This window comes from Vibrio eleionomae, from assembly GCF_009874545.1.
GTDB classification, from domain to species: Bacteria; Pseudomonadota; Gammaproteobacteria; order Enterobacterales; family Vibrionaceae; genus Vibrio; species Vibrio nitrifigilis.
Map to the genome: position 1 here is coordinate 1 of NZ_WEKT01000019.1, position 57,671 is coordinate 57,671.

48 protein-coding genes (1 of these 48 running past the window's edge) are annotated in these 57,671 nt (G+C 43.8%); 27 read left to right on the plus strand and 21 right to left on the minus strand.

Annotated elements, in window-relative coordinates:
* Positions 1–122: 122 nt before the first annotated feature.
* Complete coding sequence (locus tag F9817_RS11720; RefSeq protein ID WP_161155726.1) at positions 123–2,087, minus strand: TonB-dependent receptor domain-containing protein; 1,965 nt, start codon at positions 2,085–2,087, stop codon at positions 123–125.
* Positions 2,088–2,683: 596 nt separating this feature from the next.
* Here F9817_RS11720 and F9817_RS11725 point away from each other — a divergent pair.
* Together F9817_RS11725 and F9817_RS11730 are read left to right on the plus strand one after the other, a co-directional pair.
* On the plus strand, positions 2,684–3,373 hold the full coding sequence (locus tag F9817_RS11725; RefSeq protein WP_161155728.1) for an oligogalacturonate-specific porin KdgM family protein: 690 nt from the start codon (positions 2,684–2,686) through the stop codon (positions 3,371–3,373).
* A gap of 20 nt (positions 3,374–3,393) precedes the next feature.
* A complete protein-coding gene (locus F9817_RS11730) occupies positions 3,394–4,680 on the plus strand; it encodes a histidine-type phosphatase (RefSeq protein WP_161155730.1) in 1,287 nt (428 codons plus the stop codon).
* Positions 4,681–5,056: 376 nt separating this feature from the next.
* On the opposite strand, the gene F9817_RS11735 is transcribed toward F9817_RS11730, so the two are convergent.
* The gene (locus F9817_RS11735; protein WP_161155732.1) at positions 5,057–6,013 is read right to left on the minus strand and encodes a transposase; all 957 of its coding nucleotides are present in this window, start codon (positions 6,011–6,013) and stop codon (positions 5,057–5,059) included.
* A 232-nt stretch (positions 6,014–6,245) separates the two neighbouring features.
* A complete protein-coding gene (locus tag F9817_RS11740) occupies positions 6,246–7,424 on the minus strand; it encodes a pyridoxal phosphate-dependent aminotransferase (RefSeq protein WP_161155734.1) in 1,179 nt (392 codons plus the stop codon).
* Positions 7,425–7,700: 276 nt separating this feature from the next.
* Here F9817_RS11740 and F9817_RS11745 point away from each other — a divergent pair, with 276 nt between their 5' ends.
* The 6 genes from F9817_RS11745 to F9817_RS11770 all read left to right on the plus strand — a co-directional run bounded on the left by F9817_RS11745 (position 7,701) and on the right by F9817_RS11770 (position 15,655).
* On the plus strand, positions 7,701–8,726 hold the full coding sequence (locus F9817_RS11745) for an ABC transporter permease (protein WP_161155736.1): 1,026 nt from the start codon (positions 7,701–7,703) through the stop codon (positions 8,724–8,726).
* Entirely contained in the window at positions 8,723–9,637 is a 915-nt protein-coding gene (locus F9817_RS11750) for an ABC transporter permease (protein ID WP_161155738.1), read from the plus strand. Before F9817_RS11745 ends, F9817_RS11750 begins: the two co-directional genes overlap by 4 nt.
* A gap of 2 nt (positions 9,638–9,639) precedes the next feature.
* Positions 9,640–11,322, plus strand: a complete 1,683-nt coding sequence (nikE, locus tag F9817_RS11755) for a nickel ABC transporter ATP-binding protein NikE (protein WP_161155740.1) — start codon at positions 9,640–9,642, stop codon at positions 11,320–11,322.
* Between the two features lie 17 nt (positions 11,323–11,339).
* Entirely contained in the window at positions 11,340–12,905 is a 1,566-nt protein-coding gene (locus F9817_RS11760) for a hydantoinase/oxoprolinase N-terminal domain-containing protein (RefSeq protein ID WP_161155743.1), read from the plus strand.
* A 1-nt stretch (position 12,906) separates the two neighbouring features.
* The gene (locus F9817_RS11765) at positions 12,907–13,986 is read left to right on the plus strand and encodes an S-methyl thiohydantoin desulfurase family protein (protein WP_161155745.1); all 1,080 of its coding nucleotides are present in this window, start codon (positions 12,907–12,909) and stop codon (positions 13,984–13,986) included.
* 85 nt (positions 13,987–14,071) lie between these two features.
* Positions 14,072–15,655 carry an ABC transporter substrate-binding protein gene (locus F9817_RS11770; RefSeq protein ID WP_161155747.1) on the plus strand — a complete coding sequence of 528 codons (1,584 nt, stop codon included), beginning with the start codon at positions 14,072–14,074 and terminating at the stop codon, positions 15,653–15,655.
* A gap of 72 nt (positions 15,656–15,727) precedes the next feature.
* Here F9817_RS11770 and F9817_RS11775 read toward each other — a convergent pair whose 3' ends face one another.
* From F9817_RS11775 to pabB, 8 genes are all read right to left on the minus strand, one after another.
* Positions 15,728–18,073 carry a LuxR C-terminal-related transcriptional regulator gene (locus F9817_RS11775; protein WP_161155749.1) on the minus strand — a complete coding sequence of 782 codons (2,346 nt, stop codon included), beginning with the start codon at positions 18,071–18,073 and terminating at the stop codon, positions 15,728–15,730.
* 187 nt (positions 18,074–18,260) lie between these two features.
* A complete protein-coding gene (locus tag F9817_RS11780; RefSeq protein WP_161155815.1) occupies positions 18,261–19,682 on the minus strand; it encodes an efflux transporter outer membrane subunit in 1,422 nt (473 codons plus the stop codon).
* Positions 19,683–19,692: 10 nt separating this feature from the next.
* Complete coding sequence (locus F9817_RS11785; protein ID WP_161155751.1) at positions 19,693–21,651, minus strand: MacB family efflux pump subunit; 1,959 nt, start codon at positions 21,649–21,651, stop codon at positions 19,693–19,695.
* Entirely contained in the window at positions 21,651–22,835 is a 1,185-nt protein-coding gene (gene macA, locus F9817_RS11790) for a macrolide transporter subunit MacA (RefSeq protein ID WP_161155753.1), read from the minus strand. Before macA ends, F9817_RS11785 begins: the two co-directional genes overlap by 1 nt.
* A 193-nt stretch (positions 22,836–23,028) precedes the next feature.
* The gene (locus F9817_RS11795; protein WP_161155755.1) at positions 23,029–24,390 is read right to left on the minus strand and encodes an L-serine ammonia-lyase; all 1,362 of its coding nucleotides are present in this window, start codon (positions 24,388–24,390) and stop codon (positions 23,029–23,031) included.
* 163 nt (positions 24,391–24,553) lie between these two features.
* Positions 24,554–25,807 (minus strand): aromatic amino acid transport family protein, encoded by a 1,254-nt coding sequence (locus F9817_RS11800; protein ID WP_161155757.1) that lies wholly within the window; start codon positions 25,805–25,807, stop codon positions 24,554–24,556.
* A gap of 215 nt (positions 25,808–26,022) precedes the next feature.
* Positions 26,023–26,622 (minus strand): CoA pyrophosphatase, encoded by a 600-nt coding sequence (locus F9817_RS11805; protein ID WP_196123804.1) that lies wholly within the window; start codon positions 26,620–26,622, stop codon positions 26,023–26,025.
* A gap of 33 nt (positions 26,623–26,655) precedes the next feature.
* A complete protein-coding gene (gene pabB, locus F9817_RS11810) occupies positions 26,656–28,041 on the minus strand; it encodes an aminodeoxychorismate synthase component I (RefSeq protein ID WP_161155759.1) in 1,386 nt (461 codons plus the stop codon).
* A gap of 447 nt (positions 28,042–28,488) precedes the next feature.
* Here pabB and F9817_RS11815 point away from each other — a divergent pair, with 447 nt between their 5' ends.
* The 7 genes from F9817_RS11815 (at position 28,489) to F9817_RS11845 (ending at position 35,657) form a co-directional block, all read left to right on the plus strand.
* Positions 28,489–30,015 (plus strand): fumarate hydratase, encoded by a 1,527-nt coding sequence (locus F9817_RS11815; RefSeq protein ID WP_161155761.1) that lies wholly within the window; start codon positions 28,489–28,491, stop codon positions 30,013–30,015.
* Positions 30,016–30,172: 157 nt separating this feature from the next.
* Positions 30,173–30,358, plus strand: a complete 186-nt coding sequence (locus F9817_RS11820) for a hypothetical protein (protein WP_161155763.1) — start codon at positions 30,173–30,175, stop codon at positions 30,356–30,358.
* A 120-nt stretch (positions 30,359–30,478) separates the two neighbouring features.
* On the plus strand, positions 30,479–31,855 hold the full coding sequence (locus F9817_RS11825; protein ID WP_161155765.1) for a YcjX family GTP-binding protein: 1,377 nt from the start codon (positions 30,479–30,481) through the stop codon (positions 31,853–31,855).
* Entirely contained in the window at positions 31,852–32,874 is a 1,023-nt protein-coding gene (locus F9817_RS11830) for a YcjF family protein (protein ID WP_161155767.1), read from the plus strand. The genes F9817_RS11825 and F9817_RS11830 overlap by 4 nt, the downstream gene beginning before the upstream one ends.
* A gap of 105 nt (positions 32,875–32,979) precedes the next feature.
* Positions 32,980–34,524, plus strand: a complete 1,545-nt coding sequence (tyrR, locus tag F9817_RS11835) for a transcriptional regulator TyrR (protein ID WP_161155770.1) — start codon at positions 32,980–32,982, stop codon at positions 34,522–34,524.
* Positions 34,524–35,099 (plus strand): ribosomal protein S5-alanine N-acetyltransferase, encoded by a 576-nt coding sequence (gene rimJ / locus F9817_RS11840; RefSeq protein ID WP_161155772.1) that lies wholly within the window; start codon positions 34,524–34,526, stop codon positions 35,097–35,099. Before tyrR ends, rimJ begins: the two co-directional genes overlap by 1 nt.
* Before the next feature lie 84 nt (positions 35,100–35,183).
* A complete protein-coding gene (locus F9817_RS11845) occupies positions 35,184–35,657 on the plus strand; it encodes a DUF2947 domain-containing protein (RefSeq protein ID WP_161155774.1) in 474 nt (157 codons plus the stop codon).
* A gap of 116 nt (positions 35,658–35,773) precedes the next feature.
* On the opposite strand, the gene F9817_RS11850 is transcribed toward F9817_RS11845, so the two are convergent.
* The 6 genes from F9817_RS11850 to F9817_RS11875 all read right to left on the minus strand — a co-directional run bounded on the left by F9817_RS11850 (position 35,774) and on the right by F9817_RS11875 (position 41,105).
* On the minus strand, positions 35,774–37,024 hold the full coding sequence (locus F9817_RS11850) for a dicarboxylate/amino acid:cation symporter (RefSeq protein ID WP_161155776.1): 1,251 nt from the start codon (positions 37,022–37,024) through the stop codon (positions 35,774–35,776).
* A gap of 439 nt (positions 37,025–37,463) precedes the next feature.
* Complete coding sequence (locus tag F9817_RS11855; protein WP_161155778.1) at positions 37,464–38,405, minus strand: LysR family transcriptional regulator; 942 nt, start codon at positions 38,403–38,405, stop codon at positions 37,464–37,466.
* A gap of 181 nt (positions 38,406–38,586) precedes the next feature.
* Positions 38,587–38,883 carry a putative quinol monooxygenase gene (locus F9817_RS11860; RefSeq protein ID WP_161155780.1) on the minus strand — a complete coding sequence of 99 codons (297 nt, stop codon included), beginning with the start codon at positions 38,881–38,883 and terminating at the stop codon, positions 38,587–38,589.
* Between the two features lie 8 nt (positions 38,884–38,891).
* Positions 38,892–39,545, minus strand: coding sequence for an oxygen-insensitive NAD(P)H nitroreductase (gene nfsB, locus F9817_RS11865; RefSeq protein WP_161155782.1), 654 nt, complete (start codon positions 39,543–39,545; stop codon positions 38,892–38,894).
* Positions 39,546–39,813: 268 nt separating this feature from the next.
* Positions 39,814–40,011, minus strand: coding sequence for a (Na+)-NQR maturation NqrM (nqrM, locus tag F9817_RS11870; RefSeq protein WP_161155784.1), 198 nt, complete (start codon positions 40,009–40,011; stop codon positions 39,814–39,816).
* A 116-nt stretch (positions 40,012–40,127) separates the two neighbouring features.
* Positions 40,128–41,105: a tripartite tricarboxylate transporter substrate binding protein gene (locus tag F9817_RS11875; protein WP_161155785.1), complete on the minus strand. Its 978-nt coding sequence runs from the start codon at positions 41,103–41,105 to the stop codon at positions 40,128–40,130.
* A gap of 377 nt (positions 41,106–41,482) precedes the next feature.
* Between F9817_RS11875 and F9817_RS11880 the strand changes: the two genes are divergently transcribed.
* Both F9817_RS11880 and F9817_RS11885 read left to right on the plus strand, forming a co-directional pair.
* Entirely contained in the window at positions 41,483–41,959 is a 477-nt protein-coding gene (locus F9817_RS11880) for a GNAT family N-acetyltransferase (protein ID WP_161155786.1), read from the plus strand.
* 61 nt (positions 41,960–42,020) lie between these two features.
* Positions 42,021–43,457, plus strand: coding sequence for a bifunctional NUDIX hydrolase/phosphatase PAP2 family protein (locus F9817_RS11885; RefSeq protein ID WP_161155787.1), 1,437 nt, complete (start codon positions 42,021–42,023; stop codon positions 43,455–43,457).
* 35 nt (positions 43,458–43,492) lie between these two features.
* Here F9817_RS11885 and F9817_RS11890 read toward each other — a convergent pair whose 3' ends face one another.
* Complete coding sequence (locus tag F9817_RS11890; RefSeq protein WP_161155788.1) at positions 43,493–44,875, minus strand: EAL domain-containing protein; 1,383 nt, start codon at positions 44,873–44,875, stop codon at positions 43,493–43,495.
* Positions 44,876–45,351: 476 nt separating this feature from the next.
* On the opposite strand from F9817_RS11890, the gene hppD reads away from it, so the two are divergent.
* The 6 genes from hppD to F9817_RS11920 all read left to right on the plus strand — a co-directional run bounded on the left by hppD (position 45,352) and on the right by F9817_RS11920 (position 51,820).
* A complete protein-coding gene (gene hppD / locus F9817_RS11895; RefSeq protein WP_161155789.1) occupies positions 45,352–46,425 on the plus strand; it encodes a 4-hydroxyphenylpyruvate dioxygenase in 1,074 nt (357 codons plus the stop codon).
* Positions 46,418–47,548, plus strand: coding sequence for a homogentisate 1,2-dioxygenase (locus F9817_RS11900; RefSeq protein WP_161155790.1), 1,131 nt, complete (start codon positions 46,418–46,420; stop codon positions 47,546–47,548). Before hppD ends, F9817_RS11900 begins: the two co-directional genes overlap by 8 nt.
* Before the next feature lie 31 nt (positions 47,549–47,579).
* Positions 47,580–48,602 (plus strand): fumarylacetoacetate hydrolase family protein, encoded by a 1,023-nt coding sequence (locus F9817_RS11905; protein ID WP_161155791.1) that lies wholly within the window; start codon positions 47,580–47,582, stop codon positions 48,600–48,602.
* Entirely contained in the window at positions 48,599–49,252 is a 654-nt protein-coding gene (gene maiA / locus F9817_RS11910; protein ID WP_161155792.1) for a maleylacetoacetate isomerase, read from the plus strand. The genes F9817_RS11905 and maiA overlap by 4 nt, the downstream gene beginning before the upstream one ends.
* A gap of 130 nt (positions 49,253–49,382) precedes the next feature.
* Positions 49,383–49,937, plus strand: a complete 555-nt coding sequence (locus tag F9817_RS11915; RefSeq protein ID WP_161155793.1) for a DedA family protein — start codon at positions 49,383–49,385, stop codon at positions 49,935–49,937.
* Between the two features lie 344 nt (positions 49,938–50,281).
* On the plus strand, positions 50,282–51,820 hold the full coding sequence (locus F9817_RS11920; RefSeq protein ID WP_161155794.1) for a methyl-accepting chemotaxis protein: 1,539 nt from the start codon (positions 50,282–50,284) through the stop codon (positions 51,818–51,820).
* Here F9817_RS11920 and F9817_RS11925 read toward each other — a convergent pair.
* Positions 51,817–52,725 (minus strand): LysR family transcriptional regulator, encoded by a 909-nt coding sequence (locus F9817_RS11925; RefSeq protein WP_161155795.1) that lies wholly within the window; start codon positions 52,723–52,725, stop codon positions 51,817–51,819. The genes F9817_RS11920 and F9817_RS11925 overlap by 4 nt on opposite strands.
* Before the next feature lie 108 nt (positions 52,726–52,833).
* Here F9817_RS11925 and F9817_RS11930 point away from each other — a divergent pair, with 108 nt between their 5' ends.
* Positions 52,834–53,334: a phenolic acid decarboxylase gene (locus tag F9817_RS11930; RefSeq protein WP_161155796.1), complete on the plus strand. Its 501-nt coding sequence runs from the start codon at positions 52,834–52,836 to the stop codon at positions 53,332–53,334.
* A 131-nt stretch (positions 53,335–53,465) separates the two neighbouring features.
* Here the strand turns inward: F9817_RS11930 and F9817_RS11935 are convergent, their stop codons facing one another.
* Positions 53,466–54,176: a glycerophosphodiester phosphodiesterase family protein gene (locus F9817_RS11935; RefSeq protein ID WP_161155797.1), complete on the minus strand. Its 711-nt coding sequence runs from the start codon at positions 54,174–54,176 to the stop codon at positions 53,466–53,468.
* A 284-nt stretch (positions 54,177–54,460) separates the two neighbouring features.
* On the opposite strand from F9817_RS11935, the gene F9817_RS11940 reads away from it, so the two are divergent.
* Positions 54,461–55,414, plus strand: a complete 954-nt coding sequence (locus F9817_RS11940) for a lactate/malate family dehydrogenase (protein ID WP_161155798.1) — start codon at positions 54,461–54,463, stop codon at positions 55,412–55,414.
* A gap of 100 nt (positions 55,415–55,514) precedes the next feature.
* Here F9817_RS11940 and F9817_RS11945 read toward each other — a convergent pair whose 3' ends face one another.
* Positions 55,515–56,054, minus strand: coding sequence for a lipocalin family protein (locus F9817_RS11945; RefSeq protein ID WP_161155799.1), 540 nt, complete (start codon positions 56,052–56,054; stop codon positions 55,515–55,517).
* A 183-nt stretch (positions 56,055–56,237) separates the two neighbouring features.
* Here F9817_RS11945 and F9817_RS11950 point away from each other — a divergent pair, with 183 nt between their 5' ends.
* Positions 56,238–57,005 (plus strand): DUF3450 domain-containing protein, encoded by a 768-nt coding sequence (locus tag F9817_RS11950; protein WP_427916708.1) that lies wholly within the window; start codon positions 56,238–56,240, stop codon positions 57,003–57,005.
* Positions 57,006–57,009: 4 nt separating this feature from the next.
* Positions 57,010–57,671: the 5' end (the start) of a MotA/TolQ/ExbB proton channel family protein gene (locus tag F9817_RS11955; RefSeq protein ID WP_408063527.1), read on the plus strand. Its footprint extends 700 nt past the window's final position; 662 of the gene's 1,362 nt are visible here — the first part of the coding sequence; the start codon lies at positions 57,010–57,012; the stop codon falls past the right edge of the window.

Genomic DNA, 57,671 nt, shown 5'->3' on the forward strand with positions numbered 1-57,671 from the left:
ATTATGCTGTAAAGCATAATGTATATAATAACCATTATCATTTGTAATAAAGTGCTACAAAATAAAAAAGTCAGGCTCACTTTCAGTAAGTTAGCCTGACTTTTATATTAGAAAACGGTGGTTTAGAACGTGTATGCCACAGATACTTTTACATTTCGGCCTGGTTCGTAATCTTTAATTGAACCAGAAGTGTATGAAGCTTGTGAGTAGTACAGTTCGTTGAAGATGTTTTCAACACCTGCAGTGACCGATAGGCGATCATATTGTTCTGGCATCCAAGTAACCGAGATGTCATGAACATCGTAACCTTCTTTGAATGTGTCGTCGTCAGTATCAGGTTTCAGATCAAGAGACATCATTGTCGTCCAGTTAACCGTTAGATCGTACTCTGGAATCAGGTAGTTCAAACCGAATGAAATGCTGTCGCCCACCTCGTAAAGCAGTGACTCGCCAGTCTCATCATTACGAGAGTTTGAGTGTGAATAGGTTAGACGTGCTGACAGGTTGCCTTTACGTGCTGATAGCTCTGATTCGAAGCCGTGAATGGTGTAGTCGCCATCATTGGTGTATTCACCTTTACCGCTCGCCCAATCTTGAATGTAGTTCTTGATGTGAGTGCGGAACAGGTTAGTCGAGAAGCCGACACGGTCCATCCAGAATAGGTCGTTGTCTTGGAACGCAACGCCGACTTCATTGTTAAGACCTGTTTCAGCTTTAACATCTTGGTCAATCGAGGTATTACCTTTCACAAAGCTTTCGCGTAACTCTGGGCCTTTAAATAACTGAGTAGAACTTGCTTTCACTGTCCATTGGTCGTTCAGTAAGTAACGGCTGGCTAAACCGAACGTGAAGTGCTGATAAGTTTTATCTAGGCCTTCTACTGAATCGGTTGAATACATATCAACGTTGTAATAGTTAAAACGCACACCTGGTTTTAGATAAAAGCCCTCTGCCAGTTGAATATCATCTTCAGCATACATAGCAAATGAGTTTGCGCGGTCTTTCTGACCAGTCGATGTCGAACTGTCTTTGTAAGAGGTTTGGTGGTTGCCATCTAACCCATAACGTAAATCGTGGTTCATCTCTGCCAGGGTGAGATTTGATTCCGCCAAAACTTTAAAACCAGTATGTTCAGAAATACCAGATGAGGTAGAAGATGGCGCGTATTCTATTTTGTTGTTGTAGAAAGTTGAACGTAAGTTCAGTGCGTCGCCATGATCAATTTCATACGCTAAAGACATGGTTTCACGAGTGTACTCAATCTCTTGTGTTGCCGTACCACGAGCAACGTTAAAGGAACTGCCGAAGTTTGAGCGTAGGTAATAATCACCTTTATCTTTATATTTGTCGTAGCTGAGTTCTACTCGGTTAGTGTCGTTAATATCCCAACCCAGCTTGATCACACCATCTTTGATCTTACCTTCGTTACCTTCAATGGTATCGCCGTCACCATTATCCGGATTGTTTTTGTCTGTTAGTGTGTAGTACGCCATTGCATCAAACTGATCATTCAGCTGTGAATACAAGGTCACAGAAGATGCAAAGTAGTCGTTACTTCCGTAGTTACCGTGCAGACGAGCGCCAAATTTCTCGCCGGGGCGAAGGAGATCTTTCGCGTCTTTAGTTTCAAAGGCAACGCCACCTGAAAGACCATTAGTCAGAACAGAGTTTGTACCGAGTTGAATATCAACTGCTTTTAAAATATCTGCGTTGATTAAAAGGTTACCCGTGTGGTGGAACATGTTGTTCGCTTGAGTCACACCATCAATCGTAATATCAAGGTCTGATTCATCCACGCCACGTACGTTCAATGACTGCACTGTTGAGTGCGAGCCACCGACATCGATACCGGGTTGATCACGTAATAAATCACTTAAGTGGTCGGCTTGTTTTGCTTCAATATCATCGGTTAGCAGTGATGAATCATTACTGATTTTTGTTGCCCAGACTTTAACGACTTCTTGAGTGTTGTCGTTGTCAGACGTTTTTGCATCATCAGCCGCTAGAGCGTTGAAAGAGACAGAGGCAATCAGCGAACCGATCGCTAATGCTAAAGGGGTACGAATAAAAGGGGAATTAAGGTGCATTTATGAATCCATTAAGTAAGAATCGTTCTCAATTTCATTTTCATTAGAAAGAATGACGATTAGAAACTCAATCAAAAGTTCATTCGATTTATGAATACTCCATATTCACGAATCGAATTGAAAAATGCATCTATTCTTAGAGTGGGAATTTAAGTTATAAATCTCAATTAGTTAAGTGTTATTTGTTATTCCTGTATTTCATTTTTAGATTGATAGGCACTGTTCATTGAAGAAAAGGGAGTTGGCAAAAACGTGGACGGTTAGCGCTAAAGAGTGAGAAAATTACGGCATTTTATATACTTGTTTCATCGATACAGAGACGGTATCTGTCACGGTTCTGTCATAAAAAGTTCTGCACATATGTGCAAATTTGTCACTGCTTTGTCATATCGCCAACCTAGAATAGCGCCATAAATCAGAGGTTATCTAATTAACTATATGATTTTTAATAATTAAAATTCATGTAATTTGGTGATTTTTATAAGCACCTGATTGCAATTTAAATGTAGGCGTTGGGCGTATGCCCGTTTAACTCTCTTTTTCATCAACTTTGCAATGAAAAGGGTGTGTATTCAAAAAGGAAAAAGAGAAAAAGAATGAAACCATATAACGTGTTAGCAATTGCGCTATTGGGAATGGCAGCGGCTTCATCAGTACAAGCAGCAAGCTTCTCTTATGGTCATAAATACGAAGATGTATCGAAAGGTCATACCGATGAAGTGAAATTGAGCCAAGATTTTGATTCCGGTATTGGTGCTTCTTTAAAATTGAAGTTTCAACCTACAGAAGAAGAAAGTGGTGATGCAGGGATTGCATTCCATGATTTACGTTGGGATGAAACGGCAATTGGGTTGAATTATTCTTACGATGTTTCTGATACAGTTTCTATTGAACCAGGTTTTTCTTGGGCACGAAAACAAGACAAATACAAATACAAACCGTATTTGAAACTGAAATACGGATTTGCGCCTAATTGGGAGTTATCATCTCGCTATCGCTATGAAATCACAGACTATGCCTATAAAGAAACGCGCCATAAGAATCGTTTTGATGCGGGCCTTAGTCGTAAGTTCGATGATTTGAAAGTCAGTTACACCTACACCTATTACCGTGGTGATTCTGAGTTGTTTGATAATAAGAAAAATGATTATCAACAAGAAGTCGAATTTCAATATAAAGTGACGAAACGTTTCTCACCATTTGTTTCTTTTACCAATAAATCAGTAAGTGATGACAGCGATCAACGTCAAACTGAATTTGAAGTTGGTATGAAATATAAGATTTAGGCTAGAACAGGACTGAATTGATGAGTATAAAGCAAGCAATGCCTATCGCAGCTGCGCTACTGGTGGGCCTAATGGGCAGTATTTCTTCGGCATCCGCAAGTGAATGGACACTGGATAAAGTTGTTTCTTTATCTCGCCATGGCGTGCGGCCACAAACTAACACTGAAAAGCTTGATAAAGCCACTGGTAAATCATGGCCTAAGTTTGAAGTGGCCGATGGCACTCTTACTGGCCATGGATATACAGGTATTTGGCAGCAGGCAAAATATCAGCTTAAGCAGTGGAATGATGAAGGGTTAAATATTACTCATCACTGTTCGTCACAGGAGCAAGTTTTCCTTTGGACCAGCCCATCGCAACGTATTATTGCAACGGGTAAAGCGATGGCGGATGGAATGTTCCCAGGCTGTGGTATCGCGCCGCTTCATGTTAATGCTGAATATGGACCACTGTTTGAACTGTATCATTTGCATGCGATGCATGCCGATCCTGCGGTCATGAAAAAACAGATCATGGCGCGCATTGGTGACCCTAAGCAAGCAGCTGAAAAATATCAAAAAGATGTGGAAGCTCTACGACACACTGTCTGCGCTCAAGATAGCTGCGAGTTTTTAGATAAAAAATGGGGCATAAAATTCAAAGATACAGGTAAGCCGTCATTAAAAGGTCCTGGTAAAGTTGGGGCGACAATTGGTGAAACTATTCGTCTGCAATACAGCGACAACTTACCAATTAAAGGTGTGGCATTTGGTCATGGAAAAGATGCAGCGTCAGTCAAAGCGTTAATGGGTATTCATGCCGCTCAATACGATTTAGCCCTGACTACGCCTGAATTTGCTGCTCATAGTGGTTCTTTGCTAATGAAGCAAATGGTGTCTGCTATTGCTGCTGGTACACCATTGGCAAAACAGTGGCACGGTGATAAACGCTTGGAGCGTCCACTTGTCATGTTAGTAGGACATGACAGTAATATTGCTGAAATCCAAACCATGCTTGGTTTTAGCTGGTCGTTACCGCAATACCCAAGTAATGATATTCCTCCTGGTGGTACATTGAGCATGGCCCGTTTCCACAAGTCTGCCAGTGATAAAGAGTTTGTACGAGTGCGCTTCACCGCTAGAACGTTGGACCAATGGCGCTCATTAGCTCCATTAAATGCCAGTAATCCGCTACCGTACGCTGATTTAAATTTCAAAGGCTGTGAAAGTACCGATGTTGGTGTACTTTGCCCAATCGATGCGGTTGTAAAACGTGCAACGAATTTATTAGTCAAAGATGGCTCAGAGCTACCGGTATTTAAATCTTAGCTCCCAAGATTGAAAAAACATTAAAAAAACCTTTATAAGGACAGGCACTCTTAGCAGTGCCTGTTTTTGTTTGTTTAGCGCGTAATAGTAAGGGGGCTTGTTAAATGGACAGACACTTTAATCGGCTAATTTATAAGGACAGGCATAATAAGCGAAATGACGATATCCATTGGGAGTGAGCTAACTGACAAGAGCTGCAGTTATTTATTTTTTAGTGCAAACCACGATGAATATCGACGTTACCAATGTAAAAAGATTTTAATCAATGGGCATTTCTAAACGATTTTCTGCCCAGAGAGTAAAAATGATTGATCTAATCTGTATAACTGATTACGAAAAGAGAGGGGCTGGTATTGTTTATAAATGAGATAGTGGGTCAAATAACTAGACCGCATATTCTCGATTTACCGAGTTTCGATTTCGCTGCAGTTAGCTGAACTTTTTGACCTATCCATAGCCTTCCACGTTGTTCTATGGCTAGACACTGACTCATAAAAGCGTGTGGTTCTAAACCTAATCTTTGTAAAATACCTAGCTCATATGATGGAATCGAAGCGGAGTTAGGTTTGCATATGTTTTTGCCAACCCAATCGACCCACTGAAGATAATCGTGCAGATAAAAGGGAAGTCCTTGATGTGAATTGGCGGCTTGATTACCAGTAAATTCAAACAAGCACCGCTCAGGTACTTGCGTCTTTACCGCCAAAGTCCGTAATTTAATGGAGGTGTGGTTGGAATGTTCGGGGGTAGTAGCAATTCCTGCCCGCACAGGATTGAGATCAACATAGGTCATTGCAGCAAGCAGTGCCTTTTCATCTAACAAAGCTTGGGATTTGTATCGACCCTCCCAAAAATGTCCGGTGCAATCGTCTTCTTTATTCGCTTTGACTGCAATCGACATGTTGAGTTCTTTCATCATCCAACTAAGAGAAAATAAGCGTTCTCGCCAACAAGCAATAATTTCATGGCATTTATCTAAACTGGATTTATTTAACTTGTCGTTGCTTAAGTATCTAACAATCAAAGGGTGAAGTTGATGTTCACGACTCCAGCGCATAATGACTTCTCTATTCGATAATGAGAGCGCTTTTTCTCGATTGATATGGACGACGAGATGGTAGTGATTAGACATCACTGCGTAGGAGCAGACATCGATACAGTAAATGACTGCAAGCTGTTGAATTCTTTGCTCTACCCAACGTTGGCGATGTTCATAACTTTTCCCAGTAATTGAGTCTACCCCACAAAGAAACGAGCGACGAACACAGCGTGACACACAGTGATAGTAGGGTGTAATCGATACGTCGACTTGTTGGCTTCTGGCTATTGTCATTACGAACTCTGTGTCGTTGAGGGAGAGATTCATACTGTCTTGCAATAACGACAAAAGGTAGAAATGAGGTAGCTAAATGCGAGCCATTTCAATAATTACAGTGACTGTCCTTATAAAGGAGGAGTGGCGAGCTCAACTTGGCTATTGCGGTGCCTGCCCTTATAAGAGGGAGGGGGCTTAAAGTGCCTGTCCCCGTTAGGGGGTAAAATCCCGCGGGGCGGGATTTTGGGGGTTATTTGGTGAAGTTGATGAGATAGTCTCGGATGCCGGCTAGGCCTTGTTCGAGTTTGTCTGGATGACTGCCATAACAAATACGCAAGTGGCCGGCGCCAGCTGCGCCGAAGGCTTCACCTGGGGCGACGCCGACACGGTGTTTTTCGATCATCTCTAAAATAGCGGGCTGACTGTTGTCTGTTAACCCTTTGACTTTGATAAAGGCGTAAAAGGTTGCTGGCATGTCATACAAAGTCACGCCGTCGATATCACCAAGGTATTGTTGTACAAGGTCGCGACCTTGACGAAAGCGCTCAAGAGTTTGATGAACAAATGCTTCACCTTGAGTGATTGCAGCAAGACCACCGTGTTGCACAAAAGCAGGGGCACATGACACGTTAAATTCAATTAATTTCGTGATGGTGGGTGTGAGTTGCTGTGGCAAGGTTAGCCAGCCTAAACGCCAACCAGTCATGCACCACGCTTTAGAAAAACTGTTGCAAATAAGCAACTTGTCATCTTCTTGCATTTCATTTGCAAACGAAGGTGCACAGTCCTGCTCGTAACTATGACGGTTATACACTTCGTCGGAAATGATCCAAATACCATTGGCACGAGAAAATTCCATGATGGCTTTGATTTCATCTTGCGATGCCGCCCAGCCCGTTGGGTTATTAGGGCTATTAATTACAATCGCACGGGCGTCTTTAGCTTCTGCGAATAGAGCATTCAAATTTAATACAAAGCGATTTTCGGACTGTTCTAGAGCAAAAGGAACCACGTTAGCGCCCAAAAGCTCTGGTGTCGCAAATAACGTAGGAAACACGGGGGTGATAACCACGACTTTGTCACCAGCAGATAAGCAGGTTTGGCACGCGAGCATTACGGCGTCTGTCCCCGATACGGTGACGACAATATTATCGGGGGTAAATGTTTGGTCGTATAAGCGGTTGGAGTAATCACTCAACGCTTGGCGAAGTGGAGGTAAACCATTATTGGGAGTGTAGCGAGTTTCATCGCGTTGCAGGCTCGCGATCGCTGCTTCAGAAATGAATTTCGGCGTTGGAATATCAGATTCGCCAAACCAAAGCGGTACTACGTCAGGCAGTGTCATACCGTAGTTTGCGACGGTACGGATAGATGATTCAGATAGCCCCTGGGCAATTGGACTAATGTCGAGATCAGCAGATGAACTCATGTGAAGAATACCTCCCTTTCTTCTGTATTTTATGCAGTGAGTCTACTATCTCACGGGATATGAGAAAAGTATTTAACTTATAGGGATGGTTTTACCCTATTTACGGGTAGTCAAAGCAAATTAGTTACAAAAGCAAACACTAAAATACTTAAATAATACGCAATTCTGATTAATAAACTATCTCATAAAATCGAAAAACTACCCTTTTATGGGGTTGTGAGTCGAGCGTGGCTATGATGATTTAATAGGCAAGGAATGATTATCAAGGATAGATACATGGACCAAGCCTATTACCTATGGCTGCGCTTTATGCGTTTGTTGCTGGTACTGGTCGGATTATCGATCATTATTTTTGTCGTCGCTCGTCTCGTACCCGGCGATCCAGCGCGTATTGCCCTCGGACCGTTAGCCACACCGCAGCAGGTGCAGGCTCTGCATATCAAAATGGGTCTCGATCAGTCGATAGTTGTACAGTATTTCGATTATGTGACTAACCTATTTCACGGTGATATGGGCCAATCAACGGTAACCGATCGCCCTGTCTTGACTGATATTATTCAAGCGCTTCCAGCAACATTAGAGCTTGTTATCATTTCAGTATTCTTTACTGCTTTTATCGGAATGCCTCTGGGGATTCTAGCGGCTTATAAACCCAATGGTGTATTTGATCAATTCTCACGAATATTCTCACTCGTTGGTGTAGTGACGCCGTCATTTTTAATTGCCTTAGTGCTACAACTGATTGCAAGCTTAGGTTGGATCGATCTTCCGGTCACCGAACGTGTCTCTGCTTCACTTAATTATCACCCAGGTAGTACTGGCCTGATTTTCATTGATAGTGCACTACAAGGTCGTTGGGATGTCTGGCTTAACGCGCTGCAACATATCTTACTGCCTGCCATCGCGCTTTCTGCCGCAGGTATCAGTCAGGTGATGCGGATCACTCGCTCTTCAATGATTGAATTTAGTCATCGTGAGCACGTTGAAACATTGCGGGCTTGCGGTGTTTCAAAACGAAAAGTGAATTTTAAATATCTACTGCGCCTTTCGGCGTCCGCGCCACTTACCATTCTGGGGTTGGAGTTTGCTTCGTTAATCGGTAACGCTTTTGTGGTGGAGATGGTGTTCTCTTGGCCGGGTGTTGCCAGCTATGGCGTGCGTTCTATTTTGCACAAAGATTTTAATGCGGTCATCGGTGTGGTGCTGGTTTCCGGTGTGTTCTTTATCGTGATTAACCTGTTGATCGACTTTGTCATCGGTCTTGTTGACCCGCGTGTGAAATTAAAAGGACTGTCATCATGAGCCAAGTATTACCAACCCAACTACCCAATGGTGAGCAGGAATTTTCACCGGCAAAAGCAGATAAACAGTATTCCAACTTGCAAAAGGCATGGTATCGCTTTTCACGCAATCCAACCGCAGTGATCGGTTTGCTCATCGTGTTAAGTGTTGTGATTCTCGCGGTATTTGCTCCTTGGATAGCGCCTTATCCAGAACATGTAGGTACCTTTGTTAACTTTCGCGCCCGTCATCACGCGCCGAGCCTTGAATATTTAATGGGGACAGACAACGTAGGGCGCGACATTTTATCGCGAGTTATCTTCGGCTATCGAATTTCATTGTCATTGGTTGTGGGGGTGCTAGCACTGTCTGTCCCTATCGGCGTTATTTTAGGGATTGTGGCAGCTTACGCGGGTGGTTGGATTGAACAGGTGATCATGCGTTTTAACGACATGTTACTTGCTGTGCCACCTTTGGCGTTGGCACTCGCCATCACCTCCATTCTTGAGCCGAACTTAGTGAATGCGATGATAGCGATCGCCTTTTTATGGTGGAACTGGCACTGCCGCTTAGTGTATCGCTTAGCGAAAAGTATCGTGACCGAAGATTTTGTCGAAGCAGCACGCCTCTCTGGTGCGAGTCATTGGCATATTGTGGTGAAAGAAATACTGCCTAACTGTATTGCGGCCATCAGTGTGAAAACGACGTTGGATGCCGGTTTCGTCATCCTGTTTGGTGCGACGTTAAGCTTTTTAGGCTTGGGCGTTCAGCCGCCAACCCCAGATTTAGGCACGATGGTCTCGACCGGGGCGTCTTACATGCCGGAATCTTGGTGGGAAGCCTTAATGCCAGGTCTTGCCATTTTATACGCCATTTTAGGATTTAACCTGCTTGGTGATGGTTTACGCGACTTTTTCGATGTGGAGGTCTAAGCATGACAGCATTAGTTGAGATTAAAGATTTTAGCCTCGCATTTAAGATGTATGGTGGTCAACGTCAGGTGCTGCACCATATCAATCTGCACATTCAACCGGGTGAGCGGGTTGCACTGATTGGTGAATCGGGGTCTGGCAAAAGTGTCACCAGTAAAATGCTGATTGGCACCTTGAATATGGATCAGGTGGAAATCTTAAGCGGGGATATCTTCATTGAAGGTAAGCCGATTTCCCAAATGAGTACTCCAGAGCGAGAAGGGTTGAAAGGGCATGTGATGTCTATGATTCAGCAAGACCCGCAAACATCGTTCAACCCTGTGTTTCGTATTCGTGATCATCTCATAGATATCATGAAGTTTGTTGAGCAGACCTCAGGTCAAAAACGCACGAAAGCTGCGCGTAAACATCATATTCTTGAAGTACTTAGTAAAGTTAAATTGCCAGATCCTGAGCGGGTTTATAACGCGTATCCTTGGCAACTCTCTGGTGGAATGCGCCAACGCGTATTGATTGCGATGGCGCTTTTACAACCCACTAAGTTGCTGATCGCTGATGAGCCCGGCACCGCGTTAGACGTCACCACGCAAGATGAAATCATTCAACTGATTAACCAATTGGTGAAAGATGAGCAGTTAGCGCTGTTAATGATTACGCATAACTTAGGCGTTGTGCGGCAAACGGCAGATCGTGTGTATGTGATGCAACACGGACGCATGGTAGAAACTGGCTCATTAGCGGCAATTTTTGATAACGCGCAGCATTCATACACTCAGCGTTTATTCGATTCTGTTCCCAAGCTTTATGACGACACTTCAGAGCAAAAACCGGCTCAGGGCAGCGATAAAGTCATGGTCAAGGCGGTGTCGGTAAGCAAAACATTTGTCACCAAGCGTGATTGGCGTAAACGACCCGTGCAAAGTGTTGAAGCGGTGAAACCGTTATCGTTGAGTATCTATCAAGGCGATACCTACGGCTTAGCCGGTGAATCTGGTTCAGGTAAAACAACGTTAGCTCGAATGATTATGGGCCTTATCGACACTACGTCAGGCAATATTTTACTTGAAAGTACACCACTTAAGACCTGGCGCAGTAAAGTGGCAAACCGCCATTCGATTCAAATGGTACACCAGAATCCGTCCAGCTCTTTAAACCCGAGACGTACCGTGGCGCAAACCTTGACGGTGCCGCTGAAGTTTATCGGCCACACGGGAGATGTAGAGGCTGAAGTAAAACGGTTATTGGCGCTGGTGGAACTACCCGAAGAGTACGCGCAGATGTATCCGTCCAGTTTGTCGGGCGGTCAGCAACAACGTGTCGCGATTGCGCGTGCATTAGCGGCAAATCCAAAAATTTTAGTGCTCGATGAACCGACGTCCGCTCTGGATGTGTCGGTGCAGAAAAGTGTTATTGAGTTGCTGGAAAAACTGCAGCGAGAATTGAGCCTAACGTATCTGTTTATTTCTCATGATTTGAGCTTAATGCGTCATTTTTGTAATCGCGTTGCCGTAATGTATCGCGGTGAGCTACTAGAAGAGGGCACGACAGAGCAAGTCTTTCGTCACCCTAAAACTGATTATACCCGCACATTGATTCGCGCTATTCCGGTGATCAGTGATGAGGAAGAACAACATAAACCCCATTTAAGTGACGGTGAGGCAGCGGTATTGCTGCAATCAGCGTAATGGACAAGGAGTAGAATATGAGTGCCAATTATCGAATCGGTATCGATGTCGGTGGGACGAACACTGACGCGGTCATTATGCTCGATGATACCGTGCTAGCTGCCACCAAACAGCCAACATCAGAAGATGTGACCACTGGCGTGCAACAGGCTCTGCAAGAGGTATTAAATGAGTCTGGGATCTCGCATAGCGATGTTCGAGCAGTAATGATCGGTACGACCCACTTTACCAATGCGGTCGTCGAGCGTAAGCATTTAACGAAAACGGCAGTGATTCGCGTCTGTCTCCCAGCAACATTGAGTGTGCCTCCTTTTATTGATTGGCCTTCTGACATTCTTGAGCTAGTCGATGGCGGTCGCTATTTGGTCAAAGGCGGTTATGAATTTGATGGTCGATTAATTAATCCATTAGACGAACCTGAAATTATTCGTATCGCCCAAGAGCTAAAGCACAAGCAAATCACTTCTGTGGCTGTGAACTGTGTGTTCAGTCCGGTCAATGATGATACGGAAAAACGCGTACGCGAATTGCTTGCCGCAGAGCATCCTGAATGTGACGTTGTGTTATCCAGTGAAGTCGGGCGTGTTGGCCTGCTTGAACGTGAAAGTGCAGCAGTCTTGAACGCCAGCTTACGCACGTTAAGTCGTAAAACGGTGCAGGCATTTGGTAACGCGTTAGAAACGCGTGGCCTCACTTGCCCATTTTTCATTACGCAAAACGATGGCACCTTGATGAGTGCAGAGTTCGTCGAACGTTTCCCGGTCTTAACCTTTGCCAGCGGCCCAACCAACTCAATGCGTGGCGCAGTGTTCTTGTCAGGTGAGCAGGATGCGATTGTGGTCGATATCGGTGGCACGACGACTGATGTTGGTTTAGTCCAGCAAGGATTCCCTCGTCAGGCAGCAATGTCAGTTGATGTGGGCGGAATTCGTACGAATTTTCGCATGCCTGATATGGTCAGTGTTGGTCTTGGGGGCGGTACGATAATCGCCAGCAATGACGAAGGCATTGAACCGAGCATCAAAATTGGTCCAGAAAGCGTAGGGTATCGCATTACTGAAAAAGCCTTGGTATTTGGTGGTGATACCTTAACAGCGACGGATATCGCTGTGGCAAGTGGCCGTGCGCAAGTCGGAGAGGTAAGCCATGTTCAAGATCTTGATAAAGCGCTCCTTAATAAAGCGTTAAGCGGCATCGATCAATTGATCACGGATACTGTTGAGAAAAACCGCCTGTCTGCCGCACAAATTCCAGTCATTGTGGTGGGTGGTGGCTCGATCCTCGCGCCTGAGAAGATTGGCGACCTTACGACGATTCGCCCTAATCATTTTTCTGTGGCGAACGCAGTCGGTGCCGCGATTGCTCAAGTGAGTGGTGAAGTTGATCGAATCTTTAGTCTGGCTGAAATGACGCGCGAAGATGCACTCGCACAAGCTCGTGCAGCAGCAACAGAAAAAGCAGTAGCAGCAGGCGCAAAACCAGAAACAATTAGCCTTGTTGATCAAGAAGATATCCCTCTAGCGTACTTGCCAGGGAATGCGACGCGTATTCGTGTCAAAGTCGTCGGTGATTTGGAGTTTTAAGATGCGAGAATTAACAGTAAAAGACATTGAAGCGATGGAAATCGGTGCGGGTATCTTGGGTACTGGCGGCGGCGGTAATCCTTATTACGGCAAACTTCACGCTTTAAACGAAATGCGCCAAGGTGCAAAAGTGCGCTTGATCAGCTTAGATGAACTCGATGATGACGCAGTTGTTATTTCCGTGGGTAATATTGGTGCGCCGGCTGTATCGATGGAAAAAATCTGTGAAGGTAACGAGATTGTTCGTGCGATTCGAGCCATTGAAGAGAATACCGGCAAAAAAGTCGATGCGATTATTCCAGTGGAAATTGGCGGAGCAAATGGTTTAAGACCGGCTGCCATTGCCGCGATTACAGGTTTACCTATGGTCGATGGTGATGGGATGGGCCGCGCTTTCCCAGAAATGCAGATGACCACGTTCAGTATCTACGGGCATTGCAGTATGCCAGCGGCGATGTCTGACTCGCATGGCAATACAGTTATTTTCAAAGATCTAATCGATGAAGTGTGGCTTGAACGCTTAGCTCGTGCTTGTGTTGTTCAGATGGGAGGCGGCGCAGGTATGGTGGAAGCGCCGATGAGTGGCGCTTATGTAAAACGCTACGCGGTTCCGGGGACAGTCACCCAAGCGACCAACTTAGGTCTGGCTGTGATGGATGCGAACAAACAGAAGTTAGATCCTATTGAGCAGATTTGTCGTCAAGAAAATGGTCAGGTGCTCTTTACCGGCAAGATCACCGATCTTGAGCGCAAGATGGCCGCTGGTTTCACCCGCGGTATCGCTTCATTAGAGGGTTTTGGTGATTTTGCTGAGCAACAGGGTTCTGTTGATATTCAGAATGAAAACCTGGTGTTTCGTATTGGCGAAGAGGTGAAATGTTCGGTGCCTGATCTCATCATTATTTTGGATGTGGAAACGGGTCACGCGATCACGACCGAAGTACTGCGTTATGGACAGAAAGTGGCGGTGTTGGGCATTCCTTGTCACCCATTACTGCGTTCTACCCGAGCGTTGGAAGTGGTAGGTCCGAAAGCCTTTGGTTATCCAGATATAGAATACAAGCCATTTGAAATTTATTAATTGATGTCGTTATACGGCATGACAATTTATCTGGTCACAGCTCATTAAGAGGTGCTGTGGCCAATGTTAACAAAGGGAGTTTGTTATGAAAAAAGCGTTAATGGTAACGGCATTAGCTGCCATTGTTGCTCAGAGTGCGTACGCGGGCACAACGAAAGCAAAGTATGATGATCTGACGGCGACAATGAACGTCATTCAAGTAATCGGTACGATCGATCCGGCTAAAATCACGGATTACACCGAATACATGATGGCGGTGAACCTCTATGATGGCCTCACTACCGCCGATAAAACCGGCAAAATTACTCCATTACTGGCTAAAAGTTGGGATATCAGCAAAGACGGTAAAACCTTTACTTTCCATCTCGTTCCGGATGCTAAGTTCCAAAATGGTGACGCTGTCACGGCTGATGACGTGGTTTACTCCGTGAAACGTATGCTGACACTGAATCAAGGCCCTTCGGGCTTCTTTTCTGGTTTCCTAGAACCGAAAGGGGTGAGTGCGGTAGACAAGCACACGGTGCAATTCAAACTTAAAGAAGCGTCTTCGGCATTTTTGGGGATGACGCCATTATTGTTTGTTGTTGATAAGAGTGTGGCGGATCAACATAAAGGTAAAAATGGTTGGGCAGAAAAATACCTCGCGGCTCACGCAGAAGGCACCGGTCCATATAGTTTAGATGAGTGGCAACGCGGCAGCCGTATTGTCTTTAAACGTAACCACAATTATTTCTATGGCTTCCCTGAGCACCCACTGGAAAAAGTGCGTGTATTGGTGACGTCGGACGAATCCACCATTAAAGCGCTGGCTAACAAAGGTGAGCTTGATTTAAGTAGCGATTACCAAGCGGAAGAAACGCTCAAAGCGATTGGTAAACTACCTAACTACCATATCCAAGATTTGGGTAGTGCGACGGGCTATTACATTAAGTTTAATAACCAACGTGCGCCAACCGATGATGTACACATTCGTAAAGCAATAGCGCTAGCGATTGATTATGATCTAGTCAATAAAGAGCTTTACCCAGGCAACCCAATGAGTGGCCCATTAGCGTCACTTTTCAAAGGTGCTTATTTAGATTCATTGCAAACCCCTACCTATGATCTGAAAAAAGCAGCCGCGGAAGTGAAACTCTCTAAATATGCGGGGCAAAAAATTCCGATTACGTTAGGTTACGTGGCGGGCTCTGCATACGAAGAAGAAATTTCGTTGATGATGCAAGCGAATTTGGAATCCATTGGCTTTAAAGTGAAGCTTGAAGGCGACCCGTGGAGCCGCATCACTCAGATTGCCTCGAAACCAGAAACGACACCAAATGTGAACCAAATTTTCTTTGGTCCCACTTATGCGTCGCCGCAGTCGGTATTCTATAACCAATATTCATCTAAATCTGCGGGCTCTTGGGCATCCATGTCATGGCTCAACGACAAAAAGGTCGATCAATGGATTGATGATGCGGGTCGTGAGCTGAACACTGAAAAACGTAACGCGATTTATCACAAACTGCAAAAGTACATTGTGGATAATCAAGTTGATGCGTTTTTACAAACGACTCGTTATCGCATGGCGGTAAATAACTGTTTAAGTGATATGCAGTTTGTTCCAATTCAGAGTTTCTATTACGACTTTTCTAAATACAACTGGAAGTGCGTACCAACCCGTAAATAGTGCCGGTGTCCCACCCCCTTATCTCTTTATGGCGTGAGGTAAGGGGTTGAAGTCGTTACGCCATTATTCCTGTTATTTGATCCACTTTTTGATCCTCGCCAGCCCGAGTAGGGCTTGGCGATTTTTTACTTCATACGTTTTGAATAAATTTTTCAGATGGAATTTCACCGTACTTTCACTGATCCCACAATATTGGGCAATCTGTTTATTCGATAACCCTTCTGCTAAGCGTTGTACAATCTGTAATTGCTTGTTGGTTAACTCGTCGCTTTGCTGGTGTTGGGTGATTTGTTGTTCGAGTTGTTGCCAATGTTTTACGGCATGTTCAAATGGCGTGTTGGTATAACGATACTTTTCTTTTTTCCATACCCACTGAATGGCGCTATTTAACCAATGTTGTTCAAGCATCATTGGGCTCCAAAGTTGCAACTGATGGCAACGCTGCATTAAGTGAATGAGTGACCGTGTCATCTGAGCATATTCACGTTTGTGCCATTGCAGTTTCAACTGTTGCACTTGGTGCTGTATTTCGTGATAAGGGTAGGAGTGAGAGTGTTTAATTCGAATCTCTTGACCGCTTTTATGCTGGTGGATGCACACTAATCCCACGTTATTGCGAACCGTTAACCACTGAAACATGGCTTGATAATTACCGGGAACGGTATCGTTGGTGTTGATAATATCTTGCAGATGTTCTTGGGCATCAATCCAGCGTTCTTGTTGTTGTAAAATCAAAACGGTAAGCAGGTTATAAAATACGGCTGCTTGTTCATCGGCAAAACTTGTGAAGTATTCATAACGCAACTCATCGAGCAGCGTATAGGCTCGATCAATATCGTCACGCAATAAGAAGGTCATAATTCCATAGGTATGAATTTGCGATAAAAATTCCGGCCAAATCTCTGAATTAGCACGTAGAACCTCTACGCGATTCCAATACGTTTGTGCCGTGACGACATCGCCTTGGTACATCGCAATCATACCTTGAGCTAGGGTGACAAAGTTTAATTCGTAGGTAAGGTGTGAGCGAAAACTGGTCCGTTTTAGTGCAATATCGGCTTGTTGAATATGATGTAGAGATTTGACTGGATAACCCATCCGCAAATTAAGACGAGTCAGGTTAAAATGGCAATAAAAAATGAGATAAGGCACTTCATAGCGCGTTGCTAGTGTCAGTTCTTTATCTTGCAATATTGCCGCTTGGAACCATTCACCTAAGTTATTGTGATAGATAGATAAGGTGCCGTAATAATTCATTAATGCCCCGGGGTTATCACTTAACAGGCTCTCTAATCGGCTAAATTGTTTAAGCTGGCTGTCTTCAGTTTGGGAGCGAAAATAGGCGAAATATTTACTTTTGATCAGAGTGAAAATGCCACGCTCTTCTGCGGATTCAAAACTGTTTTTATGTTGCTGGGGCAGATTTTCAATGAAACTTCGAGCGGCCAAAAAGCGCTGGCGCTTAAACAGCAAAATCACATTTGCCCATGCTAAGTGGAGATCTTGACTCAGCATGATGGTGGGAAAGTGGCTAAGAATGTTTTCTAGTTCATCAAAGCCATGATGGTATCCATAAACACCGCCGCCGTTTTGTTTAAACCAGCGCAACGCTAAATCTACATTACTGGACTCAAGAGCGATATTGATAGCACGCATACGTTGGCCCATCTTATGATGGTGGCGAGAAACAATGCGCATCGAGTCTTGATATAGACGCGGCTCTTGCTGCGCAATACTCTGTAATATTGGTCGTAAAAACGGCACACCTAGACGATACTCACCGTGTGCATTGAGTTCGATTAGTGGCTCTATCGCGCTGATGAGCTCGAGTTCATTGGTAATGGCTTCTTGTGTTATGACGTTTTCATACGCGAGCGCGACTAATAAACGTTGGGTATGAAAAGGCAATAACGGTAACACACGGTTATGCAAATAATCGGTCCAAGACAGTGTGAAGCGTTCATCTTGAATGCGATCCCAGTTAGCAACTAATACAGGCCAACCTGCTGTTTGACGCCAGATCGTTTCTGCATCGGATTGTGGGTAAAACGTTGCGATTTCATGTTCACTCATCATCAGTTCTGATTGTTCTATCAGAGTCAGCTTTTGATAGAGTAATCCGTCTGATATCCACGCATTATTGCCGATCCAAGCACCACTCATAAATAGGGTTTGCTGGCGCTGTTCTAATTGCGGGGCTATCGCCATGACCTGCTGTAAATGTTGGGATAAACCAGAACCTGCTGGGTCCCAAAACAGTACTTCTCCAATCGGATGGTCAACGGGATCGGGCAAGTGATGGGAAACCGTACAACTACGCTGCTCGGCTAGCTGTTTTAACAGCGTGGATTTGCCACAACCGGGCAGGGCATTGAGTAAAACCACAGGTGTAGTAAAGGTGCTGAGCTTATGCAGCAAAGGGATTCTTAAAAACATGGTGTAATAAACTAACTTTCATCCGTGAAGGCGTTAATTTAGCATGAATGTTGAGTGAGGAGCGATCGAAAAAGGCCACCTCAGTGACCTTATATACCCAAGTAACCTCAAGATACTGTTTCAAAACTTCATCTTGAGGTCATTGGGGTATAAGACAATGGGTGATTATTTATTCATCAGTCTTGGGTTTGAGCGTTGCGGTGTTTTTAAGTAACGTTTTATCACTTTTCACTACATCTGGGCCGCCTAAGCTTTGATAAATAGTGGTTAAGTTAACCAATTGGTTGTAGCGGTTTTCCAGTAGAGACGCTTTGGCACTACGTGTGTTTTCTTGTGCGTCGAGCAAATCGGTAATGCCGATAGCCCCATGTTGGTATTGGCTACGATAAATACGTTCGGCTTCGGCTGATGCGTTGTACTGCTCTTGCAGTTTGCCTTGTTGGACTTGATAGTTGATACGCGCCGACAGAGCGTTATCGACATCTTCAAATGCTTCATAAAGCGTTTTTCGATACGTGACAATTGCAGACTGGTATTTCACTTTGGCAATGTCTTTATTAATTTGCATTTCATTCCAGTTAAGGAAGGGCAAGGTTAAATCTGCACCTAGGCTACCAATTGGGTCGCTTAATAAATGACGCAATTGTGTTGATGAACCCCCTAAAGCGCCAGTCAGTGTGAGATCGGGAAAGTAGGAAGCGTTAGCCGAATCTTGTGTTGCTAACGCTGATTTTAAGCTATACAAAGCCGATTTTACATCTGGACGACGAGTCAGTAACTCCGCGGGAATTCCCGGCTCAATATCTGGTAAGCTGCCATCAGGTAAGGCTTGAATATCTAACCCCATTTTTTGTGGAGGCTGATTAAACAAAATGGCCAAGGCGTTATGTGCTTCGGTTAATTGCTGCACATAATCACTGTGGGTGGCTTCTAACGCTGACAACGCACGTTGAGCTTCGAGAATATTTAACCGCGATACCGAGCCGTTTTTATATTGGCTTTTTGTTAAAGCCAATGTCTCTTTAGCATCTTTGATATCGCTCGCGCTCAGTTGCAAGCGCTCGGTGAGATAACCCACCTGCCAATAGAGCTGAGCGGTGGTGGCAACCAGACTTTGTGCGGTTGATTCTAAATCCTCACGACTTGCCATCGCCGACCATTCACTGGCATCAGCAGCTCGTGAAAGCTTACCCCATAAATCGAGTTCATAACTGACACTGAGATCGGTCGAATAGCTTTTGGACGATTGACCGCTATCAAGATATTTATCTTTTCCTACCGACGTGGTCGATGATAAATCAGGGTAAAGATCGCTTTCGTCTAACCGAGCTTCTAAGCGAGCTTGACGCAGCGTTAAAGCGGCAATCGCAAGATCATTATTGGTATTCAACACTTGTTCAATCAACTGGTTAAGTTGAGGATCATTGAACTGTTTCCACCATTGATCGGTAATGGCTTTTTGTGAAGATTCTTTGGTGTGTTGCCATTGATTCGGAACCTGACTGTCTGGAACCGAAAATTGGGTGTGGTTGGCACACCCAGAGACCAACGCGATGGTTAAGGCGAGGGTCGTGATTTTCATTGTATTCATTGTCATCATTTTACTCCCGAGCCAATGCATCGATAGGGTTAAGTTGCGCTGCGTTACGTGCTGGTAAATAACCGAACAGCACACCAATTAAGGTTGAGCAGACAAATGCCGATACGATTGACGTAGTCGAGTAAACCATTGAAAAGCTACTCCCGCTGGCAGAGATAATTACACCTACTAAATAAGCGAGCGCGATACCTAACGCACCGCCACAGAGACACACCAGAACGGCTTCAATTAAAAATTGACGCAGAATATCTGCTTGGCGCGCGCCCACCGCCATGCGTACCCCAATTTCTCGAGTTCTTTCTGTGACAGAAACCAACATGATATTCATAACACCAATCCCACCGACAACCAATGAAATCACCGCAATGGCTGAGATCAGTAGCGTCATTGTTTGCGTGGTCTTAGTAATGTTTTGTTGAATGGTATCGGTGTTAATAGTAAAGAAATCTTGCGTACCATGACGCATTTTAAGCAGCGAGATAATGGCTTGTTCACCCGCAGCGCTTGGTGTGTTTTCGTCAATACGCACTGAAATACGATTTAAGTAGTGTTGGCCTAACATACGCGAACTCACCGTCGTATAGGGCAACCAAATATTCAGTGAATCGCTATTACCAAAAGCACTCTCTTTCGGTTTCGTCACACCAATAATGCGCACGGGCAAATTACCGGCAAAAATAACCTGACCGATCGGATTACTATGTGGGAACAACTCTTTCAATGTGTTGTTGTCAATGACTGCTTCTTGAGCCAGTGCGGTGACACTATCATCGTCCCAGTATTGACCGTAGGCGAGCTCATAACCTCGCACACGAAAGTATTCTGGCCCCACGCCTTGTACCGTGGCAGTAATGGCTTTGTTCGAGTGGCGAATGGTCACTGAGGTGCTCATGTATGGCGTGACACTGTCGACAAACTTGAGGTTTTTCAGTGCAGCCGCATCTTTATCGGTTAAAGTTCGCACTCGCCCAGAACGCCTGTCACCAAAGCCTGTACCGGGGTTCACATCAATAGTGTTGGTCCCCATGGACTTGATATTCGCCAAAATGGCTTGTTGTGAACCGTTACCTAATGCCACCACTGAGACCACAGAGGCAATACCGATAATAATGCCTAACATGGTAAGGAAGGTACGCAAACGGTGATTAGACATGGCAAGGAGCGCCATTTTCAGTGCTTCCCAGAAACCATCAAAGAGACGTTTGCTTGAGTTCAGCGTGTTTGTCTGTGTATGACCCGGCCCAGTATCCGCGTCTAAATCGACCTCGGTTTTTTGAGTGACGGTGTCACTTAATATTTCGCCATCTTTGATTTCAATAATACGATCGGCGTACTGCGCTACCTTCTTATCATGGGTAACGATGATAATGGTGTGGCCAATTTGATGGAGCTCTTGCAGCAGTTCCATCATCTCTTCACCGCTCTTGCTGTCTAATGCCCCTGTAGGTTCATCGGCAAGAATAACATCACCACCATTAATTAACGCACGGGCGACAGAAACACGTTGCTGCTGACCACCACTCAACTGGTTTGGCTTATGATCCATGCGATCATCAAGGCCAAGGCGTGTGAGAAGAGAGGAGGCGCGTTCAGCGCGAGATTTCTTGTCATAGCCAGCGTAGATCGCAGGGACTTCAACGTTACCAATCGCAGTTAAGTCACCTAGCAGGTGATAGCGTTGGAAAATAAAACCGAAATATTCGCGGCGCAGACGAGCAAGTTGATCGGAATCCATCTTCGACGTGTCTTGACCATTGATGAAATATTCACCTTTTGAAGGTTGATCAAGACAGCCTAAAATGTTCATCAAGGTTGATTTGCCAGAACCTGATGTACCGACAATCGCAACCATTTCGCCACGCTCGATACTCAAACTAACGTCTTTTAAGACGGTGAGTTCTTCTTCACCAGCGGCAAACGATCGATATACGTGATTAATTTCAAGTAAAGCTTCAGACATTAAAACATCCTTGGGCCGCGCATTTTCGAAGTAAAGGTATCACCGGATGGGGTGCCCAAAATGACTTTGTCGCCTTCTTTAAGACCGGAAGTGATTTCAGCGTTAACTTTATTGTTAATGCCAACGGTTACGTTGCGATATACCGCTTTGCCATTTTCTAAAACAGGAACTTGATATTGGTTTTTACCATCTTTACCTGCTTTTTTCACGAGTGCTTGCGCTGGAATTAATAGGGCATTGTCGGCATGTTTGAGAATAATCGAGACTTGGGCTGTCATGCCGATGCGCAGTACGCGGTCTGGGTTATCAACATCAAATAAACCGTAGTAATAGATAGCTTCGTCGTCGTCGACAGAGAGATCGCTATCATCACCATCCATTAGCGTTGGGCCAGGTTCAATGGCTTTCAGCGTTGCATGGTAGCGTTTATTCGGTTTACCTAAGATGGTGAAATACACGTCCATTCCTGGTTTAACATTGACGACATCAGCTTCAGAAATCTGAGCTTTGACGGTCATCTTGTTAAGTTGAGCCAGTTCAATAATGGTTGGGGTTTCTTGGTTGGAGTTAACGGTTTGACCTTCTGAAACGGCTGTATATACCACTGTGCCATCCATCGGTGCGGTAATGGTCGTATAACCTAAATCCACTTTGGCGGAATCTACACTGACTTTTGCTTGCGAAATTTCTGCATCGAGCTCATCAGCTTCGGCTTTGTATACTGACAAATCAGCTTCTGCGGATTCGTAATCAGAACGTGAACTCGCATTATCATTGAGCATTGCTTTTTGACGATTATACTCTGCTTGAGCTTGACGAATCTGGGCTTGTTTGGCTCTTAGCTGTGCCTTTAAGCTAGCGAGAGAAGCTTCTGCCTCTTTCAAACTGTTTTGTTGTGTCAGGCTATCAATTTGTGCAACGAGCGACCCTTTTTTTATTTCATCGCCAAGGCTAACGGGAAGGTTTTGAATCTGGCCAGAAACCTGAGCCCCCACTTCAACCAATTTGGATGCTTGAAGCATGCCGGTCGCAATAACGCTATCTTCGATATCGCCACGCTGGACTGCTTCTGTCGCAAATTGTGGCGCTTCAGGTTTTGGGTAAAAGTAATAGGCTGCGCCACCGGCAACGGCCAGTAGGGCAACTATCGAGACAAGAGTCTTGGGTTTTAAAATTTTAGGCATAAGGGAATGTCAACTAATTCAAGTGAATGCATTTACAACACATTAGTTATAAAACGAATGACTAGATAAACAAACCTTTTTAGAGGTAAATCTAGGTAAATCGCACATACACTAAGAAAAAAAAGCCTGAAAGGAAATATTTCAGGCTTTTTAACTCAATTTTAACCCTAACTAGGCTAGGAATGACGTGGGTTTAACAAATGACTTTGACAGCTAGGCCACCCTGAGAAGTTTCGCGATATTTGGCGTTCATGTCTTTACCCGTTTCAAACATGGTTTCGATGACTTTATCGAGCGAAACACGCGGTGCCGAAGACCGGCGAAGGGCCATACGAGTCGAGTTAATGGATTTTACGGCGGCAATGCCGTTACGCTCAATACAAGGTACTTGAACTTGGCCAGCAACCGGGTCACAGGTGAGCCCTAGGTTATGCTCCATTGCAATTTCAGCCGCCATACAGACTTGCTCTGGGCTACCGCCAAGCAGTTCTGCGAGGCCTGCTGCCGCCATAGAACAGGCAACGCCCACTTCACCCTGACAACCTACTTCCGCACCGGAGATAGAGGCATTCTGTTTATACAAACCGCCAATAGCGCCTGACGCAGCGAAATAACGGATGTAGTCTTTTTCACTCACCGTTTGGATGAATTTATCGTAATAAGCGAGTACAGCAGGGATAATGCCGCAAGCACCGTTAGTGGGGGCCGTAACGACTCGGCCACCCGCTGCGTTTTCTTCATTCACCGCAAAGGCGTACATGTTCACCCAGTCAACCACCGCCATCGGATCGTTAGTCAGCTTTTCTGACGTTAACAGCTGTTGATGTAAGGCAGCAGCACGGCGCGGCACACGCAATGGACCTGGAAGAATGCCTTCGGTGGTCATCCCACGTTCAATACATGCTTTCATCGTGTCCCAGATGGCGGCAAAATAGTCTTTAACTTCGTGGTCTTGATAGATGGCTTTTTCATTATTCATCACCAAAGTGCTGATCGATAAACCATGTTCATGACATTGGTTCACGAGCTCTTCGGCGCTGCTAAACGGGTAAGGAAGTGCGACATCGGTTTCAAGCGATTGACCAAAGTGCTCTTCATCCACGATAAAACCACCACCGATACTGTAATAGGTTTTTGAATACAGTAACTGTTCTTCTTTCAATGCGTGAATTTGCATGCCGTTTTCGTGCAGAGACAAATTGGAGGTGTGGAAGTTCATGCCACTTTCACGTGGAAAACGTACAACATGATTGTAACAGTCAATCGGCAAACGCTCGGTTTGTTCAACTTGGCTGATGAAAGATGGAATTGCATCAATATCAACAGTTTCGGGAGCTTGACCAGCAAGCCCCATGATAATAGCGATATCGGTGTGGTGACCTTTCCCTGTCAATGATAGTGATCCGTAGACATCGACCGTGATGGCGTCCACTTGGTCGATTTTTCCTTCTGCGTGTAGATCATCGATAAATTGCTTCCCGGCTTTCATCGGCCCTACAGTGTGTGAGCTTGATGGGCCGACACCAATTTTAAAGATGTCAAAAACACTAATCATGTTGATTACCTCAAAAATAAGCCTCCCTTATCATCAGGTAAGGGAGGCTAATACCATTATTTCGCTACGTATTGCCTAGCGAAATATGACTGTTTTAATAGAACCCTCAATGTTTGTCGGGAAACGTTGTTATCCCTAATAAAACATGGATTTTTCACTGTGACTAAACTGTCGCGTAGATTACCGAAGTAATGGCTGCAACGCCACAAATTACTGTAAAAATTTGCACTAGTGCAGAAGTGCGTAATGGCTTCATCGCTGCCACTTTACGCATAGCAAAAACAGGCAGTAAAAATAAGATGGCGGCAATCATCGGTGCGCCCATACTTTCGATCATGCCAAGGATACTTGGGTTGATGATCGCCACAATCCAAGTGGTGACGACGATGAAGATTAATGAGCCTTTTTCAATGCGTTTTACTGGCATGCTTGAACGAGATTTTACCAGGCCGACCAAACCTTCATGAGCGCCCATAAAATGGCCAAAATAGCTTGAAGTGATGGCGGCAAATGCCACGATAGGACCCAGATACGAAATCATCGGTGACTGATGGATGTTAGCAAGATAAGAGAGCACGCTGATGTTTTGTTCTTTCGCTAGGGCTAATTGAGCGGGAGAGAGAGAAAGCACCACAGAAAAAACAAAAAACATCACAAATGCCATTAACATTAGCGCTGCTGTTCCTGTGATCTTATCGGTTTTGGTAGCTGCATTATCACCATATCTACGGCGCTGTTCTTTAGTAAATTGACTAATGATAGGGCTGTGGTTAAACGAGAAGACAAAAAGAGGAATCGCCAACCAGATCACACTTGGCATCGCACCCCAATTAGGCGCCACTTCCATCATTGATGTATTCCACTCTGGAATGAGAAAGACGGACAGGGCAAATAAGATAAAGACTAATGGATACACCATTGCTGATGTCACTTTTAACATCAGTGATTTACCGAGTACTACCGCTAATGTCATCAACATAATGAGACAGCCAGAAAGAAGCCAGCGAGGGATCGATGCCATACCCACTTGATGCACTAAAAAGGAATCGACGGTATTGGTGATACCTACGCCATAAATCAATACGATAGGGTAGATGGCAAAAAAGTACGCAAAAGTGATGATGTTGGCGCCGATTTTACCAAAATGTTCTTCGACAGTATCGGTAATATCTGCATTTGGGTTCTTGGCCGATAATACAAAGCGCGACAGGCTTTTATGAGCAAACCATGTCATCGGCGCACACAGTAGCGCCAGAATAACCAGTGGCCAGAAACCGCCTGCACCGGCCTTAATTGGCAAGAATAAAACACCCGCACCAACGGCGGTACCAAATAGAGAGAGCGACCAAACGAAATCTTGATAATTCCATTTATTAGTATGTTCTGTGGTGGAGATTGTATTTGAATTGATATTCATGCGGTATTTAGTTCTTAAATTGATTAAATATTTTGCTATTTATGATTTTCCTAAAATTATTCACTGCTGGGAACTCTTGAGGCGGGTTTTTCTCTGTTTTCAGGTAAAAGAAATACAAAACTTTTGGTTAGATCACGAAATCGATGTAATTACGCAAACGTTTGCTTTGGTGTTTATCTTGTTTGTTAATGGCATTTTAGATAATTGTTCAGAATTTACTGGTTCAGTAGAATTAACTGCTGTTGCATTGCTTGAATGATTTGAGCCGTCATACCCCAAATGAAATGTTGCTGGTAGGTAAGGGCAAAGATACGGTGTTGTGAGGCGCGAAATTCAAATTGGCAACTGTGAAGCTGTTTGGGATCTAACACAACATGCGCTGGCACTTCAAATACTTCCGCTACTTCGTTGGGATCCGTTTGAATCGGGTAGTGAGGGTCAACAAAAGCTACAATAGGGGTGACTGTGAATTGACTCACCGTCATGAGAGGGGGAAGCTGGCCGATAATTTCTACATCGTTAGTACGAATACCGACTTCTTCATGTGCTTCGCGTAATGCGGTGTTTTGTAAACAACCATCATCTTCTTCAAATTTTCCCCCAGGAAAACTAATTTGCCCCGGATGATGTTTTAAATGCTCAGCGCGTCGGGTAAAGATAACGTGTAACCCAGTGGTGCGTTTAACAAAACCAATCAGCACCGATGCTTGCTGCAGCGGCTTTCCGGTTAAATGCGCCACTCTTGCTTGCGTTTGTGGATGATAATCGACGGTTGGGCTTAGCATAAAGTGTGCGAGTAAAGCTTCACGACTGATGGGTAACACGTCATCGCTCCATTGGTATGAGGGTTACTGCACGGTAAATGGTGCGCCTAATATTGGCAAAATACGCGATAATTTGTCTAAAGTCTCTTGATATTCATCGAGATCTTGACTGTCGGCAACTAAACCTCCGCCAGCCCAAACATACAACGTTTGTTGGCAAGCGATAAGAGTACGAATGGTAATACTGGTATCCATGACACCGTGACGGCTGATATATCCAATTGAACCGCAATACACACTACGGCGTTGGGGTTCTAGCTCTTCAATGATTTCCATCGCACGAATTTTCGGCGCCCCCGTAATTGAACCACCGGGAAAAGAAGCACGGAGTAAATCGTACATGCTGTAACTTTCATCGAGTTGCGCTTCAATGGTGGATACCAAATGGTGAACTGCAGGGAAGGATTCAATGTCAAACAGTTTAGGCACGCTAACCGTTCCTGGTTTAGCAACGCGACCTACATCATTACGCAGTAAATCCACGATCATCAGGTTTTCAGCTTGGTCTTTTTCTGCAGCGGCAAGTTCAGCAGCCAGCTGCGCATCGTGTTCAGCGGTTTTGCCGCGGGGCCGAGTGCCTTTGATAGGTTTGGTTTCAATTTTACCTTGGTTCACTTGTAAAAAGCGCTCCGGAGAGACGCTTAATATTGCTCCTTGTTCCAAACGAATAAAGGCAGAGAAGGGCGCACTGTTGCTTTTTTCAAGTAAGCAGTAGGCTTGCCATTCACTTCCTTGGTATGGGCTAGAAAAACGTTGGGTTAGGTTAATCTGATAGCAGTCACCTGAGCGAAGGTACTCTTGCACTTGAGCAAATTTGGCGCAGTATTCTGCTTGAGTCATATTGGATTGCCACTGATCAATACTGAAATCATCAGAAACTTTAGTACTTTCGGCCTCGCTTTGTAGCCATTGCCACTGTTGTTCAACATGATTACCCACTAGCATCGCCTTTTGACGCGCATGGTCGATAACGAGCGCCCAATCATAGAGGCCGATCGCCATATCGGGCATGTCCACGTCACGTTGGGCTATAACCGGGAGCTGCTCAACTCGGCGGCCTAAATCATACGCAAAATAGCCCAAGGCCCCACCAATGAAGGGCACATCCAAGTCACAATGGCAATCTGGGATATAGCGTTGCTGATAGCGTTGTATCAGTGCAAAAGGATCATCGGGTGAAATCACTAATTCATCCGCGGTGTGAATCGTCGTTTGTTCACCAATTGTGGTTAATGTGACCAAAGGATTAGCCACTAGCACGTCAAATCGGCTATCTTGATGATGCTCAGCAGCGGATTTAAGTAGCATCGCCCATGGGTGATGCTCGATATGACTGAAGAGCTGTGAAGCAAGATCTGGTTGATAACTCAGCATTTTGCTTTCTATTTGATATTTATCTGGATGAATCATGCGCTTTATTTGATATATAACAAGGAAAACAGTGGATTACATGGCGTATTCGATAATCCAAGGGTATCATAATTCGCATATTATAAACGTCTAGTGAGCAAGTTTGTGAATAAAAGCGAACGATAAAGACATTTTGTTGTAACGCTTTAAGCAACTATTCTTAACAGACACGCTACGAAGGTTCTAATTGAAGTGAGTGGTAACGGTAATTTTTGGCTTTGATCTTGATCGCTATAATCGTTAACTCATTCATTTATCGGCGGCTTCTACGAACTAATGTTGATATAAGTCATATCATTAGCGGGTATTTTTCGGTGAATATTAGGACATTCTATAGTGATAGTCGGTTTGAAGATAAGGACAATAGCCGCAGTTCTAGCGACAGCACCTTATCACTGGCCGTTTATGGAAGCATACGATAATCATACGATAATAATGAGGCATGCAATGACGGTAATACGCAAGCAGGATGTCATCAGCAGTGTTGCTGACGCCCTCCAATACATCTCTTACTACCATCCTTTGGACTTTGTGCAAGCGCTTGAAAAAGCGTATGAACGCGAAGAAAACCCAGCAGCTAAGGATGCGATCGCGCAAATATTGATCAACTCTCGCATGTCGGCAGAAGGACACCGTCCACTATGTCAAGATACGGGGATTGTCACCTGTTTTGTTGATATCGGTATGGACGTGCAATGGGACGCCACTGATATGACAGTGCAAGAAATGGTGGACGAAGGTGTTCGTCAAGCATACTGCAACCCAGATAACCCATTGCGTAAATCTGTACTGGCTGATCCGGCTGGTAAACGTGTTAATACCAAAGACAATGCACCTGCTGTGGTTCACATCAACATGGTTGCAGGTGATAAAGTCGATATTCGTATCGCAGCAAAAGGCGGTGGTAGTGAAAATAAATCGAAAATGGTGATGCTAAACCCATCTGACGATATCGCTGAATGGGTTGAAAAAACCTTACCGCTTATGGGTGCTGGTTGGTGCCCACCAGGTATGCTTGGTATTGGTATTGGTGGTACAGCAGAAAAAGCTGCGGTATTGGCAAAAGAATCTTTGATGGAACACATCGATATCCAAGAGCTGATCGAACGTGGTCCACAAAATGCGGAAGAAGAACTTCGCCTCGATATTTTCAAACGTGTCAATAAATTGGGTATCGGTGCGCAAGGTCTTGGCGGTTTAACCACGGTTGTTGATGTTAAAATCAAAACTGCGCCAACTCATGCAGCATCTAAACCGGTATGTATGATTCCAAACTGTGCAGCAACTCGTCACGTGCATTTCACTCTAGATGGAACTGGCCCTGCTGAGCTAACACCTCCTAAATTGGAAGACTGGCCAAAAATCACGCGTGAAGCGAACGAAAATACTCGCCGCGTGAATTTGGATACAGTGACGAAAGAAGACGTGCAAACGTGGCGCACTGGTGAAACATTACTGTTATCCGGTAAAATTTTAACGGGTCGTGATGCGGCGCACAAACGTATCCAAGGTATGTTAGCCAATGGTGAAGGCTTACCGGATGGTGTTGATCTGAAAGGTAAATTCATCTACTACGTTGGCCCTGTTGATGCAGTGCGTGATGAAGTTGTTGGTCCTGCAGGCCCAACTACCTCAACCCGTATGGACAAATTCACCGACATGATGCTCGATGAAGTGGGCGTGATGGGGATGATCGGTAAATCTGAACGTGGCGATGCAACGGTTGAGTCAATCAAAAACCATAAAGCAGTTTACTTAATGGCCGTTGGTGGCGCTGCGTATTTGGTAGCCAAAGCGATTAAGAAAGCACGTGTTGTGGCGTTTGAAGACCTCGGTATGGAAGCGATTTATGAATTTGAAGTCGAAGACATGCCTGTGACCGTTGCGGTTGATTCAACTGGCGCTAATGCTCACAAAATTGGTCCAGATACTTGGAAAGTGAAGATCCAAGAAGCGGAAAAACAGAACGCATAAGCAAAAAAGTTCTGGCAAATAAATGACATAAGCGCAGCGAAAGCTGCGCTTTTTGTTTGTATACTCTAAGAAAAATGATCGGTATCTAATGACGCATTGAAATTTACCTGCTGCGCACCCATTATTCATTAGACCAATCAATCAATGGGAGGGCTCTATGCCACGTTTTGTACGCTTTTTACAATTACTGTTTTTGATTGTGGTGGGGTGCTTTCTTGCATACGACTTTATTTTTAATGGCGTGAACCTGTTTCACAATAAATATGTACTGCTCTCTTGTGGCTTGTTGGTGTTACTCGAACTCGCTTTATGGGTCATCTATAAATTGATTGAAGACGATTAGCTCATCTCGTTCTCGACATACAAAAAAGCGCGTTGTTCGCGTGCCTTCTCAAGGAGGAATTCATCCTCCGTTAATCTCGTCAAGTGTATGCTTTCCTTTGTGTTTGGTTAGGAGTGTTGAATGAAATCCATCAGTAAAGAAGTTACTGAATTTATGCATCGAAGCACCGACTCTCACGTGCGCCTAGCAGTGACTGGGTTATCTCGCGCAGGGAAAACGGCTTTTATCACGTCGTTAGTTAATCAGCTCCTCAATAGCGCTACTCATGACAATTTACCGTTGCTGGCTGCAGCGCGAGATAAACGTGTGATCGGTGCTCGCCGGGTACCGCAAACCAATTTAATGGTGCCTCGTTTTACTTATGATGAGGCATGTGGTCAGTTGTATGCCAATCCTCCAATATGGCCAGAACCGACCCGAGACGTCAGTGAAATTCGTCTGGCTATTCGTTATCGCCCAAAAAAACGGACCAAACGTTTGATGGGTTCGACTGCTACCTTGTACCTAGATATTATCGATTACCCCGGTGAGTGGTTATTGGATCTACCGTTATTGGATATGGATTTTGCCACTTGGAGCGAACAGCAGTATCACGCTTTGCATGGTAAAAGAAAGGAATTGGCCCAGCCTTGGTTAGATTCTGTGGCTCAGTTGGATTTAGATGAGCAGGCTAACGAACAAGTATTAGCCCAATTGGCAGAACAATACACCGAGTATTTACACCAATGCAAAGCGGCTGGGTTACATTGGGTACAACCGGGGCGATTTGTGCTGCCGGGCGAACTGAGCGGAGCGCCGGTTTTACAGTTTTTCCCAGTCGACAATATCTCTAGTGCACAGGTGACAAAGGGCAGTTATTTGGAGCTACTGCAAGCGCGCTACAAAGAGTATCAAGAGAAAGTGGTGAAACGATTTTATCGTAAATATTTTTCCACTTTCGATCGCCAAATTGTGCTGGTGGACTGTTTGACGCCTTTGAATACGGGATTTGATGCGTTTATGGATATGCGCAGTGCACTCGAACAGCTGATGCACAGTTTCCGGTATGGCCGTTCTGGGTTACTTAGCCGTCTATTTTCTCCCAAAATCGATAAGGTATTGTTCGCTGCGACGAAAGCCGACCACATAACGCCAGATCAACACGTTAATTTGGTGAGTTTACTGCAGCAGATGGTGCATCCGGCTTGGCAGCATGCGGCGTATGAAAATATCGATATGAGCTGTATTAGTATGGCATCGGTACGTTCGACCATTTCTGGTTATATCCAGCAAGGAGAAAGACAGCAATCCGCAGTGCAAGGGACGACACAAGCCGGAGATAACTTAACGCTTTATCCGGGAGATGTGCCGGCTAAATTGCCTAACCCAGATTATTGGGATAAGCATCAGTTTGAATTTACGCAATTTAAACCGTTACCCACAGAAAGTGACGCAGCGTTGGCACACATACGTTTAGATAAAGCTTTAGAGATTCTGTTAGGAGATAAATTGCGATGAGTGACTATAAAGGTAAAGCGATATTTGACCAGCCACTACACCAAGAACAAGAAGCGGAACTTAACGCTAAACAGCAATTTACCCAACCAGAGAAATTCATTCCGGTTGAAATGCCCGTCGATTCTGAAACCGATGCGGAACAAGAACTGGAACAAGTCATTCGCCCAAAATCGGGGCGGATTTGGAAATGGACCGCGGTATTGGGCACCTTTACAGGGCTTGTCGCTTGGCAAGCTATCGACAATGTCGTTCAGGCATTTCAGCAGTCTGATTGGCTGAGTCTTGGTTGGACGGGATTTGTTTCATTACTTGCCAGTTTTGGTATTGGTGCGCTGGGGCGTGAGCTTTGGAAACTTAAGCGATTAAAAAATCACTTTTCGGTTCAAGAGCAGGCCGAATCACTGATCGCGCGCAATTCTGTGGGGGAGGGCGAAGCCTTTTGTCAGCATCTTGCTCAGCAGTCAGAGTTACCGGCAAATACACCTAGCTTGCAACGGTGGCAGCAGGCGCTAAATGGTAGCCATAGCGATGCAGAAGTGTTGGAGCTCTATGATGCCATGGTGGTGGCGGAGCAAGACAAGAAGGCAACCGCGATTGTGACGCGTTACTCGACCGAAGCCGCCGCTTTGGTGGCGGTCAGCCCTCTCGCGATGGCTGATATGTTGCTAGTGGGGTGGCGCAGTTTAAAAATGGTCGATCAACTGGCGCAACTCTACGGCGTCGAGCTTGGTTATTGGTCTCGATTGAAGCTGTTTAAAGCCGTATTGGTCAATATGGCTGCTGCTGGTGCTAGCGAGTTGGTTGTGGATGCGAGTATTGATTTGATGTCGATGGATCTGGCCGCTAAGGTCTCAACACGAGCTGGGCAGGGCATTGGTGTCGGCATTCTGACCGCTCGCTTAGGTATTAAAGCGATGACATTACTGCGCCCCTTACCATGGGCCGAGCAACGCCGGGTTAAACTGAGCGAAGTACGTAAACATATATTGACTAAAATTGCAGCAATATCTGTCAAGTAGTGAGCAGTTTTTACAATAGAAAGAAGAGATTACTTGACGCACTGGTAGGCTTGATAGAAACTACTGTCAACTTTTCGTGACACTTGTAATTAGGATAACAGCGAAGTGCGTCTAGAAGTCTTTTGTGAAGACAGACTCGGTTTGACCCGAGAACTGCTCGATATTCTGGCCTCCAGAAATATTGATTTGCGTGGTATTGAAATTGATATCAGCGGAATTATCTACTTAAACTGCCCTGATATTGATTTCGAAACGTTCAGTGAATTGATGGCTGAAATTCGCCGCATTACTGGCGTCAAAGATGTGCGTAAAATTCAATTTATGCCTATGGAACGTCACAACACCGAATTGATTTCTCTCCTCAATAATCTTCCTGATTCGGTCTTGGCCATCAACCTGAAAGGGTCGGTGGATATGGCCAACCAAAGTGCGCTGTCACTGCTGAATAAAACGGCCGAAGATGTGATTGGGCAGCAAATATCCTCACTCGTTCCTTCGTTTAATTTCACGCGCTGGCTTGAAGGCAGCAAATCACGTTTGCGCGATCAAGTGGTGTTAGACGGATTAGATTATGCACTCGAAGTGATGCCCGTTTATATTACGGGTGAATCGAAAGAATCCACGCTTGCTAGTGCGATGATGATGATCCGTAGCGTAAAAGAAGCGCAATATTTATTAGAAGAAGTGCCATTACACTCTAATCTTGGGTTTGAGCATTTTGTTGGGGTTTCTAATCGCCATAAGGCGCTCATCAATCAAGCGAAAAAGCTCTCCTCACTCGATCAACCGCTTTTAATTGAAGGCGAAACAGGTACGGGTAAAGAGATGTTGGCTCGCGCCTGTCATAATCGCTCTGAACGAGGCGATCATCCATTTCTAGTACTCAATTGCGCTGCGATTCCTGATGATGTCGCGGAAACAGAATTGTTTGGTCATGCGCCTGGCTCTTTCAACCATGAATTAGGGCATAAAGGCATTTTTGAGCAAGCCGATGGTGGCACCGTATTCCTTGATGAAATCGGTGAAATGACCCCTCATTTACAAATAAAGCTACTGCGATTTTTACAAGATGGCACGTTCCGCCGCGTGGGCGAAGAGCATGAAATGCATGTGGATGTGCGTGTCATTGCCTCGACGCGTCACCAATTAGCTGAACTCGCGGAAAATGGTGGTTTCCGAGAAGATCTTTATTATCGTTTAAACGTCTTGACGCTACGCATTCCACCTTTACGTGAACGCCCAAGTGACATTCAACCGTTGCTGGAGCTATTTATGGCCAAGCACAGTAACAAGTTAGGCATGTTAAAACCACCGATGGATGATGAGTTACTTGACCAACTGACGCAATATCAGTGGCCCGGTAACATGCGCCAACTGGATAACATGGTGTTGCGTGCGCTGACCGAAGTGCAAGATGAGCCGCTAAGTGTCGATCATTTTCATTTACCACAAACCGAACATATGTCGGGTGGTAATGCCACACTTAATCTAGATGGAGCGCTTGACGACATCATGAAAGAGTATGAATCACAAGTCTTGGACCGACTTTATCAATCGTTTCCATCGAGTCGGAAATTAGCTAAACGATTGAATGTATCGCATACATCGATCGCGAATAAATTACGTGAATATGGAATTAGGAAACGTTAATGAGCAAGCATAGTACACCCAGTCAGGTGTATGAAGTGGATGACAATATTGTTCTGCGCACAGCTGAAGTCGGTGATGCGCAGTTAATTAGCCAATATTTTACGGTTAATCGCGATTTTCTAAAACCTTGGGAACCTGAACGTGACGAGGCGTTCTACTCTTATGTCGGGTGGCACCAACGATTGGTTAAGCTCAATGAATTGCATCGATTAGGCATCGGTTTCTATTTGTTGATCACCGATAAAAATACGCAAGCCATGTATGGCACCATTTCGTTTAGCAATCTGGTTCGCTTTCCTATGCATTCTTGTACGGTGGGTTATTCGTTGGCAGAAAGTGCCCAAGGAAAAGGCATTATGTCGCGCGCGCTAAAAATGGCATGTCACTATATGTTTGATATGCAAAATATGCATCGTATTAGCGCTTGCTACATGCCGCATAATCAGCGCAGCGCTGCTGTGTTAAACAAAGCCGGCTTTGTCGAAGAAGGCTTTGCTAAAGACTACTTGTTGATTAATGGGCAATGGCAAGATCATAAAATGATGTCGTTAACCAATTTGCATTGGCAAGGTTAGTTACCGTATAAATAGACTTAACAAGTCAAGTAAAATGATAGATCTCGTCGCCCCATGAGGCGACTCACTGTTTAAGGACACTTCATGTCGTATTTGCCTTTGGATCAATACCAAAGAAAGTGGATTTTTACTCATCAATCAATGCCATTACCTGAAGAAGATTTGGCACAGATTAAGCCAATGACGGCGCAACGAGCCGCACAATTTTGGAAAGACAATATTAGTGCGCAAAGCCCGGATTCAGAACGTTTGAGCTCACAAGATTGGCCAATGCACAATAAAGCTTGGGGTGATGAAGTTGATTGGATGGCTGAATGGGAAAGTGATGACCCAGAAATGCCGGTTGCGATTACACAACATATCGATTGGCAAGATGATGTAACCATTTATTTTTGCTATGAAAAATACAATATATTAGAAACTAAGTGGTCGGTCTTTAAGCGCCATTGGAAAAATTTCCTATTTTACGATGATGGCCCCATCCTTATCGGTCGTCGCCGTAAAGAAGCACTTTGGTTTCATTCGAATGGCTTAGTGAAGTTAGGTCAGCACCAATAAGACTCGGTGATTGTCGATAATATCGATTTATCAGTGATAAAAAAAACCGCGCTACAGTGTAGCGCGGTTTTTATTTATAGTCGGAAATATGCAGCTATCGACTATTATGATGTTGATTAATCAGCATCATAGACAGCTTGATCCAATTCTTTTTCACTTTTAGCGATAACAACCGCTACCATCATGTCACCACAGATATTGATAGTGGTGCGCGCCATATCCAAGATACGGTCGATACCTGCCACAATTGCAAGCCCTTCGATAGGCAAACCAACCGTGCTAAGTACCAGCGATAACATGATAAGTCCTGCGCCAGGTACGCCTGCAGTACCAATTGAAGCTAAGGTCGCAGTGAGGATGATTGTCATATAATCGGCCATCGATAGATCGATGCCAAATGCTTGGGCAATAAATAACGCACAAACACCTTGGTAAAGTGCTGTGCCGTCCATGTTAATCGTTGCGCCAAGTGGCAGCACGAAACCAGATACACCCTCTGAAACGCCCATTTCTTCGCGAGATGCTTTAATAGTTGCTGGTAATGTCCCTGAGCTACTAGACGTCGTAAATGCGACTGCCGCTGGGTTGGTGATCGCTTTAAGGTAACGGCGTGGATTCAAACGACCTAAAAAGGTTAACACACCAGAATAGAACACAACTACGTGAATAAGCGCACCTAAATAAACCGCGCCGACCACTTTAATCAGTGGAAGTAGTACATCTAGACCATAAGTGCCAGCAACCCATGCCATCAAACCAAATATGCCGTAAGGTGCAAATGCCATGACAATTTCAGTCAGTTTGTACATCGCTTCAGCAAGGCTTTGGAACACTTTAACGGCTGGAGCCGCTTTTTCTTCGCCAATCAATACTAAAGAAACGCCAAGGCCTATTGCAAACACGATAATTTGTAAAATATTACCTGCTGCCAAGGCTTTGATAGGGTTTTGTGGGATCATCGCTAGCAGAGTTTGCACCAAAGCGGGTGCATCTTTCGCCACACTCGATTGAGATGCTGTCATATTTAATCCTGCGCCTGGCTGGATGACTGCAGAGAGCCCTAAACCAATCGCAATAGCGACAGCGGTAGTCAATAAATAAAGTACGATCGCTTTACCGCCGATACGCCCCATTTTGCGGGTATCTTTCATCGAGGTAATACCAACCACGAGAGAGCAAAATACCAATGGCACGATTAGCATTTTAATCGCGTTAATAAATAGCGTGCCAATCGGCTTAAGTAGGGCTGCGTCCTTTCCTAACAGGGCACCGACTGCGACTCCGAGCACCATGCCGATCAGGATTTTTTTCCATAGCGCGAGGCCAGTCCAGAGTCCAAGTTTGTTAGAAGGAGAGTTGTGGTCCATTTTTTCTAGTCCGTTTAGTCAAAGTCAAAAGTGTGTCAAAAGTCCGATTACACAATAAAAAAAACAGTACGTAAAGTAATGAAATTGGCAGTTATTCTAATGTTTAATTAAATAAAAGTGAGTTGTGCTAATTTAGTGACGTGTGTATCAATGGCTTTTTGTAATGCATAATTATATAAATGTTTACGTTTCAAAAGCTTATTCGGGGTTTATGTGCTTTAGGGTATTTATGATCATACAATGGCAGTTCAATATGCTGCAAAGTTGGGCATTATAAAACACTATTTAAAGGCGATCATCTTCACTGGTTGGAGCAGTGAATACTTAATACATGGAATTTAACAGCGATTTATGTAGAAGGGAGGTGTGATCACCATCAACAAAGAACGCGTTTATTGCATTCTTTAATGATCACAATCGGTCGGTTCGGTAGGTTAAATTATTTCGGTGAGTAGTAATTTTCAGTCAAGTATTGTTCAGCTTCTGTGAGCACCTTTTCACATTTTAAGCGTAAAAATTCATGCAGTGTTTTAGTGGTTGGATTTAGTAAGCGTCGGTCGGCACACACAACATAAAGCGGGCAAGGCTCGGTTTTCCAATCAAGGAGTAGTGGATGCAGGCGCTGGGTAAATAAATCTCTACTCATATCGACTAATGATTTATAAATAACCCCCTTTCCTTTTAATGCCCATTGGTGAACCGCTTCACCATCATTGGCGTTAAAATGGCCACTGACGGTAATCGTTTCAGAATCTCCATCACGCATGAATGACCAATGGTTATCCGTTGAGCTCGCTAATTGAAAACATAAACAATTGTGTTCGATAAGATCTTTAGGGTGACTAATAGGTGGGCGCTTATCAAGGTAGCTAGGTGTTGCACAAGCGATACGTCGATTCCTAGTGCATAGTGGTAGAGCAACCAAGCGGGAGTCGGGTGGTACGCCGTAGCGGATCGCCATGTCGATAGGTTTGTTGTATAGATTGCTCACTCCATCAGACAGCTCAAGGGTGATTTGTATGTGAGGATAAATATCAGTGAATTCTTCTAGCCAACCAAGCAATAAATGGCGGCCAAAATCTGAAGGCGCGGATAGCATAATGTGCCCGCCAATTTCCCCTTGAGTTTGCGAAATATGGTCGATACCTTCTTGAATGGTATTCAATGCCTGTGAGGCCTTTTCTAGTAGGGTTTCACCTTCGTGAGTCAGGCGTAAGTTGCGCGTTGAACGAATAAATAGGGCAACATCAAGTTGGGTTTCTAGGCGTTTTATTGCGGCACTGACTGCCGCTGGGGTAACATCAGCTGCGTGGGCTGCTTTTGAAAAACTGCCGTGTTTTGCTGTTTCAACGAAGATATATAGGTCGTTAAGCGCTTTCATGAAGTTATTGTAGGTCTAATTGTTGAGCATTAGCTAACAATCACAACATATTGGCGGGCATTTGAAAAGAGCGGATAACGATAAACGTTATCCGCTTTGACTAGGAAACACGCACTATACTCGTTCTAATAGCGGTGTTTTTTGGTTTAGCCATAAATCTTGGTTAACCGTAACGATACGGTTAACCCAAAAAGTTAAGCGTGCGCGGCGTAATGTATTCGATCCATTGATTTTCTTGCACAGAATTCAAAAAGGATTGGAAATGATCGGATTCCATGTGCATATCAAGAGAGCGTTGTGAAATCCATACTTCTTGTAAAATGAACACATCGTCAACGCCTTTATCACGATATAACTCAAACTGACAACAGCCAAGTTCTTCTCGAGAGGGTTCAAGTAGGTTACACAATGCGCTTTCTAACTCGTTTTCGTAACCGCGGTTAGCCTTTATCTCGGCGAATACGTGTACTGTTGACATGCTATCTCTTAAATCTCCGTAATCACTTCTTCTTGAGACCAGCGCGCTTTCGGTAATTTTGCATTAAAGTCTGCATCGCTATGGTAACCAAGAGGGACAATAACTAAGCTGGTATAACCTTGTTCACGTAGGCCGAGTTCGTTATCAAGAACTTTAGAATCAAAGCCTTCGATTGGCACTGCATCAATACCCATGGTGGAAACACCAAGAAGTAGCGTACCTAATGCAAGATATACCTGTTTTTCCATCCAATGCTTTTCATCTTTAAGATCGAAACGGTGCATGTTAGTGAAGAATAGACGCCCGTTGTGTCCACTTGCTTTCGCTTCATCGGTAGCAAAGCGGCCAGCACGATCTTCAAGGTCTAATACTTGCAGTAAGTAATCTTCATCAATATTAGTTTTTGCGCAAAACACCAATACGTGGGAAGCATTGCGAATTTTAGGTTCGTTAAACACATAGTTTTCAGCGGTTGATTTAGCGATAGAATCTTTACCCGCTTCAGTGCTTGCAAGGACGAAGTGCCATGGTTGAGAGTTGACACTTGAAGGACTTAAACGAATCAATTCTTTGATTGCTTGAACATGCTCGTCGCTAAGGCGTTTTGAAGCATCAAATGCTTTAGTTGAATAGCGCGATTTAGCGTGTGCGGTAATGTCCATGAAGATATCCTTAGTAGGTGAATGCTAGGTGCACACCTTACCGCACGGATTACGCTTAAAAAAGCGAAGGAAATTAATTCACTTTCAAATAATATTTGAAAGTGAATCGTTGTAAGTCAGGTAAAGCCTGTTACATCAGGCTTTATTGCTGGTTGAGCTAGTGACATATCCAAGTAACCACAGGAGACTGTTTTGGCGACTATGTCAGCACTCTTAGGCAAGGCTCTGATTGGAAGAGAGCGGCATGCTATATGAAAAATAGATAAGACTACTTGTCTTCAGGTTCTTGAATTTGGTGGAGTTTTGCATGATCTTTGCAGGGCGTTTCGCAGTTGCAAACTTTATCAACACCAACGCTGGAAAGCCCACCACAACTACCTTGAATGGGTTTTCTATGGGCGATAACACCTAGAGACATGAGAACAATGATCGCAAGAAATAGCGCAAAAGCGAGTAGGTAAGTCATAAACAAGCTCCTTTCTTATACGAATGGGCTCGGTACACAACATGGGCAATGTTGCAATATCAAGAATGAATGACGCTGAGTATATCATGTTCTACTAATGCTCGCATCTGCTTGGACTAACGCAAGAAGTCGAGCTCACGTAGTAAATCACGCATTTGTTGTTCTTGCTTTAGCAAAAATAACTTGAAATCTTCTTGCGCCAAAAATGCATCATTCCAACCGTTATTGTCTCGGACCTTTTTCCATTCTGGGGTCTTATACATTGATTTTAAAGTCTGTACCCATTGCTCTACCTGGGCGGGGGATGTATTGGGGGCAGCAAAAAAACCACGCCAATTGGCAAACACAAATGGGTTGTTGTATTCAACCAGAGTCGGTACGTCAGGAGCGCTGGCAATAGGTGTAGGAGCTGTAATCGCTAAGATCCTGATTTTGCCTTCTTTATAAAGATGAATGACTTCACCAAAGCCCGTTGATAGCAGTTGTGTTTCACCGCTCATCACAGATTCTAAAGCTTTACCGCCAGCATCATAGGCAATATAGCGTACTTGTCTCGGGTTGAACCCATGTCCTTGAAAAGCAGCTGCTGCGATAAGGTGATCTAAACTTCCTCGAGCGGAGCCTCCTGCAACCTTGATACTTCGTGGATTATTCTTGAAGGCTTGTATCACTTCATCCCACGTCTTTAGCTCTGAATTCACGGGGACAACAAACGCACCATAATCAGAAATAATGGAGGCGACCGGCGTTAGGTCATGGAAAGATTGAGGAAAGACACCATACAACGAACGCAATACAATCGGGGTTGAATTGATCATCAGAGTATCGGTTTGTCGCGGTGCAGTCTCAATTAAATCGGCGATGGCTTTTCCGCCGCCGCCGCCGGAAATATTTTGATAGGTGACTGATTTTACCAGCCCAGTGCTTTGCAAAACGGTCCCAGTATCATGGGCAGTCATATCCCAACCACCGCCTTGACCTCCAGGAATTAATAAGTGGAGTTTTTCGAGTGGAGCTGACATGGTCAGGCTTGAAAAAAATAGCATCGCCGACGTACCAATCAAGGCTACAACACAGCGGATAGGTTTCAACATCAGTTTCATCCCGTTATATCATGGATAGTGAACCACTGACTGACGAATCGTCGGTAGTCACCGTTTCACTTTTCTCCAGTTTAGGCGAAATCGCTAGGTTGCCAATATCCCTAAGAGGTATTTTGTTAGAAGTTGTAACTAAATGATTTTGTTTATCTCAACAAGACAAATCTTACGTTTCGTTTGGCTCTAATTCGTGGAGATATGCAACAAGACTAAAACAGGGAACCGGTTTTTTATGAACACTGTTCAATAATATGGGAAATTTATTTTGAAACTTGGTGTTTAAAGCATATAAAAGCTGAATTAACAGATGTTTTTTTGCTAAGTAATCTTATAAAATTACTGCTTATATTTTTTTACTCTATGTCGCAAGTATGGCAGAAATTACATTGATAAGTGCTCAAGCACAGCACTTAGAGCTACTTAATGATCTGATGTATCAGCTCCATGATGAACACCATCAAGCTTGTCCAGAACATTTTAAAACAGCCACCGAGATTGAGCAGGAAAAAAGCATCGCTCGTTATCTCGATAATCCAGAATGTTTGGTATTTATTGCTATGTTGGATGAATGTCCTGCTGGGTTTATTACAGGTCATTTTTGCGAATTGGTATCCAGTGTTAGCAAACCTGTGTTGATGGGCAGTATCGACGAACTGTATGTTTTGCCAGAATATCGACAGCGGCATGTTGCAACACATTTGTTTGGTAGACTTGAGTGGACATTTAAGCAGTACGCTGTGAAACAAATTTTTGTTGAAGTGTGGGACTTCAACAAAAATGCGCAGCGTTTTTATCAAGATGCTGGTTTTGTGCAGCATCTTCATTGGTTGAGAAAGGCGGTCGATTAACGACCGAAATAGGAATTAATACGTGTATCAGCGGTTGTGTCTATTAATTATAAGTGCGTTATTGATCTCAATAACTCACATAGCTCGCGCAGACGAGTCAGCAACTGCAGCAGAAGGTCGCAAGGGAGCGCTTTGCCTGATTAGAGCAGGTGATCAACTGGTTGTAGTAAAAGAACTGATTACCCATACATTGTCCCTTCCAGGGGGAATGATTGAGCAAGGTGAAAGTGCTCGTCTTGCAGCGCAAAGAGAAACATGGGAAGAAACCGGACTGGTTGTTGATATTAAAGCTAAGTTAGGGGAGACCGAGACCGGTATTTTCTTTGATTGTGTTAGCCAGTCAAATTTATTGGTATATCAACAAGATAATAATGAAGGTGGTAATACGTTACCCGCATGGGTAGCGCCTGATTATGGTATTGAAACGTCAGGGGCAATGCTTATTGCGCCAAATCGTGTGGACGCGGCAGATTATCGTTTTCCTGAACAATGGCCAATGATTAAACATTTTTTCAATCGTGCAACGAGCCAACCAACACGTAGTGTGAGTAACATGGTTCAAGTGGCGCCATGGCTTAACCAATTAGAGCTTAAGTGGATTTATGATATCCAAAATAGTGTGAGTTCGATGCCAAGCAGTGTTGCTCAAGTGGTTGTGAGTCTTGTTCAATTTGGCAACGTATTTACGAGTCCTATCTTGGCCTTAGTATTATTCCCCATCTTGTTTTATTACCTACGACAAGAAATTGTGTTGAAACTGTTTTTTAGCATGGCGTGTACGAGTTTACTTTGTCTATTGCTTCAGCAGGGGCTGCATTGCCCAAGACCGTATGTCTTTTTACCCATTCTTGAATATCCACATATCGCTGGATACAGTTTGCCATCGGTCATTACCGCGATTTTAGTGAGTAGTGTGTTCATGTTATGGCAAGAAAAAGACAATATCGATTTACCGTATTGGTTGCCGGTATTAATCGGCGCGATTGTGTGGGAGATTGTGGCTCAATTCTTTACCGGAAACGCATTTTTAACCGATATGTTGCTGGGTAGTATCTTGGGTATGATTGTTTCTTGGAACATATATCAAGTAGAAAATCGCTCAGAATATGATTTTATGGGGCTGCTCAAATCGTACAAAGCGTGGTTAGGTCTATCTGTCATGACGCTTGTCTTTACTTTAATTTGGCCAACACCAGGGTTTAGAACTTGGCTCGCGATTTTACCTGCTGCATCAATTGCGATGTTTTTAGTCCGTCAAATTGAACAGCAAGTCTCATTGCTACGCAGCTTAGCCGCCGCTGCCACTATTGTGTTTTTGCACTGGCTGTTTAACCTTGCAGCAACATGGGTTTCTTATAGTACCCCAGGCTCTCTACTGGTGACTTACGTTCATTATGGCGTGATAGTACTGGTATTTGCGTTTATCTGCTTTGGTGGATTTGATTGGCAGAAAGTGCGCCAAATTCGGTTTTCAGTCCATAAAAACGTAGATGTTTAAAGAGAATATTTGCTTAAAGTGGTAGCGTGTAACCTTTATCCGTTTTGCGCTACCAACTTGCTTGCTGCTAAAATATCCATTGGTTTTGCATGCCAAAAACCTTGTTGATAGCCCACTTTCAGTTCGTGTAAATAATCGGCTTGAGTTTGACTTTCAACCCCTTCAGCGACCAATTGAACCGACAATCTATGTCCTAAGTCCACAATGGAATTGAGTACGGGAGTGTGTCCGTCCTCTACCTCAATACTATCAATAAAGCACTTATCGATTTTCAGATAATCAAATTCGATATTTTGCAATATAGACAGTGCGGTGCTGCCAATGCCAAAATCATCAATGGCGATATGAATATTGGCTTGGCGTAATTCATTTAATACCGCTTGTCCTGAAGACTTAAGTAACTGGCGTTCAGTAATTTCTACTACGAGTTGGATATTAATGGTCTTAAATCTATCTGCATACCGTTTTAGTTGAGTAATCGTCGATGGATCTTCCAAATAAGACGGCGGAATATTGATGCTAAGATGTAGTGGCTGTACCACTTTCTTATTGCTCCAATCCTGCCATGCCCGATATAAAACATATTCTGTAATATCAACGATTAAGCCGGATTTCTCCGCAAGATCGATAAAATGTTCTGGGCTAATAAACCCAGTTTTGGGTTTATACCAACGCAGCAAAGCTTCAAAGCCTGAGATTTGATTCGATTGACTTACAACAATAGGTTGATAGACGAGAAAGAGTTCACGGCGTTTAAGTGCTTTTTTTAATTCATCTAACAGTGATAGGCGTTTTACTAACCAGTGATGCAAAAATAAATACGCGCTAGAAACGATAAGTGATAGAAGGGCGGCGCTGTATAAATACAAAATGGTTTGGTTAGAAATAAAAGCTTTTGCAGGTGTTAGACCGAGCATATAAGGATATTTGCGTGAACCTGCGATGTATTGACCATCTTTTTTTTCAAGTCGGGTTCGTTCGGGAAGTGTTGCGCCATCATAGGAGAGTATGAGGCTCTTGAGCCGCGTATCTTGTGTATAGCCTAGGCTGTTTTCCAAAAATTGCTCGTTAATTACCGTCGAAATACCGTGATGAGGATTACCCAGTTGGCCATCACGAATAATCAAAGTTCGTGTTGTATGATCAGCATTTAGAGTACGTAGATGTTCGCCTGATCTGACGATTCCTGATGGGTAATATTGTGAGAGATCTTTATTAAGTACCCCGCGTTTGGACGAGCAGACAAAAGGCACCTCTGTTTTGATTAAAAACACTTCTCGAATGGTCGAATTAAATAAAAATTGATCGTGAAGTTCGTCACATTGAACGTTTGATAATAGTAATGACTGGTTAGTGTGATGAATATTACTAATTAATTTATCGAGTTTCTGGACATACTCGTATGCAATATTATGCATCTTAAGTTGGATATTATGCTGTTCTAGTTGTAATCCCAGAAATAGGGATATAGGTAGAGGTATAAGATAAATCGCGGCTCGCCGAATAAGGGTCTTACGCCGTCTAGTTATTCTATTAAGCATTAGTTTGCATATGTCTCAAGAGTGAAACTTTCTATCGAATTTGCAGTATAAGCGAGAGATGATGCATAACCAATAGCGTGATTATCATTTTAATGAATTATTTTTCTGGTCTGACCTGTGGGTTTGGTAATGCTAAATTATGCATAACTGTTAGTTTAAAATATATTAATAATCGTAAGTTTAACTTACTGATATACAGATAAAAATAGTATGTGAGTGACCTATTTTATACCTAGTGTAAATAAATTTTGCCAACTCAATAGGTTCGCAGTTAAAAAAAACGACAATCAATAGTTGTGTTTTCCTCTTTATATTCCAGCATTAGAAAGTAGTGTTCTATTCGGAGTATGAATATGAAGTCGATTGTTAATCCCCTAGGCACTGATGGTTTTGAATTCATTGAATATACCGCAATCGGTGATGAGCAACTCCATGCTCTAAAAACGCTGTTTACTCAACTCGGGTTAGTCGAAATCGCCAAACATCGCTCTAAGGAAGCCTGGTTGTATCGCCATGGCGAAGTTCATTTTATTGTCAATGCTCAACCACGTAGCCAAGCTGAAACCTTCGCGCAAATTCATGGTCCCTCAGTATGTGGTATGGCATTTAGAGTGCGTGATGCAGGGAAGGCATTAGATTACGCCTGTATGCATGGAGCGGTAGCTTACCAAGGAGAGGTAGGGCCAATGGAACTCAATATTCCGGCTATTCAGGGGATTGGAGGCACCTTGATTTACTTTGTTGATCGATATGGAGAACATACGATTTACGATGTCGATTTCCATTTTTATGAGGATTATCGACAACGTTTAGAAAATGCCAACACTGGGTTACTTCAAGTTGACCATCTTACTCATAATGTCGAACGCGGCCATATGGATATGTGGGCTAAGTTCTATGAAAAGATTGGCAATTTCCGTGAAGTTCGTCATTTCGATATCGAAGGGAAATACACCAGTTTAGTCAGCCGTGCAATGACGTCTCCTTGCGGAAAGATCCGCATTCCTATCAATGAATCATGCGATAACCAATCACAAATTGAAGAATTCTTACGTCAATACAATGGTGAAGGCATCCAGCATATCGCGCTCGCAACAAATGATATTTATTATACCGTTGATGCGTTACGAGAGCGGGGAATCCAATTTATGCAAACCCCAGACACGTACTATGAACATATTGATGATCGCATTACTGCTCATCAGGAAGACGTGGCTCAACTCCATAAACGGCATATTCTCATTGATGGTGATGAAGAGACTGACGGGATTTTATTGCAGATATTTACGGAAACGGTTATTGGCCCGGTATTTTTCGAAATTATCCAACGCAAGGGTAACAACGGTTTTGGTGAGGGGAATTTTCAAGCGTTGTTTGAATCCATTGAGGAGGACCAACTGCGACGTGGAGTGATTTCTCATGACTAAAAGGATGCATTATCCATATCGAGAAGGTACCCATTCCAATCAGGCGCATGCAGACTTTCCAAGCAAAGGCATTTATGAGCGGGAAGTCGGGCGGGATGGGTTTTATGGCCCTGCGACGCATTTTCACCATCGTCATCCCCCCACTGCGTGGTCGGATTGGCAGGGTGAACTTCGCCCACGCGCGTTTGATTTGAATTTGGTTGAACAAACAACGCATCATTCGCCTTGGCATATCAAGGCCATATTGCATAATGACCAATGTAAAATCCGCTGGTGGCAGTTAGACCAATCGATGAATGCATTGGTGCGCAATGCTGATGGCGACGATTTATTGTTTGTCCATCAAGGTTCAGGGGCATTATTTAGTGACTATGGCCATCTAGATATTACGGCTGGCGATTATGTTGTTTTGCCTCGTTCAACAACTTGGCGCCTTGAAGTTGATATGCCATTGACCTTGTTAATGATCGAAAATACTGGTGGGCGCTACGGTCTACCAGATAAAGGCTTGATTGGGCGGCACGCGATTTTTGATCCTGCCGTGCTACGTGTTCCCGCAATTAACGAACGTTTTCAAGCGCAATACAGTGAGCACACCACGCGCGTGTTTGTAAAAAGGGGCGATACTGTCTCCACTATTACCTATCCATTTAATCCACTGGATGCGATTGGTTGGCACGGCGATCTCAGTGTTATCGCGCTTAATTGGCGCGATATAAGGCCAATCATGTCTCATCGTTATCATCTTCCTCCCTCGGCGCATACCACGTTTGTCGCTGATGGTTTTGTTATATGCACCTTTGTCCCACGCCCGGCTGAAACAGATGAAGGTGCGCTTAAGGTACCGTTTTATCATAACAATGATGATTATGATGAAGTCCTGTTCTATCACATGGGGCAATTTTTTAGTCGTGACCACATTAAACCGGGAATGATGACGTTTCATCCGGCAGGATTTACCCATGGACCTCACCCTAAAGCCTATCAAAAAGCGCAACAAACACCGCCGACATTTCTCGATGAAGTCGCGGTTATGATCGACACCCAAAATGCGCTTCGTTTTAGTGCTGAGGCGCGAAAAATAGAGCTCGCTGATTATGTGAATAGCTGGCAAGAGAGTTGAAACTGAATCGATTGATCAAGTAGGAGAACTTATGAAATTGGCAACGTTGCAGTCCCATCAACGCGATGGTCAACTTGTGGTGGTAAGCCGTGATTTATCTCAGTGCGTTGCGGTACCTGGGATTGCCAACACCATGCAATATGCTCTTGATCACTGGTTGCAAGTCGAACCAGATTTAAAAGAGGTGTATCTGGGATTATGTTCAGGGAAACGTGCTGATGCTAAGCCATTTAATCAAGCGTTATGCCATTCTCCCTTACCGCGTGCTTATCATTGGGCAGATGGATCTGCTTATGTTAATCATGTTGAATTGGTGCGTAAGGCGCGCGGAGCTCAAATGCCACCTAGCTTCTGGACCGATCCTCTAATGTATCAAGGGGGAAGTGACACTTTCCTAGCACCACATGCTGCAATTGAAGTAAGAACAGAACAGTGGGGATTAGATTTTGAAGCTGAAGTGGCTGTTATTACCGGGGATGTGTCAGTAGGGTGCAGTGCAAAAGAAGCAGCGCATTCGATCAAACTGGTGATGTTAGTTAACGATGTGTCTTTACGAAACCTTATACCTGGTGAATTAGCGAAAGGTTTTGGTTTTTATCAAGCTAAACCCTCTTCATCTTTCAGTCCGGTTGCCGTTACCTTGGATGAACTTGGTCCTGCATGGGATGGCACTAAGGTCGTTTTGCCTTTATTGAGTACTTACAACGGCCACTTATTTGGTCGACCCAATACTGGTGCTGATATGACGTTCAATTTCCCTCAACTGATTGCTCATGCTGCTAAAACACGCAGTTTAGTGGCAGGTACTATTATTGGTTCCGGTACGGTCTCTAATAAGCAACATCTAGACATGCCCACTGAAGTAGAAAAAGGTGGCGTTGGTTATTCTTGTATTGCGGAACGAAGAATGATCGAAATACTCAAATATGGTGAGGCGACAACGCAATTTATGCGCCATGGTGATGATATAAAAATTGAAATGTTCAATGCACAAGGTGAATCTATTTTTGGGGCGATTGAACAAACTGTTCACGTGGTAGGAGCCATTCCATGAGTGAGTTAACTTTATACAGTTACTGGCGTTCATCAGCATCTTATCGTGTGCGAATTGTGCTCAATCTCAAAGGGCTAGATTATGTACAGATGCCGATTAACATTTTAGGTGGCGCAACTGCCAAAAGTTTATTGAATTTCAAACAAATCAACCCAACCGAACTGGTTCCTGTGCTCATTGATGGTCCACTCGTACTCAATCAGAGTTTATCCATTATGCAATATTTGGATGAAACTTATCGCCAAGTTCCTTTGCTTCCCAACGATGTCGGTGAAAAATATCGTTTATTATCGATGGCGCAAGACATCACTTGTGATATCCATCCACTCAATAATTTGCGCGTCTTGCGCTACTTAGATTCAAACTTACGGGTGAGCCAAGATGAGAAAGGTGCGTGGTATCATCACTGGATTCAAGTGGGATTTGCCGCGTTAGAATCCCGTTTAAAGGAGACCGCAGGTAAGTACAGCTTTGGTGACGCTGTCACAATGTTGGACGCGTGTTTAGTTCCGCAAGTGTATAACGCGGAACGTTTTGATGTTGACCTTACACCTTATCCAATTATCCAGCGTATACAACAAGCGTTACGATCCGAACCTGCTTTTATAAAAGCATTGCCTGAAAATCAACCAGATGCGCGTCTTGTTTAGTATGAAGCGTGAAAAATAGCCCGATTATTCATAAGGTAAACACAAAACTCATGATTTCGACTCAATAAAGTGGCAGAATACCGACCACAGTGTTTTAAGGCTATCGATAGCCAGTTATTTGAGTGTCGTCATGTCTCTGCAGCAGTTAGTATCAGATTACGGATATATCGCCCTTGCCATTGGCACCTTCTTTGAAGGCGAAACCATTTTGGTGATTGGCGGCGTATTTGCCCACAAAGGGTTTTTGGATTTATTTTGGGTGATTGTCAGTGCCTTCTTGGGGACGCTATTTGGTGATCAATTGTATTATTTTATTGGTCGTATCAAAGGTCGTAGCTTTATCGAAAAACGACCAAAATGGCAGGCGAAATCAGAGCGTGTATTGACTCTACTCCATAAACACCAAGTGTGGCTTATCTTGGGGTTCCGCTTTCTTTACGGCATTCGAACGGTGACGCCATTTTTAATCGGCGCGAGTAATGTTCCACCAAAACGATTTATTGTTCTCAATATTATTGGTGCGTTAGTGTGGGCAATTGCAGTCGGCTCTTTAGGGTATGTCTTTGGTAATACAGTAGAAATTTTCTTACATAATATTAAACATTACGAGATGACCTTCTTTGCTGCATTATTGTTTTGCGCACTTGCTATTTGGTCATGGCGTCGTTGGAAGAGCAGCAAATAATAACGACGATACCCAAACGATTCCAAGAGGCACACATCAGAGCCTAGGCTTACGCGACTATATTTGCGTAGAAATAGTATCTTGAATGACACGGTATCATGACCGATGTTATGAAAAAGCGTGCAGGTGTTACCACTTGCGCGTTTTTGTATTTAAGTGGCCATAATCTATCAATCTCGACACTGTTATTGTAACGATAAATAGCGCTTCATATAAAAATTTGATGTACTGCACACCTCTAAAGGTGTAGCTCGTAAGGGGTACATTTTCTCATTTATTCATCATGCAAATTACAAACCCTTGATTACACTTATCTGTAGCGTCTAATAAGGGTGTAAGAATATATGAGTAACAGAAACCAACATGTGATAAATGAAGAAGTCACATTTGCTAAAGATTCAGAGTTAGTTTCTACAACCGACACTCGTGGCGTCATTACATACGCAAACGAAGAATTTTGTCAGGTGGCTGGATATACACTAGAAGAATTAGTGAACAAAAATCATAATGTAGTACGGCATCCCGACATGCCTAAAGAAGCCTTTAAGGATATGTGGGACCATTTGAAAACCGAGCAAAATTGGCGCGGCGCGGTTAAAAACCGTTGTAAAGATGGTCGGTATTACTGGGTCGATGCTTTTGTTACTCCCATCTATGAGCACGGGAAATTGGTCGGCTACCAGTCTGTTCGTCGCAACTTAACTCCAGCGATTCGTCAACGGGCAGAAACCGCTTACAAGAAGCTGATCGCGGGTAAACGGATTACGTCCCCTTTAGCGATGGGAGTCAGCGGTCGGTTAACATTGTCGGCGATCCTAAGCATTGTAGTTATTGCCCTGACGGTACTCTTTAATCCTTATATTTCAGTAATTCTTCCATTTCTATTTATTGCTTTATTTTATGGCGAAATTATTAAGCATGCTGGCTATAACGCTGAATTACAAAAAAACTACGATAGCATCTCACGTTATCTCTATTGTGATTTGCCAACCAATAATGCGGAATTTCATATTCGCATGCAAAAAGGTAAGGTCAAAACCATTATCGGTCGCACTTTAGATAGTGGACGTGAACTGTTGTCTAAAGTAAAACAGATGGAATCTTTGTCGAAGAACAGTCAAAAGGCCATTCAAATTCAAACCGAAGAGTTAGAAAAAATTTCAACGGCGGTTGAACAAATGGTAGCGACTATCCATGAAGTGGCGCGTAATAGTGCACAAACATCTGATCAGGTGCGTAATGCTTCAACATTGTGCCGAACAGTGATGAAAAATATCGATTCAACAGCAACGCGAGTCTCCTCCGTGGCGAGTGAAGTGAATAATTCCTCAGCGGCGACTGAGCTGTTAGCAGAAAAAATCGAACAAATCGGTTCGGTTATGAATGAGATTCAGGGCGTAGCAGAACAAACTAACTTGCTGGCGTTGAATGCGGCCATTGAAGCAGCGCGAGCTGGTGAGCAAGGGCGCGGATTTGCGGTGGTCGCTGATGAAGTTCGAGCGTTGAGTCAACGTACGCATAAAGCGACAGAGGGCATTCAATCTTCAATGAAAGATGTCGTCACTACATTAGCGACATTAAAAGAAACGATGCAAACTGGGGAGGCGGCCGCCACTCGATGTGTTGAAGATACTGAAAATACTAAATCAAGTGTCAGTGAACTGCGTGATGCGGTACAAGTTATTGATGATGCGGCTAACCAGATTTCTACCGCCGCAGAAGAGCAAAGTGTTGTTGCGAAAGAAATTAATGAAAACTTAACGACTATCAAAGATGCATCATCGCAAACCTTACACGATGCTACGACCGTGTATGATTTGGCTAATGATGTGCAGAAAAAAGCCGATATGCTGGCTAACTTGGGTATGTCATTTAAAGCTTAATCAAGGGGAGTATGGTGCTCCTCTTTGGGTAATATATTTTCAAGTAGGGCGTCCTCCAAAGCGTGTATCACGCTGTCATGGCGGGCGTCCTGATTTTTTATTAGGTATAGAGTTGAGTTTCTTAACATTTGTTGATCATCGAAAATAGGGCATAGGGTGCCATTGTCCAAATATTGATGAATTTCACTGATGGGAATCCAACCATACCCAAGTTGATTAATGATGGCGTCGACCGCTGAAGAAAGGGACGTGAAAAACCATGAGTCTTGATAACGATTATCTTCATCATTAGGCTGCTGATGATATTTATCGACAACCTGAATCATAGGGACACATTTTAATTTCGCTTCTCTTAAGTGAGAAGGTACTTGAAAAATAGGGTGTTCTTTATGTGCGACAGGTATCACTTCAACCGTCATCACCGCTGACTTGGTCACGGATAGATTCTCGGGAGCACTAATGATGTATAAATCGTCATTACCCTGATTAAGTAGCATCATACCTTCATCACGAACGGTTTCTTTCACATGCACATGAGTATTAGGAAACGCCAGATTAAAGCGTTTTAAACCATTAAACAGATCGCTTTTAGGGAATAGACTATCAACAACTAAGCTGATGACGGCACGCTCACCTTGTGTGAGTGCTTCTGCGCGTGCCTCTAAATCCCGCCACTGATCCAGAATAAATACGGCCTGCTCTAACAGGATTCGTCCTTGCTCAGTAAGAACGAGTTTACGTCCTTTCAAATTTAAAATTTCAATCCCCAACCGCTGTTGCAGTTGTGATAGCTGGTAGCTAATGGCCGGTTGGCTTTTGAATGTCTGCTCAGCAGCTTTTGCAATACTGCCTTGCTCTACGACAGAGCGCAATACCTGCCATTGTTCGAGAGTGGTTTTTAACATATAAAATTTTTTAAAGTTATTATTCAAACATTACGAATTTTATATCTAATAATTTGATGTATAGTGATCAGCAACACAAAAATGAAACGAAATAATGAGGGATTTGATATGTTCGACATTAATGATTTAAGCGGTATCGTTGGTAAACACCTTGTCTACACTTATGACAACGGTTGGAACTATGAATTCTATTTCAAAAATGAAACCACAGCTGATTACCGTATTCACAGTGGTATCGTTGGTAACCGTTGGGTGAAAGATCAACGTGTTTACTTGGTTCGCGTTGCACAAGACGTATACAAAGTGTCTTGGACTGAACCTACTGGTACTGATGTAAGCTTGATTGCTAACTTAGCTGATAAAGTATTTCACGGTACTATTTTCTTCCCACGTTGGGTAATCAACGATCCTAAGAAAACCGTATGTTTCCAAAACGAACACATTGAACAAATGGAAGCTTACCGTGCAGAAGGTCCTACATACCCAACTGAAGTGATTGATGAATTTGCGAAAATCACATTCGTACGTGATGCAGGCCGTGATAACGAAGAAGTGATCAACTGCCCAGCAAGTGAATTACCAGCAAACTTCCCAGAAAACTTAAAATAAGTTGAGGCTTGCTAACTCGATAGCGGTGATTTTATGTTGAGAATATGAGCTGTCGAGAATATAAGCTTTGCTGATTATGATAAGCGTCAGAGTGTTACTCTGGCGCTTTTGTTTTATTGGTGAATCGATCATTATAAAAATTGTGCTGGGTCATCACTGAAGATCGCATCAACTTGATCGAGAAGGGGAAAGTCCGAACCATCATTAACGGTATAACACCAGATCTGCCTGCCGGTCTGTTTGAGCTTATCTACGTGTTGCTGACGCAGTCTTTGGTAATTGGTGTGACAACTGAAAGCGTCGATTTCATCGAGAAGTGCGATATCGTGACGGGTGATACGACTGGTTAAAACGCCAAGAGGATAATTAGATAATTGCTGGTGCAACTCACGCATAATGGCGTGACTGAAACTTGAAAGTAGCAATTTACAGTGAGTTAAGTTGGCGCTAGCCAATTGGGCTTTGAGTAACTTAACCACGAGATTGACATCATGGTGCCGGTCAACCTTTACTTCTATATTTAAATTAAGATGGTGTTGATTGGCCATCTGTAACAACTCGCTGAGTGTTAATAAAGGCTCACCTGTAAACTGAGGAGCAAACCAGTATCCAAAATCATGCTGTGTTAGCTCTGCAAAGGTATGGCGATCAATTCTTCCCCGACCGTCACTACAGCGATTAATGGTGTGATCGTGACAGACAACCAAGATGTTATCTTTTGTCGGCTGCACATCGACCTCAACCCAATTTAACCCTAAATCAATCGCAGCCTGAATACTCACACGAGTATTTTCTGGATAGTGGGCCGCAACGCCGCGATGGCCGACGATTGTCAGTGCCATACACACTCCTTAACCTATGAAATTGTCCGTATTAATAGCGTAGTTTACGCATAAATCTTAAGAAATATAGTCGCTTATACATCAATTTATTAAATGACGATAGTTGAGATTTATAAATGGAGAACTGCACGATATTGGTGCAGTTATATAGTGTATATGACCAACTTTGAGGCTAAATGTTTATATCATCCACTATTATAATGAAATTATGCGGTATTTTATTGGTATAGATTTTGCTGAAAAGAGTATGATGAATCCAATGGATTGTATAAGGATGAGTGACAATGAAAATAGGTATTATTGGTGCGGGCGCAGTTGGCGTAGGTATTTGTAATTACTTATTAACGTTAGGCAGTGTGAGTGAATTAGTATTATTAGATCAGGATTTGGCTCGTGCAGAAGGGGAAGTGTTTGATTTTCGCCACACCGCGGCGCTAACGTTCACAAAAAATACCCGTATTACGCCAAGTGATGACTATATGGATCTACTAGACGCAAATATTGTAGTCATTACTGCCGGAGCTCAGATCAAACAAGGCCAGAGCCGTATGGATTTGGCTGAAATTAACAGCAATATTGGGGTAGCTATTGCCAAGAAAGTCGAGCGTGTCGCGCCTAACGCCATTATTATTGTGGTAACTAATCCTTGTGACATTGTCACACATAGTATCGTTGCGAATACAGGATACACGCCCAGTAAAGTGATATCAGCGGGGTGTGTTGTCGATACGGCTAGATTAATGACAATCGTGGCGCAGCGTATTAACCTCGATCCGAAAAACGTATTTGGTTATGTCTTAGGTGAGCATGGCAGCCACTGTTTTACGCCGAAAAGCTTGATCAGTATTGCCGGTCAGCCTGCCGATTATTACTGTGATGCGAATGGTATTCCCCGTATTGATGCCGATGAGTTACTCGAGTCGGTTCGTCAGGCTGGATTTGAGATTTTTAAACGCAAAAATAATACCACGCACGGTATTGCCGCTTCGGTATTTCGTATAATCCAGGCAATTGTGATTAACGAACACTCTGTATTACCGGTTGGCACTTTGCTGCGTGGAGAATACGGATTGGATAATGTGGTAATGAGTTTACCCGTTGTTATTGGTAAAAACGGCGTAGAGAAAATACTCATTCACCCGTTTAGCGATGAAGAGCGCCAAATTATGGGGCAAATTGCCGACGAAATGCGCAGTAGCATGGCTCAGGTAGCAAAGGAAACGGGATTAAGTCTGTAAATCAAGCTGGGATAAAAATAGGGAAGGTTGAACACCTTCCCCGACATTTTTGCGTCTAAACTTGTTTTTGTTATATTTTGTTACTCAATAATTTAGCGTATTAAAGTAATGGGTTATCGGTCTGTTTGGGATAGATAAATTTGCTCGTGTCGAATCCCGCTTTTTGAGCAATCTCAAGCGCATGATCGAGCTTGTCTTTACTAATGGTTTTGGTACGAGACAACATCCAGAAATAGTCTTTATTGTAACTGGTCACAAGGGCTAGCGAGTAATCATCGGCAAGATAGAAGACCACGTAACTGCCATAGAAAGGACCAAAGAAAGAGACCTTAAGATGGGCAATGTCACTGGTGGTGACAAACTTGGCTTTCCCTACTGCTTGCGCCCACTGTTTTTCCTCAGTGTTCCAACCACGGTTAACCACACTCACGGTACCATCACTTTTTAAACGGTAAGTGGCTTGAATGTTACTCAAGCCGCGTTCAAAACTATGGTCTAAGCGTGCTATTTCATACCATGTACCGAGGTATTTGTTTAGGTCAAAGTTCGTCACGGGCTCAATATTATCTGGTTTCCCAGTGCATCCCCCAAGTATTACTGTCACTAATAATAGGGCGGCCATACGTTTTAATAACTGCATAATATCAACTCCTTTTTTACCCATTATTAACGTCATTGCTGCGTTTGCCAACAGTCGTGCTGTAAAGTACGTGAATTTATTGTGGTTACTACTAAAAGACGATAAAATTCGAAACAATGTTGATAATGAGAGTGTTTATCAATAACATGTCCGAATTCCTCACGCGGTAATTGATAACAAATGATGAAAATGATGAAACCTAGCTTAGTCCTGATTTCTTTGGCAGCGGCGATGCCTGTCTTTGCGAATTCCCTTGAGGACGCCAAATCAATCGAACACAACACCAATGTGTCTTCTGCGGTTAGCCAAAAGAAAGTGGATAAAAGTGCGCAAGCTTCTATTGAATTACGCGCTGAAGTCGAACACTTAAAAGAAGAAACAAAAAATCTTGAAGTGTATCGTGACCACTTAAAAGGCTTGGTAAGCAGTCAACATGACGAGATGAACAGCTTGAATGACCAAATTGCTGAGATCAAAACCACTCGTCAGGGCATAGTGCCACTCATGTACGATATGTTAGATGGTTTAGACGCTCTAATTAAACAAGATAAACCGGTTCGTCTTGAAACTCGTCAACAACGTCTTGCAAAACTCAAAGCATTGATGCCTCGTGCAGATGTATCTGATGCTGAAAAATTCCGTCGTATTCTTGAAGCGTATCAAATCGAGATGGACTACGGCACCAAACTTGGTACCTACCAAGGACGTATTGCTCTTTCACAAGATCAACAAGTCGAAGCGGATGTCCTGTATTTAGGCCTCGTGTCACTTGTAGCTCGTAACTTAAGCCAAACTCGTTACTGGAGTTGGAATGCGAAGCAAAACCAGTGGCAAGAATTAGATAGTGGTGAAAAAGAGAGCATTGATAGAGCATTTAAATTGGCCAACCAAGAAATTGCACCATCATTCTTAACGCTCCCGGTATCACTGACTAAAGCGGAGGCCAAATAACATGATCTCATTGAAAAAACTCGCAACAGCGGCTGCCGTGACTTTCGCCCTTTCAGGCACAGCATTACCAAGTTATGCCGCGGGTGATTTAACTACTAAAGCGCGCAGTGAAAATCAACAGCAGGCAGCGCACGACCGTTCCCGTGAAAACGATTTTAAAGCTCAAGAACGTTTATTGCGCAAGCAAAAAGCGGAGTTGACTGCACGCCGTGATGCGTTGCAAAAAGAAGCAGACCAACTTTCAGCGACCTTCAGTAAAAACGAAGATCAGCTAGCACGTCTTGAAGAAAAACTGCGTTTAGAAACTGGCTCGCTTGGCGAAATATTTGGCGTTGTGCGCCAAAATGCGAAAGAGCTGAAAAGTCATCTCGATGACTCAGTGACTGGTGCAGATGCGCAAAAATTTGCACCTGTTGTCGATGATATTGTCGCCGCCAAATCATTACCATCCATGAAACAGTTGGTGGGTTTATGGCATGCAATGGAAGAGCAGGTTAAGGCTAGCGGCCATATTGCACCAGTGAGCATTAACTACATCAATGGTGATGGTAAAACTGTTCAAGAAAAAGCGGTACGCCTCGGTACCTTTGGCTTGGTGACTGAGCAAGGTTACGTCAACTGGAATAACAAACGTAAAGATGCGATTGCTTATGATCGTCAACCAGC

What these genes read in the sequence shown, in the direction of transcription:
- F9817_RS11720 (WP_161155726.1), bottom strand. Translation starts at nt 2,087, where the DNA reads ATGCACCTTAATTCCCCTTTTATTCGTACCCCTTTAGCATTAGCGATC.
- F9817_RS11725 (WP_161155728.1), top strand. Translation starts at nt 2,684, where the DNA reads ATGAAACCATATAACGTGTTAGCAATTGCGCTATTGGGAATGGCAGCG.
- F9817_RS11730 (WP_161155730.1), top strand. Translation starts at nt 3,394, where the DNA reads ATGAGTATAAAGCAAGCAATGCCTATCGCAGCTGCGCTACTGGTGGGC.
- F9817_RS11735 (WP_161155732.1), bottom strand. Translation starts at nt 6,013, where the DNA reads ATGACAATAGCCAGAAGCCAACAAGTCGACGTATCGATTACACCCTAC.
- F9817_RS11740 (WP_161155734.1), bottom strand. Translation starts at nt 7,424, where the DNA reads ATGAGTTCATCTGCTGATCTCGACATTAGTCCAATTGCCCAGGGGCTA.
- F9817_RS11745 (WP_161155736.1), top strand. Translation starts at nt 7,701, where the DNA reads ATGGACCAAGCCTATTACCTATGGCTGCGCTTTATGCGTTTGTTGCTG.
- F9817_RS11750 (WP_161155738.1), top strand. Translation starts at nt 8,723, where the DNA reads ATGAGCCAAGTATTACCAACCCAACTACCCAATGGTGAGCAGGAATTT.
- nikE (WP_161155740.1), top strand. Translation starts at nt 9,640, where the DNA reads ATGACAGCATTAGTTGAGATTAAAGATTTTAGCCTCGCATTTAAGATG.
- F9817_RS11760 (WP_161155743.1), top strand. Translation starts at nt 11,340, where the DNA reads ATGAGTGCCAATTATCGAATCGGTATCGATGTCGGTGGGACGAACACT.
- F9817_RS11765 (WP_161155745.1), top strand. Translation starts at nt 12,907, where the DNA reads ATGCGAGAATTAACAGTAAAAGACATTGAAGCGATGGAAATCGGTGCG.
- F9817_RS11770 (WP_161155747.1), top strand. Translation starts at nt 14,072, where the DNA reads ATGAAAAAAGCGTTAATGGTAACGGCATTAGCTGCCATTGTTGCTCAG.
- F9817_RS11780 (WP_161155815.1), bottom strand. Translation starts at nt 19,682, where the DNA reads ATGAATACAATGAAAATCACGACCCTCGCCTTAACCATCGCGTTGGTC.
- F9817_RS11785 (WP_161155751.1), bottom strand. Translation starts at nt 21,651, where the DNA reads ATGTCTGAAGCTTTACTTGAAATTAATCACGTATATCGATCGTTTGCC.
- macA (WP_161155753.1), bottom strand. Translation starts at nt 22,835, where the DNA reads ATGCCTAAAATTTTAAAACCCAAGACTCTTGTCTCGATAGTTGCCCTA.
- F9817_RS11795 (WP_161155755.1), bottom strand. Translation starts at nt 24,390, where the DNA reads ATGATTAGTGTTTTTGACATCTTTAAAATTGGTGTCGGCCCATCAAGC.
- F9817_RS11800 (WP_161155757.1), bottom strand. Translation starts at nt 25,807, where the DNA reads ATGAATATCAATTCAAATACAATCTCCACCACAGAACATACTAATAAA.
- pabB (WP_161155759.1), bottom strand. Translation starts at nt 28,041, where the DNA reads ATGATTCATCCAGATAAATATCAAATAGAAAGCAAAATGCTGAGTTAT.
- F9817_RS11815 (WP_161155761.1), top strand. Translation starts at nt 28,489, where the DNA reads ATGACGGTAATACGCAAGCAGGATGTCATCAGCAGTGTTGCTGACGCC.
- F9817_RS11820 (WP_161155763.1), top strand. Translation starts at nt 30,173, where the DNA reads ATGCCACGTTTTGTACGCTTTTTACAATTACTGTTTTTGATTGTGGTG.
- F9817_RS11825 (WP_161155765.1), top strand. Translation starts at nt 30,479, where the DNA reads ATGAAATCCATCAGTAAAGAAGTTACTGAATTTATGCATCGAAGCACC.
- F9817_RS11830 (WP_161155767.1), top strand. Translation starts at nt 31,852, where the DNA reads ATGAGTGACTATAAAGGTAAAGCGATATTTGACCAGCCACTACACCAA.
- rimJ (WP_161155772.1), top strand. Translation starts at nt 34,524, where the DNA reads ATGAGCAAGCATAGTACACCCAGTCAGGTGTATGAAGTGGATGACAAT.
- F9817_RS11845 (WP_161155774.1), top strand. Translation starts at nt 35,184, where the DNA reads ATGTCGTATTTGCCTTTGGATCAATACCAAAGAAAGTGGATTTTTACT.
- F9817_RS11850 (WP_161155776.1), bottom strand. Translation starts at nt 37,024, where the DNA reads ATGGACCACAACTCTCCTTCTAACAAACTTGGACTCTGGACTGGCCTC.
- F9817_RS11855 (WP_161155778.1), bottom strand. Translation starts at nt 38,405, where the DNA reads ATGAAAGCGCTTAACGACCTATATATCTTCGTTGAAACAGCAAAACAC.
- F9817_RS11860 (WP_161155780.1), bottom strand. Translation starts at nt 38,883, where the DNA reads ATGTCAACAGTACACGTATTCGCCGAGATAAAGGCTAACCGCGGTTAC.
- nfsB (WP_161155782.1), bottom strand. Translation starts at nt 39,545, where the DNA reads ATGGACATTACCGCACACGCTAAATCGCGCTATTCAACTAAAGCATTT.
- nqrM (WP_161155784.1), bottom strand. Translation starts at nt 40,011, where the DNA reads ATGACTTACCTACTCGCTTTTGCGCTATTTCTTGCGATCATTGTTCTC.
- F9817_RS11875 (WP_161155785.1), bottom strand. Translation starts at nt 41,105, where the DNA reads ATGTTGAAACCTATCCGCTGTGTTGTAGCCTTGATTGGTACGTCGGCG.
- F9817_RS11880 (WP_161155786.1), top strand. Translation starts at nt 41,483, where the DNA reads ATGGCAGAAATTACATTGATAAGTGCTCAAGCACAGCACTTAGAGCTA.
- F9817_RS11890 (WP_161155788.1), bottom strand. Translation starts at nt 44,875, where the DNA reads ATGCATAATATTGCATACGAGTATGTCCAGAAACTCGATAAATTAATT.
- hppD (WP_161155789.1), top strand. Translation starts at nt 45,352, where the DNA reads ATGAAGTCGATTGTTAATCCCCTAGGCACTGATGGTTTTGAATTCATT.
- F9817_RS11900 (WP_161155790.1), top strand. Translation starts at nt 46,418, where the DNA reads ATGACTAAAAGGATGCATTATCCATATCGAGAAGGTACCCATTCCAAT.
- F9817_RS11905 (WP_161155791.1), top strand. Translation starts at nt 47,580, where the DNA reads ATGAAATTGGCAACGTTGCAGTCCCATCAACGCGATGGTCAACTTGTG.
- maiA (WP_161155792.1), top strand. Translation starts at nt 48,599, where the DNA reads ATGAGTGAGTTAACTTTATACAGTTACTGGCGTTCATCAGCATCTTAT.
- F9817_RS11915 (WP_161155793.1), top strand. Translation starts at nt 49,383, where the DNA reads ATGTCTCTGCAGCAGTTAGTATCAGATTACGGATATATCGCCCTTGCC.
- F9817_RS11920 (WP_161155794.1), top strand. Translation starts at nt 50,282, where the DNA reads ATGAGTAACAGAAACCAACATGTGATAAATGAAGAAGTCACATTTGCT.
- F9817_RS11925 (WP_161155795.1), bottom strand. Translation starts at nt 52,725, where the DNA reads ATGTTAAAAACCACTCTCGAACAATGGCAGGTATTGCGCTCTGTCGTA.
- F9817_RS11930 (WP_161155796.1), top strand. Translation starts at nt 52,834, where the DNA reads ATGTTCGACATTAATGATTTAAGCGGTATCGTTGGTAAACACCTTGTC.
- F9817_RS11935 (WP_161155797.1), bottom strand. Translation starts at nt 54,176, where the DNA reads ATGGCACTGACAATCGTCGGCCATCGCGGCGTTGCGGCCCACTATCCA.
- F9817_RS11940 (WP_161155798.1), top strand. Translation starts at nt 54,461, where the DNA reads ATGAAAATAGGTATTATTGGTGCGGGCGCAGTTGGCGTAGGTATTTGT.
- F9817_RS11945 (WP_161155799.1), bottom strand. Translation starts at nt 56,054, where the DNA reads ATGCAGTTATTAAAACGTATGGCCGCCCTATTATTAGTGACAGTAATA.
- F9817_RS11950 (WP_427916708.1), top strand. Translation starts at nt 56,238, where the DNA reads ATGAAAATGATGAAACCTAGCTTAGTCCTGATTTCTTTGGCAGCGGCG.